Raw genomic sequence first — 55,986 nt, 5'->3', positions numbered from 1 at the left:
ATCCCGGATCCACCGATGTCCACGCCGAAGATCTGCATGGCACCACGTTACGACGATCGACTGACGGTCACCGCCCACGGTGCCCCCGTCACGCGGACGCCGCCACCGCCCCGCCGCGCGGTCACCGCGCCGACGTGGTCCCCGCGCCGGTCCCGCCGCGCTGGGCGACCAGGGCCGCGGCCTCTTCGCGCAGGTCGCGGCGGAGTTCCTTGGGCAGGGAGAAGGTGATGTGCTCGTCGGCGGCCTTGACGAGTTCGACGTCCCCGTACCCGCGCTCGGCGAGCCACTCCAGGACCTCCTCGACGAGGACCTCCGGCACGGAGGCGCCCGAGGTGACGCCGACCGTGGTCACGCCCTCCAGCCAGGTCTCGTCGATCTCGCCGGCGAAGTCCACGAGGTACGCCTGGCGCGAGCCGGCGAGCTTGGCGACCTCGACGAGCCGCTTGGAGTTGGAGGAGTTGCGCGAGCCGACCACGATGACGAGGTCCGCCTCTGCGCCCATCTGCTTCACCGCCAGCTGACGGTTCTGCGTGGCGTAGCAGATGTCGTCGCTGGGCGGGGAGATCAGCTGCGGGAACTTCTCCTTCAGGGCGTCGACGGTCTCCATGGTCTCGTCGACGGAGAGGGTGGTCTGCGACAGCCAGACGACCTTGGAGGGGTCGCGGACCTCGACCTTGGCGACGTCGGCGGGGCCGTCGACGAGCTGGATGTGGTCGGGGGCCTCGCCGGAGGTGCCGATGACCTCCTCGTGGCCCTCGTGGCCGATCAGGAGGATGTCGTAGTCCTCGCCCGCGAAGCGGACGGCTTCCTTGTGGACCTTGGTGACCAGCGGGCAGGTCGCGTCGATGGTGGCGAGCTTGCCGCGCGCGGCCTCCTCGTGCACCACGGGGGCGACGCCGTGCGCCGAGAACATGACGATGTTGCCCGGCGGGACCTCCTCCGTCCGCTCGACGAAGACGGCGCCCTTCTTCTCCAGGGTCTGCACGACGTACTTGTTGTGGACGATCTCGTGGCGGACGTAGACGGGAGCGCCGTACTGCTCCAGGGCTTTCTCGACGGCGATCACGGCGCGGTCCACTCCCGCGCAGTAGCCCCGGGGGGCGGCGAGCAGGACACGGCGGCCAGGCGAAGCGGTCATGCGTCCCATCGTAAGGCCGCGTCCGGCGGGTCGAAGATCGCCTGTGGACGGTGCGGGCGGGGAGACTGGCGGGTGAGCGGGGAGAGGAGGGGGCAGGCGCTCCCCGCGGAGGATCGGAGGCACGGATGTCCGACGCCGGTACGTCGACGCGCCCGCCCGCCGGGGCGCACGAGCTGCGGCGCAGTCTCGGCTTCCGGGACCTGGTGGTCTACGGGCTGCTGTTCATCGCGCCCATGGCGCCGGTCGGCGTGTTCGGCACGCTGGACGCGAAGTCGCACGGGGCGGTCGCGCTCGTCTACGTCGTCGCGACCGTCGCCATGGCGTTCACCGCGTTCAGCTACGCGCAGATGGTGCGGGTGGTGCCGCAGGCGGGGTCGGTGTTCGCGTACGCGCGCGTGGGGCTCGGCAGGGGGGCCGGGTTCGTCGCCGGCTGGATGGCGATGCTCGACTACGTCCTGATCCCGGCCGTGGCCTACCTCTTCTCCGGCATCGCGATGAACGCGCTGGTCCCGGGGGTGTCGCGGTGGGTGTGGACGGCGCTGGCGGTGGTCGTCACCACCCTGCTGAACCTGTGGGGGGTGCGGGCCGCGGCCCGGGTGGGCTTCCTGGTGCTGGCGATGGAGATCGTGGTGCTGGCCGTGTTCGTGGTGTCGGCGGTCGTCGTCCTCGCGCGGGACGGCGCGGAGCGGGGATGGCTGTCGCCGTTCGCCGGGGACGGGACGCAGGGGGCGTTCGCGCTGTCCGCGGTGCTCGGGGCGGTGTCGGTGGCCGTGCTGTCGTATCTGGGCTTCGACGCGATCGCCACGTTCGCGGAGGAGGTCACGGGCGGTTCGGCGAAGGTGGCGCGGGCGCTGCTGTTCTGCCTGGCGCTGGCGGGTGCGCTGTTCGTCGCGCAGACGTATCTGGTGGCGCTGCTGGAGCCGGTGACGTCGGCCGAGCTGGCCGCGGAGCCGGGGCGGCAGGGGTCGGCCTTCTACGACGCCGTCGACGTGTCCGTGGGGACCTGGCTGCACGACCTGGTGGCCGTGAGCAAGGCGGTCGGGGCCGCGTTCGCCGCGCTGGCCGGGCAGGCGGCGGCCGGGCGGCTGCTGTTCGCGATGGGGCGGGACCGGCGGCTGCCGGCGGTGCTGGCGCGGACGGACTCCGGGGTGCCGCGGGTGGCGGTGGCCTGCTCGGCCGTGGTGACGCTGGTGGCGGCGGTGTGGGCGGCCCGGCGGGACGACGGGATGGATCACCTGGTGTCGGTGGTGGACGTCGGGGCGCTGACGGCGTTCACGCTGCTGCACGCGAGCGTGGTGGGGTGGTTCGCGGTGCGCCGGGCGGGGGGTCCGGTGGTGTGGTGGCGGCACGTGCTGATGCCGGTGGCCGGGGCGGTGATCACCGTCGCGGTGATCGTGGAGGCGTCCCGGACGGCTCAGGTGGTGGGAGCGGTGTGGCTGGCGGTGGGGCTGGTGGTGCTGGGGGCGCAGCGGGGGCGGAGGACCCGGGACGCCGCCACCGGCTGAGCGGGCGGGCGAACGCCGGACACCGCTCAGCGTGGGCGGAGGGCCCGGAACGCCACCACCGGCTGACCCGACAGGCGCACGCCGGACACCGCAGAGACGCAGGGCCCGGAACGCCATCACCGGCTGATCGGACGGGCGGGCGCCGGACACCGCGGGGGTCGCGGTGCCGGACGTCGAGGCGGACGCCCGGTTGTCAGCGGCTGCCACTACCCTCGCGGGCATGGCTGTCAACACGTCCGCCGAGACTCCGCTGCCCGTGGGCGAGGTGTCCCGGCTCATCGGGGGGTGGATCGACCGGCTCGGCGCGGTGTGGGTCGAGGGGCAGATCACCCAGTTGTCGCGGCGCCCGGGTGCGGGTGTCGTCTTTCTGACGCTGCGGGACCCGTCATACGACGTCTCGGTGAGTGTGACGTGCTACCGGCAGGTGTTCGACGCGGTCGCGGACGTCGTCGGCGAGGGCGCGCGGGTCGTCGTGCACGCCAAGCCGGAGTGGTACGCGCCGCGGGGGCAGCTGTCGCTGCGGGCGGTCGAGATACGGCCGGTGGGGGTCGGGGAGCTGCTGGCCCGGCTGGAGCAGCTGAAGAAGTCGCTGGCCGCGGAGGGGCTGTTCGCTCCCGAGCGGAAGAAGCCGCTGCCCTTCCTCCCCCAGCTCATCGGGCTGGTGTGCGGGCGGGCGTCCGCCGCCGAGCGGGACGTGCTGGAGAACGCCCGGCACCGCTGGCCCGCCGTCCGCTTCGAGGTGCGCAATGTGGCCGTGCAGGGCGTGCACGCAGTGCCGCAGGTCGTGCAGGCCGTGAAGGAGCTGGACGCGCTGGAGGAGGTGGACGTGATCGTCGTGGCGCGCGGGGGCGGGAGCGTGGAGGACCTGCTGCCGTTCTCCGACGAGCAGCTGGTGCGGACGGTCGCGGCCTGCCGTACGCCGGTGGTGTCGGCGATCGGCCACGAGCCGGACAATCCGCTGCTGGACCATGTGGCCGACCTGCGGGCCTCGACGCCCACCGACGCGGCGAAGAAGGTCGTGCCGGACGTCGGTGAGGAGCTGGAGCGGGTGCGGATGCTGCGCGGCCGGGCGCGCCGGTGCGCGCAGGCGCTCGTGGAGCGGGAGGAGCGCGGGCTGGCCCACGCGCTGGCGCGGCCGGTGATCCAGGATCCGCACCGGATGATCGACGAGCGGGCGGATCACCTCGCCTCGCTGGTCGACCGGTCCCGCCGTACCCTCGGTCATCTCCTGGACCGCGCCGACTCCGAGCTGACGCACACCCGCGCGCGCGTGGTGGCGCTCTCGCCGGCCGCCACGCTGAAGCGGGGGTACGCGGTGCTCCAGCGGGCCGACGGGCACGTGGTGCGGGATCCGGGCGAGGTGACGGCGGACGAGGCGCTGCGCGCGCGGGTCGCCGCGGGTGAGTTCACGGTACGAGTCGACGATCAGGGGCTGGGTGCATGACGGGCAGGACGGACGAGGCGCTCGGGTACGAGCAGGCGCGCGACGAGCTGATCGAGGTCGTACGCCGCCTGGAGGCGGGGGGTACGACGCTGGAGGAGTCCCTCGCCCTGTGGGAGCGGGGGGAGGAGCTGGCCAAGGTGTGCCGGCGCTGGCTGGAGGGCGCGCGGGCCCGGCTGGACGCGGCGCTCGCGGAGGAGGGGGAGGCGCGGGAGGAGGGGTGACGCGGCGGACGGCTGTGAGGGCGGTCACCCCGCCCCCCACCGCTAGTTGAAGATTGAACTTCCATGGCGTACGGTCGATCACGTCAGCCGGTCCGGTGCCCCCGGATCCGGACGCGCACCCCAGGGAAGTCCACGCATGTCTCTCGTTCTTGACCCCGCCGCCCAGGACCTGCTGTTCCGCGAGGCCCGCACCGCGAACACCTTCACCGACGAGCCGGTGACCGACGAGCAGGTGCAGGCGATCTACGACCTGGTCAAGTTCGGCCCGACCGCCTTCAACCAGACCCCGCTGCGCATCACCCTGGTCCGCTCCCCCGAGGCCCGCGAGCGCCTGGTGAAGCACCTGGCCGAGGGCAACCAGGCCAAGACCGCCGCCGCGCCGCTGGTCGCGATCCTCTCCGCGGACAACGAGTTCCACGAGGAGCTGCCGCAGCTCCTCCCGCACTTCCCGCAGGCCAAGGACCTCTTCTTCAGCGAGCGTCCGGCCCGTGAGGGCGCCGCCCTGCTGAACGCCGCCCTCCAGGCCGCCTACTTCATCATCGGCGTCCGCGCCGCCGGTCTGGCCGCCGGCCCGATGACCGGTCTGGACTTCGAGGGCGTCCGCAAGGAGTTCCTGGACGACGACCACACCCCGCTGATGGTCGTCAACATCGGCAAGCCGGGCGAGAACGCCTGGTTCCCGCGCTCCCCGCGCCTGGCGTACGAGCAGGTCGTGACCACGGTCTGACGGCCTGAACGATGACATGACGAGGCCCCCGGCGATCGGAAGATCCCGCCGGGGGCCTCGCTCATGTCAGGGGGCGCGCGCGTCCGCCGAGGGGCGCGGCGCGCTCACTCCGTCGCCGGCGACTCCGACTCCAGCGACTCCGACTCCAGCGACTCCGCGAACTGCGCCAGCTTGGCCCACGACGCCGTGCCGGCCACCACCGTCGTCGAGCCGTCCGCGCTCTCCACGACGAGGGCGTCGTAGCGGCCGTCGGTGTAGCGGGTCCAGGTGCGACCGGCGAGCTGCTCCGTCCGCTCCGCCCGCTGGGCGCCCTGCGTCGCCTCGTCGATGAACGTGGACGGCTTCTGAGTGGACTGCTCGACCTGGACGTACTCCCCGTCGGGGGTGTGGAAGCCCAGGTGCCAGGCGTCGTACTGGGTGCCGTCGAAGCGCACCGAGGTCGCCTTCCAGGTGGACGGCAGGCCCTCGGGCGCGGCGATCGGGTACGAGGCGGCGCGACGTGCCGTGAGCAGCTCCACGCGGTAGTCGACGCGCTGGACGTCCGGAGAGTGGTCGTCGTGCGGGATGAAGAGGTACATCACCAAGCCCGCGATCATAATCACTCCCAGGGAGAGCACCATGTCCCGGACCGTCTGCATCTTGCCTTTCGAACCTGCCACGCCCCCTATCGTCGCAGGTGCCCGGTGCGCTCATCCGTGGGGTCCCCTGCTCATTTTGTCGGACTGACGATAGAGTCGGGCTCGAACCCTCATCCGGCCGTCGTCGTATCAGAAAGGTGCGCTCCGATGACCGAGCATCATCACTTGCCGTCCGAACTCGATGTGCCCTCCGAGGCCCCCGACCGCAACATCGCCCTGGAACTCGTCCGGGTGACCGAAGCGGCGGCGATGGCCGCGGGCCGCTGGGTCGGGCGCGGCGACAAGAACGGCGCCGACGGTGCCGCGGTGCGCGCCATGCGGACCCTCGTCTCCACCGTCTCGATGAACGGCGTGGTCGTCATCGGCGAGGGCGAGAAGGACGAGGCGCCGATGCTTTTCAACGGTGAGCGCGTCGGCGACGGCACCGGGCCGGAGGTGGACATCGCCGTAGACCCGATCGACGGCACCACGCTGACGGCCAAGGGCATGCCGAACGCGATCGCCGTCCTCGCCGCCACCGAGCGCGGCGCGATGTTCGACCCGTCCGCGGTGTTCTACATGGACAAGCTGGTCACCGGCCCGGAGGCCGCCGAGTTCGTCGACATCAACGCCCCCGTCGACGTCAACATCCGCCGGGTCGCCAAGGCCAAGCGGGGCACGCCGGAGGACGTCACCGTCGTCATCCTGGACCGGCCGCGGCACGAGGGCCTCATCAAGGAGGTCCGGGACACCGGGGCGCGGATCAAGCTGATCTCGGACGGCGACGTGGCCGGCTCGATCCTGGCGCTGCGCGAGGGCACCGGCATCGACCTGCTGCTCGGTATCGGCGGCACGCCGGAGGGCATCATCTCGGCCTGTGCCGTGAAGTGCCTTGGCGGCACCATCCAGGGCAAGCTCTGGCCGAAGGACGACGAGGAGCGGCAGCGGGCGATCGACGCCGGGCACGACCTCGACCGTGTGCTGACCACCGAGGACCTGGTGACCGGCGAGAACGTGTTCTTCGTCGCCACCGGGATCACCGACGGGGAGCTGCTGCGAGGGGTGCGGTACCGGTCGGAGACCGCGACGACCGACTCGATCGTGATGCGGTCGAAGTCGGGCACGGTGCGGCGGATCGACTCCGAGCACCGGCTCAGCAAGCTGCGGGCCTACAGCGCGATCGACTTCGACCACGCGAAGTAGGTGGACTGCGGGAGGGCCGAACGAGCGTGACGGCCCGTCCCGGACGAAAGGGGCGCCCCCGGTGCGGAGGGGGCGCCCCTTCTCGATGTGCGTCAGCCGGCCGCCGCTATGCGGTCGGTGGCCCTGACCGCCTTCTTCAGCTCCATGTCGCGGCGCCTGCGGCGCGCGAGGACCACACGGCGCTCGGCGGCGGTGAGGCCGCCCCAGACACCGTACGGCTCGGGCTGGAGCAGGGCGTGCTCGCGGCACTCGACCATCACGGGACAGCGGGCGCAGACCCGCTTGGCGGCCTCCTCGCGGGAGAGCCGGGCGGCGGTGGGCTCCTTGGAGGGGGCGAAGAACAGGCCTGCCTCGTCGCGCCGGCACACGGCCTCGGTGTGCCACGGAGCGTCTTGGTCCCTGTCCCGCGCCGGCACCCGCTGGGCCGGAACGGCGGCGACCTGCAGGGACGAATGCGGCGGTTGCAGCACGGTCTACTCCTGACGACGGCTTCGCGAGCGAGAGACGATGCAGCAAGGCCTACCCGCTGTGCGCGCGCCTATGCACTGAGTTCCGAACCGCCGGACCGGGCCCGCACCGGCTACCGGGCCGGGTACCGGGCCGGTACGCGCTCGCGTCGGGGACCGGCCCCCGCCCGGGCAGCCGGTCCGCGCTCGCCGGCCGGCCCCCGCCGGCTCGCCCCACCGTCCCCCCCACCGCCCCGCCCGCCGGCCCGCCCGCCGGTTCGCGACCGTCAACGGTCCAGATGCCTGCGCAAACCGCGGTCGACCTTGCGGTGCACCTTGTCGAGGATGTCCGCGACGACCCGGCCGCGCCTGGGCCGGCCCTCGATGTGGCCGAGGACGGCCCACCCCTCGACGTGGACGACGGGCGCGTCGGGATCGGCGGAGTCGAGCGTGTCGACCTCGAAGCTGCCGAGGACACCGCCGCCGGTACCGAACAGCGAGACGTTCTCCGGGACGCGGACCTCGACGCTGCCGAAGACGGAGACCGCCTTGACGACGACGTGCCGGTACTCGAACAGCGCCTCGCTCAGGTCGATCTCGACGCTGCCGAAGACCGCGTACGCGTGGATGCGGCGGCCGACCCGCCAACGGCCCCTGCGGACACTGCTGCTGAAGACGGCGACCAGGTTGACGTCCGGGTCGGCGGGGAGCGCGCCGGACGGCGGACGGTGCGGGGCCGGGGCGTACGGCGGGGCGTGCCGGTGGTGGGCGGCGGGCAGGTCCCTGATGAACACGTCCAGTTCACCGACCGTCCTGGCGGCCAGCACGCCCTCGACGCGCTCGGCGTGCTCGTCGGCGGTGAGGCGCCCCTCCGCGAGGGCCTCGCGCAGGATGTCGGCGATGCGGTCACGGTCGGCGTCCGAGGCGCGCAGCTCGGCCACGGAGGCACGCGGGTCGGCGACGGGAGCACGCGGGTCGGTCCGCTTCTGAAGGTCCACGACAGCAGCGTACCGACACACGATAGATCGCGATAGTCCCCGTAGAGGCCGAACTGAGCCTTACCTCACAAGCTCGCCGCCGACCGCAGGTCCTACGCTGGTGGGCGCTGCCGAAGGAGGCCAGCCGTCGTGCTCTGGAAACCGGCCGCACGCGTCAGTCGAGTGAGGAATGGGCGAGATGCCTGAGTTCGCGTACACCGATCTGCTCCCCATGGGAGAGGACACCACCCCGTACCGGCTGGTGACCTCCGAGGGTGTCTCCACCTTCGAGGCCGACGGGCGGACCTTCCTCAGGGTGGAGCCCGAGGCGCTGCGCAAGCTGGCCGAGGAGGCGATCCACGACATCCAGCACTACCTGCGCCCGGCGCACCTCGCGCAGCTGCGCCGGATCATCGACGACCCGGAGGCGTCGGGCAACGACAAGTTCGTCGCCCTCGACCTGCTGAAGAACGCCAACATCGCCGCGGCGGGCGTGCTGCCGATGTGCCAGGACACCGGCACGGCGATCGTCATGGGCAAACGCGGGCAGAACGTGCTCACGCGGGGGCGGGACGAGGAGGCGCTCTCCCGCGGCATCTACGACGCGTACACGAAGCTGAACCTCCGCTACTCCCAGATGGCTCCCCTCACCATGTGGGAGGAGAAGAACACCGGCTCCAACCTGCCGGCGCAGATCGAGCTGTACGCCACGGACGGCGGCGCCTACAAGTTCCTGTTCATGGCGAAGGGCGGCGGCTCCGCCAACAAGTCCTTCCTCTACCAGGAGACGAAGGCCGTCCTGAACGAGGCCTCCATGATGAAGTTCCTGGAGGAGAAGATCCGCTCGCTCGGTACGGCCGCCTGCCCGCCGTACCACCTGGCGATCGTGGTCGGCGGCACGAGCGCCGAGTACGCCCTGAAGACCGCGAAGTACGCCTCCGCGCACTACCTGGACGAGATCCCGGCCGAGGGCTCGCCGCTCGGGCACGGCTTCCGCGACAAGGAGCTGGAGGAGAAGGTCTTCGAGCTGACGCAGAAGATCGGCATCGGCGCGCAGTTCGGCGGCAAGTACTTCTGCCACGACGTGCGCGTGGTGCGGCTGCCCCGCCACGGGGCCTCCTGCCCGGTGGCCATCGCCGTCTCCTGCTCGGCCGACCGGCAGGCCGTCGCGAAGATCACCGCGGAGGGCGTCTTCCTGGAGCAGCTGGAGACGGACCCGGCGCGGTTCCTGCCCGACACCACCGACGAGCACCTCGAGCAGGACGGCGACGTCGTCCGGATCGACCTGAACCAGCCGATGGACGACATCCTCGCCGAGCTGACCAAGTACCCGGTCAAGACCCGGCTGTCGCTGTCCGGTCCGCTGGTCGTGGCGCGTGACATCGCACACGCCAAGATCAAGGAGCGGCTGGACGCGGGTGAGGAGATGCCGCAGTACCTGAAGGACCACCCGGTGTACTACGCGGGTCCGGCGAAGACCCCGGAGGGGTACGCCTCCGGTTCCTTCGGTCCGACGACGGCCGGCCGCATGGACTCCTACGTCGAGCAGTTCCAGGCGGCGGGCGGCTCCAAGGTGATGCTGGCCAAGGGCAACCGGTCGCAGCAGGTCACCGACGCGTGCGGCGCGCACGGCGGGTTCTACCTCGGCTCGATCGGCGGGCCCGCGGCCCGGCTGGCCCAGGACTGCATCAAGAAGGTCGAGGTCGTCGAGTACGAGGAGCTCGGCATGGAGGCCGTCTGGAAGATCGAGGTCGAGGACTTCCCGGCGTTCGTCGTCGTCGACGACAAGGGCAACGACTTCTTCAAGGACCCGGCGCCAGCCCCGACGTTCACGTCGATTCCGGTGCGGGGGCCGGGGCTGGCGTAGCGCCTTGTACGGCGGGGGCGGTGGGGGGTTTCTTCGCCCCCGCCGCCCCTTCCCGTCCCGTCCCCGGGGGCTGCGCCCCCGGACCCCCGCTTCGGCCCTGGACGGGCCTCGTCCTCAAACGCCGGACGGGCTATTCGGGTGCCCCCGATCAGACCACTCCCGGAACAACCGCGCCCGCCCCCACGCTGAACCCGGTATGACCGAATACCGCATCGAGCACGACTCCATGGGCGAGGTCCGCGTCCCCGCGCACGCGAAGTGGCGGGCCCAGACACAGCGGGCCGTGGAGAACTTCCCCGTCTCCGGGCAGCGCCTGGAGCGCGCGCACATCGAGGCCCTCGCCCGGATCAAGGGCGCCGCCGCCAAGGTCAACGCCGAACTGGGGGTGCTCGACAAGGAGATCGCCGAGGCGATCCAGGAGGCGGCCGCCGAGGTGGCCGAGGGCCGGTGGGACGAGCACTTCCCGGTGGACGTGTTCCAGACCGGGTCGGGGACCTCGTCCAACATGAACACCAACGAGGTCGTCGCGACGCTGGCGGCCGAGCGCCTGGGCCGGGACGTCCACCCCAACGACCACGTCAACGCCTCGCAGTCCTCCAACGACGTCTTCCCCTCCTCCCTGCACATCGCCGCCACCGCCGCCGTCACCCACGACCTGATCCCGGCCCTGGAGCACCTGGCCGCCGCGCTGGAGCGCAAGGCCGAGGAGTTCGCCGACGTGGTGAAGTCCGGGCGGACCCACCTCATGGACGCCACCCCCGTGACGCTGGGCCAGGAGTTCGGCGGGTACGCCGCCCAGATGCGGTACGGCGTCGAGCGGCTGCGGGCCTCGCTCCCCCGGCTGGCCGAACTGCCGTTGGGCGGCACCGCCGTCGGCACCGGCATCAACACGCCCCCCGGCTTCTCCTCCGCCGTGATCCAGGAGGTCGCCCGGGTCACCGGGCTGCCGCTGACCGAGGCCCGCGACCACTTCGAGGCGCAGGGCGCGCGGGACGGCGTCGTCGAGACCAGCGGGCAGCTCAGGACCATCGCCGTGGGACTGACGAAGATCGCCAACGATCTGCGGTGGATGGCCTCGGGGCCGCGGACCGGACTGGCCGAGATCTCCCTGCCCGACCTCCAGCCCGGCTCCTCGATCATGCCCGGCAAGGTCAACCCGGTGATCCCGGAGGCCGTGCTGATGGTCGCCGCGCAGGTGACCGGGAACGACGCCACGGTCGCCGCGGCGGGCGCCGCCGGCAACTTCGAGCTCAACGTCATGCTGCCGGTCATCGCCAAAAACGTGCTGGAGTCGGTCCGGCTGCTCGCCAACGTCTCCCGGCTGCTCGCCGACCGGACGGTCGACGGCGTCGTCGCCCACCGCGAACGGGCCCGCGAGTACGCCGAGTCGTCGCCGTCCGTCGTCACCCCGCTCAACAAGTACATCGGCTACGAGGAGGCCGCGAAGGTCGCGAAGAAGGCCTTGGCGGAGCGGAAGACCATCCGGGAGGCGGTCCTGGAGGGCGGGTACGTCGAGCGCGGCGACCTGACGCTCGGACAGCTCGACGAGGCGCTCGATGTCCTGCGGATGACACGTCCGTGACGTTTCGCGCCCGGCGCGAGAACCGTGACGCGCACCGCAGCGTCGTATGCCCATGGCACCTAATATCTGTGCATGGCAGACGGCGGAGCGGTGAGACACGTGGGAACCGGCGGTGCGGCGGCCTTCTGGGAGCCCGGTGACCAGATCCTGTGGCGCTACCGGGAGAACGGCGGCGAGCGATCGCACATCGTCCGGCCGGTGACCGTCGTCCGCGACGACGAGGACGTGCTCGCCGTGTGGCTCGCCCCCGGCACCCAGTGCGTCAAGCCCGTCCTCGCGGACGGCACCCCGCCGCACCAGGAACCGCTGCACAGCCGGTACGTCAAGCCGCGCAGCGTGGCGCTCGACCACTGGTTCGGCACGGGCGTGCTGAAGCTGGCCCGGCCCGGCGAGCCCTGGTCGGTGTGGCTGTTCTGGGAGCCGGGCTGGCAGTTCAAGAACTGGTACGTCAATCTCGAGGAGCCGCTGTCCCGCTGGGACGGCGGCGTGGACTCCGAGGACCACTTCCTGGACATCTGCGTCTATGAGGACCGGACCTGGGAGTGGCGCGACGAGGACGAGTTCGCACAGGCCCAGCAGGACGGCCTGATGGACGCGTCGGCGGCCGAGCGGGTGCGGGAGGCGGGCCGGGCCGCGGTCGAGGCGATCCGCGCCTGGGGGCCGCCGTTCGACGAGGGCTGGCAGCACTGGCGCCCGGATCCGTCCTGGGCCGTACCGTTGCTGCCGGAGGACTGGGACCGCGTGCCCGCGCGCCTGTCCACATGAGACCCTTGCTGCGCCCCCGGGCAACAAACGTAGGATCGTCCTCCGCAAGAGCAGCACAGAGCAACTCCCGGATCAGACGCCGGGTCTGACCGAACGTCACCGAGGGGCGGCAGGACGTGAGCGAGGGGTACGAGGGCGACACCGGCAGGGCCTTCGACGTGGGCCCCGGGGGCCGTGCCCGGTCCACCGGTGACACAGGAACAGCCTCTGACCACGCGGGAATCCCGTTCCGGGGACATGTGTTCCGGGTATCGGGTTCTCGGCGGGACCGACTGCGCGCACGGCGCGCAGCCCCGGACGGACGGATGCGACACGCGTGACGGAGCAGCCCACCTCCTACGAACGCCCCCAGGGCGTCGACCCCACGGACCCCCGCGGGGCGCTCTTGCGTACCCAGGCCTCCGCGCCGGGCTCCACCGCCTTACCGTCCGCCGCCGCCCAGGGCCGCACCGAGGACACCCCGGGAACCGCGCCGCGCGGCAAGGGAACGGAACCGGCCGCGCCCGACTCCGAGCACTCCCAGCCGATGGCCGCCGAGCCGCTGGGGGTGCCGTCCGCGGGGGCGAAGCCGGGCGTGGGGGAGCACCGGCCGCGGCCCGCGCCCGAGTCCATCCCGGTCCAGCCGGGCGCCGAGACGCGGCCCGAGCACGGCCCCGACGGGGGGCAGGAGCGCCGCACCGGCCAGGCGCCGGCTCCGGGCCGGCCCACGCCGATGCGGCGGGACGGGGACCGGCTGCGCTTCGTGGGCGCGGCCACCCGGCGGATCGCCCGGGGCCTGGACCTGGACGAGATCGTGATGGGGCTGTGCCGGGCCACCGTGCCGACGTTCTCCGACGCGATCCTCGTCTACCTGCGCGACCCGCTGCCGGTGGGCGACGAACGGCCCGTCGCGGACCGGGTCGTGCTGCGGCTGCGGCGCACCGACCGCATCCCCGAGGAGCGCGACACCGAGACGGGGTTCGCGGCGCTCGGCCTGCCGCCCCCGGAGACACCGGAGCTGTCGGAGCTGTCGGCGGCGATCGCGGAGCTGTGCGAGGTGCGGCCCGGCGGCGCGCTGGCGGAGGTGCTGCGCGGTGTGCGCCCGGTCTTCGCCGACCATCCGGCCGCGCGCGCCGCGCTGCCGGAACTGCTGGGCGAGGACAGCCAGTTGGACGTGCCGGACGGTCAGCGGGCGATCCTGGCCCCGTTGCGCGGCCGGCGCCGGGTGATCGGGGCGGCGGTGTTCATCCGCCGCCCGGACCGCATCCCGTTCGAGAGCGACGACCTGCTGGTCGCCGCCCAGCTCGCCACGCACAGCGCCCTCGGCATCGACAAGGCGGTGCTGTACGACCGTGAGGCGTACATCGCCGACGAGCTCCAGCGCACGATGCTGCCGGAGACCCTGCCGCGTCCCACGGGCGTCCGGCTGGCCTCCCGCTATCTGCCCGCCGCGGAGACCGCGCGGGTCGGCGGTGACTGGTACGACGCGATCCCGCTGCCGGGCAGCCGGGTGGCGCTGGTGGTGGGGGACGTCATGGGGCACTCCATGACGTCGGCCGCGATCATGGGCCAGCTGCGGACCACGGCGCAGACGCTCGCCGGGCTCGACCTGCCGCCGCAGGAGGTGCTGCACCACCTGGACGAGCAGGCGCAGCGCCTGGGCACCGACCGCATGGCGACCTGCCTGTACGCCGTCTACGACCCGGTCTCGCACCGCATCACCATCGCCAACGCCGGCCATCCGCCGCCCGTGCTGCTGCATCTGGGCGGGCGGGCCGAGGTGCTGCGGGTGCCGCCGGGCGCGCCGATCGGGGTGGGCGGCGTCGACTTCGAGGCCGTGGAGCTGGACGCGCCCGCCGGGGCGACGCTCCTGCTGTACACCGACGGCCTGGTCGAGTCGCGGCTGCGGGACGTGGCGACCGGCATAGAGCAACTGCGGGAGAAGCTCGCGGTGACCGCCCAGCTCACCGGGCCGGATCATCCGCCGCCCCTCGAGGCGCTGTGCGACGAGGTGCTCGACATGCTCGGGCCGGGCGACCGGGACGACGACATCGCGCTGCTCGCCGCGCGTTTCGACGGGATCGCGCCGAACGACGTGGCGTACTGGTACCTGGAACCGGAGGACGCCGCGCCGGGCCGGGCCCGGCGGCTGGCCCGTCGGGCGCTGGCCCGCTGGGGGCTGGAGGAGCTGACCGACTCCGTCGAACTGCTGGTGAGCGAGGTGGTCACCAACGCGGTGCGGTACGCCACCCGGCCGGTGACGCTGCGGCTGCTGCGTACCGATGTGCTGCGCTGCGAGGTCGGGGACGACGTGCCGCAGTTGCCGCGGCTGCGGCAGGCCCGCGCCACGGACGAGGGCGGGCGGGGCCTGATCCTCGTCAACCGGCTGGCCCGGCGCTGGGGGGCGACCCGGCTGAGCACCGGCAAGGTGGTCTGGTTCGAGCTCAACCACGGGTAGACCGTGTGACGCGACAGGGCGCCCGGTGATCACCGGGCGCCCTGTCGTCCACTGGCTGTCTGCTGCCGGCCCGTCTGCTACTGGGCCGTCGGCTACTGGACCGTCGGCTACTGGGCCGTCGGCTACTGGGCCGTCGGCTACTGACCCATCTGCTCGAACGGGTTTTCGGGTTCCTCCGTCTCGGACTCCTCCGCCGTCGGCGACTCCGACGGCTCCTCCGTGGTCGCCTCCTCCGAGGGTTCCTCCGTGGTCGGCTCCTCGGACGGGGTCGCGCTCTCGGCGGGCGCACTGGACGTCGGGGCCTCGGTGGTCGGCTCCTCCGTCGGCTCCGGCGACTCCGACGGGGACGGCTCGGCCGTCACGGTCGGCTGGACCGCCGCGCCCTGGTCGGTCTCCAGGTCGAACTTGGTGACCTTGCTGGAGACGCCGAAGGTGTACGCCGCCCAGATCTGCGCCGGGTAGCCACCGCCGTTGATGCGGCCCTTGCCGGGGATCAGGCCGGTCGCGCCGGTCAGGCTGACCTGGGGGTGCGGGGACTTGGCGGACTCGCCGAACAGGCCGACGGAGGTGACCAGGTCGGGGGTGTAGGCGGTGAACCAGGCCGACAGGTTGTTGTCGGAGGTGCCCGTCTTGCCCGCGACCTTCTGGCCGTTGCGCTCGGGGTTGTCCCGTACGGAGGTCTGGGCCGTGCCGTCGTCGACCACGCCGGTCAGGATCGAGGTGACCGTGTCGGCGGCCTCGCGGCTGATGACCTGCTCGCCGATGGGGTCGGAGAGGTCCACCTCGTGGGCGCTGTTCTCCACCGACTTGATGACGGCCGGGGTGACCTTCTTGCCGTGGTTGTCGAGGGTCGCGTAGACGCCGGCCATCTGCAGGGGGCTGGCTCCCATGGTGCCCAGGGTCTGTGCGGGCACGGCCTTCAGTCCCTCGGTGTCCATGCCGAGGTCACTGGCGGTCTGGAGCACCTTGTCCATGCCGACGTCGACGCCCATCTGCGCGAAGGCGGAGTTGATGGACTTGTTCATCGCCGTCTGGACGGTGACGTCGCCGTAGTCGACGTCGTCCTCGTTCTCCGGGGCGAAGCCGATGTCGCTGCCGACGACGGGGCGCTTGCTGGTGCCGTCGTAGAGGGTGTCGGCGGTGATCTCCTCGCCGTCCTGGGTCTGGGCCCCCTGGTCCAGGGCCGCGGCGAGGATCACCGGCTTGAAGGTGGAGGCGGGCTGGTAGTCGGCGCGGGTGGCGTTGTTCGTGTAGTGCTTGACGTAGTCCACACCGCCGTACATGGCCACGACCGCGCCCGTCTTCGGGTTCACGGAGACGGCCCCGGCCTGCACATCGCCGTCGACCGAGCGCTTCTCCGCGTCCAGTTTGCTGGTCAGCTGCTCCTTGACGGAGGTCTCCAGCGCCTTCTGCTTCTTCTTCTCGATGTTGAGCGTGATGTTCCAGCCGCCGGCGTTGACCATCGCCTCGGCCTCCTTGCTGCTGTCCGCGACGCCCTGCTCGACGAGCTGCCGCTCCAGCTCGCTGTTGGCCGCGTTCACCAGGTAGCCGACCTGGCCCTCCTGGCCGGGGGCGGCCTTGGGCTCCTTGGGCACCGGGAACTTCAGGGCGTCCCGCTCGGACTTGTCGAGCCAGTCCTCCTCGACCATGTTGTCCAGGACGTAGTTCCAGCGCTGCTGGACCAGCTTCTTGCCGGTGTCGGAGGCGACGGCCCAGTCGTACTGGCTGGGGGCCTGGAGCAGCGCGGCGAGGTAGGCGCCCTGGGCGACGGTGAGCTGGTCGGCGTCGACGCGGTAGTAGGCCTGGGCGGCGGCCTGGATGCCGTAGGCGCCGCGGCCGTAGTAGCTGGTGTTGATGTAGCCGGCGAGGATGTAGTCCTTGGACTTCTCCCGGTCCAGCTTCAGCGAGATGACCAGTTCGTTCAGCTTGCGCGTGACGGTCTGTTCCTGCGTCAGGTAGTAGTTCTTGACGTACTGCTGGGTGATCGTCGAACCGCCCTGGGCGCCCTTGCCCATGACCGTGTTGAGCAGACCGCGGGCGGTGCCCTTCAGGTCGACGCCGGCGTCCTGGTAGAACGTCTTGTTCTCGGCGGCGACGAAGGTGCGCTGGACGGCCTTGGGGACCTCGGACAGGTCGACGTTCTCGCGGTTGAGCTCACCGTCGCGGGTCAGCAGGGTGCCGTCGCTGTAGTTGTAGACGTTGCTCTGCAACTGGGCGGCCGCGTTGCCCTCGGGGATCGGCGTCGTCAGGTACAGCACGACGAACGCGCCGATGCCCAGCAGACAGGCGCCGAGGAACGTGCCGATCATCTTCTTCCAGGTGAAGAGCCGGCGTATGCGGCCCTTGTCGCCGCCCTTGGCGCCCTTCCTGGCGCTCCGGCCGGCGCTCCGGCGGGCCGCCGCGCGTCCGCCTGCCGCGACGCCGGTGGCCGCCTGGGCCGTCGGCACCGACTCCTCGCGCGGGTCCGGGGCCGCCCCCGGCGAACGGTCCCTGGGCGCTGCGCGGCGGCCACCGCGCTGTCGCGCTCGTCTCTCGTCCGCTCGTCCCATGAGTCCGCTCGCTCCGCTTCCTGTTCGGCAGTCACACCAGTGCCCGGAGGCAGGTCAGCTCAGCAAGCTAACACCGCTCTCTGTGACAAAGGGGGCCCGATCCGGCCGGGCCCGGGCGTGAGAATCAGCACCCCGCGCAGTGGAACCGACACACCGTTCCACCGAAATCGACGTACGACAGGGCCCCAGGGTTGCCATCCCGCCATAAAGTGCTATCACTTAGATAGAAGATGCGAAGAGCAGAGAGCCGGTTCGCGGGACAGCACCCGCGAGAAACGGGGGAACCCCATGTCCACGCACGACCCGCAGATCCCGGCGCCCGTCGCGCCCGTCGCGGCCGACATCGACGTGCCCGCGATGCCCGCCCCGCGCGTGCGGGAGTTCCCCGCGCGGAGCGTGGGGGGCGGGCTCGCGCTGCTGGCGGGGCTGGTCGGGCTGCTGGCCGGCGCAGGCCTGATCGCGGCCGCCGCGGCGGTGACGGCGACCGCCGCCAAGGCCGCCCTGATCACCGGGGGCGTCCTCGTCGCCCTGGCCGCGCTCGTCGCCATGTGCGGACTGAACATGGTGGCCCCGGGCGAGGCCCGCGTGGTGCAGCTCTTCGGGCGGTACCGCGGGACCATCCGCGAGGACGGCCTGCGCTGGGTGAACCCCCTCACCTCCCGCACGAAGATCTCCACCCGGGTCCGCAACCACGAGACCGCGGTCCTGAAGGTCAACGACGCCTACGGCAACCCGATCGAGCTGGCCGCGGTCGTGGTGTGGAAGGTCGAGGACACCGCCCAGGCGACCTTCGAGGTGGACGACTACTTCGAGTTCGTCTCCACCCAGACCGAGGCCGCCGTCCGGCACATCGCCATCGAGTACCCCTACGACGCCCATGACGTGGACGGGCTCTCGCTGCGCGGCAACGCCGAGGAGATCACCGAGAAGCTGGCCGCGGAGCTGCGCGTGCGCGTGGAGGCCGCCGGCGTGCAGATCATCGAGTCCCGCTTCACCCACCTCGCCTACGCCCCGGAGATCGCCTCCGCGATGCTCCAGCGGCAGCAGGCGGGCGCGGTGGTCGCGGCGCGGCGGCAGATCGTGGACGGCGCGGTCGGCATGGTCGAGGACGCGCTCAGCCGGATCGCCGAGCGGGACATCGTGGAACTGGACGACGAACGGAAGGCGACGATGGTGTCGAATCTGCTGGTGGTGCTCTGCGGGGACCGGGCGCCGCAGCCCGTGCTCAACACCGGGACCCTCTACCAGTGACGGATCCCGCCGGGGGCGATGCCCCTCAGCGTCGGCCGCGGCAGCGCAAGCAGGTGCTGCTGCGGCTCGACCCGTCGGTCCACGACGCGCTGGCCCGGTGGGCGTCGGACGAGCTGCGGTCGGCGAACGCCCAGATCGAGTTCCTGCTGCGCAAGGCGTTGAAGGAGGCGGGGAGGCTGCCGGGCGAGGCCGGCCCCCTCCCGCGTCGCGGACGGCCGCCAAAGGACTCCGCGCCCCGGCCGCCGTCGCCCCGAGAACGGCCGCAGACACCCTGAGGACGACGGCCGCAGACACCCTGAGGGCACGGGCCGCAGACACCCTGAGGGCAAGGGCCGCAGGCGTTCTGAGGGCACGGGCCGCAGGCACCCTGGGCGAGGAATGGCAGTCGTCGCCTTGGGGAGTGGCAGTCGTCGCATCGGGGGTGGCAGTCGTCGCGCGGGAGCGGCCGCCGGCGCTGTGGCGGATCTGTGACAATCGGCCCCCACCTGCGCACTCACCCGCTCCCCGCACCGACTCCGCACCGACTCCGCATCGCTTTTATACACACCGCGTATACACCGTGTGTACAGTTGCCCCCATGTCCATCGGTCACACCCTTCTGGGACTCCTGGAGTCCGGGCCCCGCCACGGCTACGACCTCAAGCGGGCCTTCGACGAGAAATTCGGTCACGACCGGCCGCTGCACTACGGCCAGGTCTACTCGACGATGTCCCGCCTGCTGAAGAACGGGCTCGTGGAAGTCGACGGCATCGAGGCGGGCGGCGGCCCGGAGCGGAAGCGGTACGCCGTCACCGACGCCGGCGTCACCGACCTCGCCCGCTGGCTCGCCACGCCCGAGAAGCCCGAGCCGTACCTCCAGTCGACGCTGTACACCAAGGTCGTCCTGGCGCTGCTCACCCACCGCGACGCGGCCGAGATCCTCGACACCCAGCGCGCCGAGCACCTGCGCGGCATGCGCATCCTGACCGACCGCAAGCGCCGGGGAGACCTCGCCGACCAGCTGATCTGCGACCACGCCCTGTTCCACCTCGAGGCCGACCTGCGCTGGCTGGAGCTGACCGCCGCGCGCCTCGACAGGCTGCGCGCGGCGGTGACCGCATGAGCGCCCCCGCCGGCTCGCTGCTCGCCGCCGAGAACCTGCGCAAGGCCTACGGTCCGACCCTCGCCCTCGACGGCGCCGAGTTCTCCATCCACCCCGGCGAGGTCGTCGCCGTCATGGGCCCGTCCGGGTCCGGCAAGTCCACGCTGCTGCACTGCCTCGCCGGGATCGTGACACCCGACTCGGGCTCGATCACGTACGACGGGCAGGAGCTCACCGCCCTGGGCGACGCCCGGCGCAGCGCGCTGCGGCGCTCGGAGTTCGGGTTCGTGTTCCAGTTCGGGCAGCTCGTGCCGGAGCTGACCTGTGTGGAGAACGTGGCGTTACCGCTCCGGCTGAACGGCACCCCGCGCAAGCAGGCGGAGCGGACCGCGCTGGCCTGGATGGAGCGGCTGGAGGTCGACGACCTGCGCGCCAAGCGGCCCGGCGAGGTGTCGGGCGGGCAGGGGCAGCGGGTGGCCGTGGCGCGCTCGCTGGTCACCGGCCCGCGGGTAGTGTTCGCCGACGAGCCGACCGGCGCGCTGGACTCCCTCAACGGCGAGCGCGTGATGGAGCTCCTCACCGAGGCCGCCCGGTCCGCGAACACCGCCGTCGTCCTGGTCACGCACGAGGCACGGGTGGCCGCCTACTCCGACCGCGAGATCGTCGTACGGGACGGTAGGTCCCGGGACATGGAGCGGATCGTATGAGCCTGCCGCAGTGGCCTCGGGACCTGGGGCTGGGGGTCCGGTTCGCCTTCGCCGGCGGGCGGGAGGGCTGGGTCAGGACCGTGCTGACGGCGGTGGGCGTCGGACTCGGCGTGGCACTGCTGCTGCTGTCGACCGCGCTGCCGAACGCGCTCGCGGAGCGGCACGCCCGCGAACAGGCCCGCATGGACTACACGTTCGACTCCGAGCCGCCGCCCGCGGCCGACGACACCCTGCTCATCGCCGACGTCGACACGGAGTTCCGGGACCGGGACGTGCGCGGCCGGCTGGTGCAGCCGGAGGGGCCGCGCGCGCCGCTGCCGCCCGGCGTGGACGCCTACCCGGAGCTCGGCGAGATGGTGGTCTCCCCCGCGCTGGGGGAACTGCTCGCCTCGGACGGGGCGAAGCTGCTGCGCGAGCGGCTGCCGTACCGGATCGTCGGGACCATCGGGGAGAGCGGGCTCATCGGCTCGCGGGAACTCGCCTACTACGCGGGTGCCTCCGGGCTCGCCGCGCACATCGACGGCTCGACGGTGTCCCGGCTGGAGCGGTTCGGGGACCGGAACCCGACGGAGGAGGAGACCGACCCGGTCCTCGTCCTTTTGAACATCGTCGTGATCGTGGTGCTGCTGATGCCGGTCGCGGTGTTCGTCGCGGCGGCCGTCCGCATGGGCGGCGAGCGGCGCGACCGCAGGCTCGCCGCGCTGCGGCTGGTCGGCGCCGACAGCCGGATGACCCGGCGCATCGCGGCGGGCGAGGCGATGGCCGGCTCCCTCCTCGGCCTGGCCGTCGGCACGGTGTTCTTCCTGACCGGACGTCAGCTGGCGGGCTCGGTGGAGGTGATGGACATCAGCGTGTGGCCCGGCTACCTCGACCCCTCCCCCGCGCTCGCCGCGCTGGTCGCGGTGGCGGTCCCGGCCGCCGCCGTCCTGGTCACCCTGTTCGCGCTGCGCGCGGTGGTGATCGAGCCGCTCGGCGTGGTGCGGGCGGCGCGGCCCGCCCGGCGCCGGCTGTGGTGGCGGCTGCTGCTGCCGCTGGCCGGACTCGCGATGCTCCACCCGATGGTCGGGCAGGGCCGCGCCGAGGGCGACTTCAACCAGTACCTGGTGGTCGGCGGCGTCCTGCTCCTCCTGGTCGGGGTCACCGCGCTGCTGCCGTGGCTGGTGGAGCGGTTCGTCGCCCGGCTGGGCGCGGGCGGTGTCGCCTGGCAGCTCGCCGTGCGCCGCCTCCAGGTGAGCAGCGGCTCGGCGGCCCGGATGGTCAACGGCATCGCGGTGGCGGTGGCCGGGGCGATCGCGCTCCAGATGCTGTTCGCGGGCGTCGACGGCGACTACACCGAGCGCACCGAGCAGGATCTCGGCCGGGCCCAGATGCAGGTGAGCGTGCCGGACGGCACCCCGATGGCCCCGACCGCCGAGAAGTTCGCCGGCACCGCGGGCGTACGGAAGGTCACGGCCCTGTGGGAGGGCTCCTTCGGCGACTCCAGCTGGCGCGGCGAGAGCGGGCCGGACCTCGCCACCGAGCTGACCGTCGGCGACTGCGCGGCGCTGCGCGAGGTGGCCGAGCTGCCGTCCTGCGCGGACGGCGACCTGTTCGTCCTCGACGGCTCCGACTACTCCACCGACGGGCCGAAGCTGAACGTGCCCGGCAGGAAGCTGTACCTGGATCCGTCCTCCCCCGGCGGCCGCGCGGAGGTCGTCTGGACCGTCCCGGCGGGTGTCACCCGCGCCCACGCGGTCGAGGACCCGACCGGCACCCGGCGCGGCGGCTTCCTGATGACACCGGCCGCGCTGCCCGAGGACCTGGAGACCGCGGTCGCCGGTCAGCTCTACCTCTCGGTCGACGAGTCGGTGCCCGACGCCGTCGACCACGTCCGCAACACCGCCGCCGCGATCGACCCGCTCGCCGATCCGATGACCTGGTCGGCCACGACCACGTCCGAGCAGTTCGACTCCCTGCGCACGGGGCTGCTCGTCGGCGCCGTCTGCGTGCTGGCGCTGATCGGGGCGAGCCTTCTGGTGTCGCAGCTGGAGCAGTTGCGTGAGCGCCGCAGACTGCTGTCGTCGCTGGTCGCCCTCGGCACCCGGCGGCGCACGCTGGGCCTGTCGGTGCTGTGGCAGACGGTGATCCCGGTCGCGCTGGGCCTGCTGCTGGCCTGCGTGGTGGGACTCACGCTGGGCGCGGTGCTGCTGCGGATGACGGGCACGCCGGTGGGGGTGGACTGGGCGAGCGTCCTGGCCATGGCCGGCTGCGGCACGGCGGTCGTCCTCCTGGTGACGCTGCTGAGCCTGCCCCCGCTGGTGCGGCTGATGCGGCCGGACGGGCTGCGCACGGAGTAGACCGGCACGACCCGGCCCTCCCCCTCGCACGACCCGGCCCTCCCCCCCCCGCACGACCCGGCCCCTCAGCCCGCACGGCATGGGCCCCTCACCCGGCGCGGGGGTGAGGGGCCCATGCCGCGAGGTGAAGCCGTCCCGCCCGCCGGGGCGGAGCGACCCATGGCGGATGTCCGACCTGCGACCTGCGACCTGTGACCTGCGACCTGTGACCTGCGACCTGTGGCCTGCGATCTGCGACCTCCCCCAGGTGACCTCATCGCTGGGCTCGATCCGCCTGGTCCGGCGCTCGTCCGACCGGTTGGCGGGTCTCAGTCGTCGGCGTCGAGCACCCGCACCGGCAGCGGCCGCAGCGCCTCGCGCAGGGCGGCCGCCAGCTCCGTGTACTCCGCCCCGCGGGCGGCGCCGGCCCGCATGGCGAGGGCGATCCGGCGGGTGGGGGCGGGATCGGCGAAGGAGCCCGTGAGGAGCCGGGTGGAGCGGCTGGCCTCGACGGTGACGGCGGTACGCGGCAGCAGGGTGCAGCCGAGTCCGCCGGCGACGAGCTGGACGAGCGTGGAGAGTCCGGCGGCGGTGGTCGTCACCGGCGCGCCCTTCCGACGCCCGCCCCCGCCCTCGGGCGAGGGCCGCCCCGCCCCGCTCATGCCGCGCCCGGCCTCGAGGCAGATGTCGAGCGCCTGGTCACGCAGGCAGTGCCCTTCGTCCAGGAGCAGCAGGTTCAGTTCCTTGAGCACCTCCCGCGGGATGCCCTGCCGGCCGCCGAGCCGGTGGCCGAGCGGGGTGACGAGCACGAAGTCCTCGTCGAACAGCGGGAGTTCCCGCATTCCGGGCACCCCGAGCGGTACGGCGAGCAGCAGCAGGTCGAGCCGGCCGCTGTGCAGGCCGTCGACGAGGTTGGCGGTCTGCTCCTCGTGGACCTGGAGGTCGAGGAGCGGGTAGCGCTCGTGGAGCAGGCGCAGGACGGTGGGCAGGAGATAGGGCGCGACCGTGGGGATGACGCCGAGGCGCAGCGCGCCGGTGAAGGGCGCCCGGACCGCCTCGGCCTCCTCCAGCAGCGCCCCGACCTCCTCCAGCACCGCCTTCGCCCGTACGGCGAGCCGCTCGCCGGCCGCGGAGAGCAGCACCTTGCGAGTCGTACGCTCCAGGAGGCTCACGCCGAGAGTCTCCTCCAGCGCGGAGACGGCGCCGGACAGGGCGGGCTGGCTCATGCCGATGACGGCGGCCGCGTCCCTGAAGTGCAGGTGCTCGGCGACGGCCGCGAAGGCCCTCAACTGGGCCAGGGTGGGCTGCCGCCGCTTGGCCCCCGCGCCGCCCACACCCTTGGCGCCGACATTACTGACGGTCACTGATAACCACCTCCGATCAACCCAATCGAGTGTAGCCATTTCCGTAATCAATGCACTATGTGCCACGATCGCCTCCGTCCAACCCATGGGAAATGTCCGCGATCCGGACGTTTCCTCGCTGCAAGGAGGGCCTGTGCTCACCGTCGGTGACAAGTTCCCCGAATTCGAACTGACCGCCTGCGTCTCGCTGGAGAAGGGCAAGGAGTTCGAACAGATCCACCACAAGTCCTACGAGGGCAAGTGGCTCGTGGTCTTCGCGTGGCCGAAGGACTTCACCTTCGTGTGCCCGACGGAGATCGCCGCCTTCGGCAAGCTGAACGACGAGTTCGCCGACCGCGACGCGCAGATCCTGGGCTTCTCCGGCGACTCCGAGTTCGTCCACCACGCCTGGCGCAAGGACCACCCGGACCTGACGGACCTGCCGTTCCCGATGATGGCCGACTCCAAGCACGAGCTGATGCGCGAGCTCGGCATCGAGGGCGAGGACGGCTTCGCCCAGCGTGCCGTGTTCGTCGTGGACCCGAACCACGAGATCCAGTTCACGATGGTCACCGCCGGTTCCGTCGGCCGGAACCCCAAGGAGGTCCTGCGGGTCCTGGACGCCCTGCAGACCGACGAGCTGTGCCCCTGCAACTGGTCCAAGGGCGAGGACACCCTCGACCCGGTCAAGCTGCTGGCCGGGGAGTGACCTGACATGGCCCTCGACACCCTGAAGTCCCGTGTACCGGACTACGCCAAGGACCTGAGGCTCAACCTGGGTTCGGTCATCGGCAACTCCGACCTTCCCGCGCAGCAGCTGTGGGGCACGGTGCTGGCGACCGCGATCGCCTCCCGCTCCCCGATCGTCCTGCGCGAGCTGGAGCCGGAGGCGAAGGCGAACCTCTCGCCGGAGGCGTACACGGCCGCCAAGTCCGCCGCCGCGATCATGGCGATGAACAACGTCTTCTACCGCACCCGGCACCTGCTGTCGGACCACGAGTACGGCAACCTGCGGGCGGGACTGCGGATGAACGTCATCGGCAACCCCGGGGTCGACAAGACCGACTTCGAACTGTGGTCGTTCGCCGTCTCCGCCATCAACGGCTGCGGCATGTGCCTGGACTCGCACGAGCAGGTGCTGCGCAAGGCGGGCGTCGAGCGCGAGGTGATCCAGGAAGCGTTCAAGATCGCCTCGGTGGTCCAGGCGGTCGGCGTGACCCTGGAGACGGAAGCGGTGCTCTCCGAGTAGGGCCGGTCGTACGCGAGCCCCGTCCACCCGGGTGGTGGGCGGGGCTCCGTCGAACTCCCCCGACTTCCGGGCTCCCCCGGCTCCTTCAGGCTCCCCCGACTTCCGGGCTCCTTCAGGTTCCCCCGGGCTCCTTCAGGTTCCCCCGACTTCCGGGCTCCCCCAGTCCCTTCAGGCTTCCCCGGAGGGGGCACCCCCCGACGGGCCGGAGTGGTCCCCGGCCTCGATGGGCGCCATCGGCGCCACCGGCGCCACGTCCAGCGCCGTGGCCCCCCGCGGCCGTGGTGCCTGCCGCAGCGCCGACTCCCGCGAGTACGCGGCCAGATAGCTCACGACCGTGTTGGACACCGCCACCAGCGGTACGGCGACCACGGCGCCGCCGATGCCGGCGACCATGCCTCCGGCGGCGACCGTCAGCACCACCGCCAGCGGGTGGACGCGTACCGCCCGGCCGAGGATGAACGGCTGGAGGATGTGGCCCTCGATCTGCTGGACGGCGAGGACCACCGCCAGGGTCATCACCGCGGTGAACACGCCCTGCGTCACCAGCGCGACCACGACGGCCAGCGCGCCGGAGGCGACCGCGCCGACCAGCGGGATGAAGGAGAACAGGAAGATGAAGACGGCGAGCGGCACCGCCATGGGCACGTCGAGGAAGTAGATGCCCAGGCCGATGAAGATCGCGTCGATCAGCGCGACGATCACCGTGCCGCGCACGTACGCCGTGAGCGTCGCCCAGGCGCGCGGGCCCGCGCCCGCCACGCCGGCCCGGGCGGTGGCCGGGACCAGCTTGAGGGTCCACTGCCAGATGCGCTTGCCGTCGTAGAGCAGGAACAGCGTCGAGAAGAACGCGAGCAGGATGCCCGTGAGGGCCTCGACGACGACGGTGACGCCCTCCAGGCCGGCCGAGGTGATCTCGTCGGTGTTGGCGCCGACGGCGTCGCGCAGGTTCTCGGCGATGCCGTTGATCTGCTTGTCGGTGACGTGGAACGGGCTGTTGAGCAGCCAGCGCCGCAGGTCGTCGATGCCGTCCTGGACCTGGTCGGAGAGGGTGTCGATGTTCTCCATGACCTGCCAGGTCACGAACCAGCCCATCAGCCCGATGACGACGAACCCGAGGATGGCCGTCAGGGCGGTCGCGGGGCCCCGGGGCACGCCCAGGCGCTTGAGGCGGGCGACGGTGGGCTCCAGCAGGGCGGTGAGCAGCAGCGCCACCACGAAGGCCAGCACCACGAGTTGGACGGCGCTGATGACCTTCATCAGGACCCAGACGGTCCCCGCGAGCACCAGCAGCCGCCAGCCCGCCTCGGCGGCGACCCGGACCCCCCACGGCACGACCTGTGCGGGGTCGGGGCGGGGGGTGGGCGGCGGCAGTTCCTCCGGGGGGACGACCAGGGTGTCGGGCGCCAGCGGTCCGGTTCCCCCGGCCTCCGCGCTCTCCCGCCGGGCCTCGGCACGGCGCTCGTCGAGCCGCTCCCCCATCCTGGTCAGACCGGCACCGATCCGACCGAGCCAACGTGGCACTCGCGACATGATCCGTCCTCTTCCCCCGTCTCTCCCCACCACTCCCCCTGGAGTCGTCGGCTCCGACCGTACAGGGCGACAGCCCCTCCCCCTAGGACGGGGAGGGGCTGCGCGGGGTTGAGCCGCCGGGCGCGGGCGGTGGGCCCTGCTCGGCGCGCGGTACCGGAGGACCTAGTACCAGTGGTTGGCCTGCCAGAACGTCCAGGCCTCGCAGGGGCTGCCGTACCGCTCGTTCATGTAGTTGAGGCCCCACTTGATCTGGGTGGCCGGGTTCGTCTGCCAGTCGGAGCCGACGGACGACATCTTGGAGCCGGGCAGGGCCTGGAAGAGGCCGTAGGCGCCGGAGGAGGCGTTGACGGCCTGGTAGTTCCAGCTCGACTCGTGGTTCACGATGTTGCTGAAGCACTGGAACTGGCCGCTGGGCACCATCTGCGCCGCCATCGCCTGGATCTGCGCGACGGTGTAGGAGCTCTGGACCGGGAAGCTGGAGGCGGACGCGCTGCGGCTGGCCGCCGCGGCCTTCGCCTCGGCGCGCTCCTTGGCCTCCTCGGCCGCCTTCTCGGCGGCCTCCTTCTTGGCGATCGCGGTCTTGGCGGCCGCCTTGCGGGCCGCCTCCTCGGCGTCCTTCTTGGCGCTCTCGTCCGCGGCGATCGCCTGGACGCTGGCCTGCTGCGTCAGGGACGCGGTCTGGACCTGGGCCTGCTGGCCGACAGGGATGTCCGCGAGGAGGGTCGCGTCGCTGGCCGTCGTTTCAGCGTCGATGGTCTGCGCGGTGCTGCCCGAGGCAACGCCGACGACGCTTCCGACAGCGGTGACCGCGGTGGCCGAAGCCACTGCGAATCCCCGGACCGAGATCCGGCTCACACGGTTTCCTTCCAGCATCGCCCGCTGAGGTGACCCTGGCGGACGCGATCGTGCCCCTGGCACTGGCCTCCCCACTGCGGGGTCACGGAGGCGCGGGCCCGGTGGGCAACTCCCCCTGGGGAGCGCCGCGTGGTGCTCGGGCGGCATACGACGGTCGGTATGGAGTTGGCTGTGAAGCGCTTGTGGTGCCGCACCGATGGGGGCGCAGATGTGTCGTATGCGGGGCCTGACAGGAGTGAGACTCTGCCGTAATCCAGCGCCGCAAGGCAATTCCGAGTCGGGTGTGAAAGCTCACATCCTGTTCGCCCCCCGGGATTTCGCCGTTCGGCCACACACGAAGGCGCCGCCCGACTAGGCTCACAGCCTTTGCCGGACGGCGCCAACTACCGTGTGACCTCTGCCGAATCGAGCAGACGGCTCAGATCGGCCCGTCCTCCAGCATTTCGGTCACAAGGGCCGCGATCTGGGACCTCTCGGACCTGTTCAGGGTGACGTGCGCGAAGAGCGGATGGCCCTTCAGTTTCTCCACCACGGCGACCACTCCGTCATATCGGCCGACGCGCAGATTGTCCCTTTGTGCCACGTCGTGGGTGAGAACGACCCGCGAATTGGCGCCGATACGGGACAGAACGGTCAGCAGGACGTTCCGTTCGAGCGACTGGGCCTCGTCCACGATCACGAACGCGTCATGGAGCGAGCGGCCGCGGATATGGGTGAGCGGGAGGACCTCCAGCATGCCGCGGGCGGTGACCTCCTCGATGACCTCGCGGCTGGTGACCGCCGACAGGGTGTCGAAGACCGCCTGCGCCCATGGGCTCATCTTCTCGGCCTCGGTGCCGGGCAGATAGCCCAGTTCCTGCCCGCCCACCGCGTACAGCGGACGGAAGACCATCACCTTCTGGTGCTGACGGCGCTCCAGGACCGCCTCCAGGCCCGCGCACAGCGCGAGCGCCGACTTGCCGGTGCCGGCCCGGCCGCCCATGGACAGGATCCCGATGTCCGGGTCGAGCAGCAGGTCGAGCGCGATGCGCTGCTCGGCGCTGCGGCCCTTGATGCCGAACGCCTCCCGGTCGCCGCGCACCAGCCGGACGTTGCCCTCGGGCGTCACCCGGCCGAGCGCCTTGCCGCGCTCGGACTGGATGGTCAGGCCGGTGTGTACGGGGAGGTCGGAGGCGTCCGGCACGTACACGTGCCCCTCGTCGAAGAGGATGTCCACCTGTTCGCCCGACAGGGTCAGTTCGGACATCCCGGTCCAGCCGGAGGAGTCCGTGATGGCGAGTTCCGCCCGGTACTCCTCGGCGAGGAGCCCGACGGAGGACGCCTTGATCCTGAGCGGGAGGTCCTTCGACACGACGGTGACGTCGAACCCCTCGGCCTGCAGGTTGCGGGCGACCGCGAGGATGCGTGAGTCGTTGTCCCCCAGGCGGTAGCCGGTGGGCAGCACGCTGGGGTCCGAGTGGTTGAGCTCGACACGGAGGGTCCCGCCCAGTTCCCCGATCGGGATGGGCGCGTCGAGGCGTCCGTACCGCACCCGGTAGTCGTCCAGCAGGCGCAGGGCCTGCCGGGCGAAGTAGCCGAGTTCGGGATGGTGCCGCTTGGCCTCCAGCTCCGTGACCACGACGATGGGGAGCACGACCTCGTGCTCGTCGAAGCGGGTCAGGGCGTTCGGGTCGGCCAGCAGGACGCTGGTGTCGAGAACGTAGGTGCGCCGGTCGGGCTTGTGGCGCTTTGTGCTGGTCACCACGGAAGGACGTACCCCCTCGGATGAGGTCGGGGAGCGACGGAGTGGAGCTGGACCGGAGTTCGGCGCCCCTGCACGGGCCGAAAACCGGCCCTCCGCTGCGTCCGTGCTGACCGCACGATCGGGCTGGTGCAAAGGGCCTCCCGGGCGGACGGCCCCGTGCCGCCCACTGAGGATGCGACACCCGTGGTTCGGGCGTCGACCTGGTTGGACTATGCCCTCGAACACGCGCCGCCATGCCACGGCCCGGAACGGCGCGCTGGTGAACTCCTTGTTACTTCCGCACCGACCGGGGCACTCGCGACGTTTCGCGGGGGCGGTGGGGGTGGGCTCCGGGGCGGGGCGGGATACGCCCGAACGGGTGGCCGGCGGGGGGTGTGTCAGCCGCCGAAACGGCGGTGGCGGGCCGCGTAGTCGCGCAGGGCGCGCAGGAAGTCGACCTTGCGGAAGGCCGGCCAGAAGACGTCGCAGAAGTAGTACTCGGAGTGGGCCGTCTGCCACAGCATGAATCCGGACAGCCGCTGCTCCCCGCTGGTGCGGATCACGAGGTCGGGGTCGGGCTGGGCGCCCGTGTAGAGGTGACGGCCGATCATGTCGATGTCGACGGACTCGGCGAGGTCCTCCATCGAGACGCCGTTGTCCTGGGCGTCGAGGATCATCGAGCGGACGGCGTCGGCGATCTCCTGGCGGCCGCCGTAGCCGATGGCCACGTTGACCAGTATCCCGTCGGTGTGGGCGGTGCTCTCCTCGGCCTCCTTCAGCGTGTGCTGCATGCCGGCCGGGAGCAGGTCGAGGGTGCCGACGTGGTGCACCCGCCAGCGGCCGTCGGCGGCGAGGGTGCGCACGACGTCCTCGATGATGCCGAGGAGGGGGACGAGTTCTTCCTTGGCGCGGTCGAAGTTGTCCGTGGACAGCAGCCAGAGGGTGACGACCTCGACGTCCGTCTCCGAGCACCAGCCGAGGAACTCCTCGATCTTCTCGGCCCCGGCCCGGTGGCCGTGCACGGTGGTGGAGCCGGCGGCCTTCGCCCAGCGGCGGTTGCCGTCCATGATGACGCCGATGTGCTTGGGCACCTGAGCGTGGTCCAGGTGGCCCTCCACCCGGCGTGCGTACAGCCTCACCAGCAGGCCGCGCAGCTTGTCGCGCAGGTTCACGTGAATGTCAGCCCCTCCGTGCGGATGCGGTCCCTCCGGGCGGATGCGGTCCCCGCGAGGCGGAAGCCTACCCCCGCGGGGCCCGGCCCGTGGCGCTCGGGGGCCGCCGACGGCGCGGCATGGGGCCGATGCGGCACGGGGTCGGGGCGGCACGGGGTCGGGGCGGCACGGGGTCGGGGCGGCACGGGACGGCGTGGCACGGGGTCGGTGCTGCTTGGAGTCGGCGCGGCTTGGAGTCGGTGTGGCACTCGCCGGACGCACGCTCCGGCCCCGCCGCCCGGGGGCGCACGCGGGCAAAAAAACGGGCCGGTCCGTGGGGGGGGAGACGGACCGGCCCGAGGGGGGGTCTCCACCATAACCCTTCGTGAGGGATGGTGCGTGCATCAGCGCGCCACAATTACTCTCCGAAGCCGCGCGACGACGCGGCGCTGGTCCCGCGCGACCAGGTTTTCCGATGGCGCATGGCCGAAAGACAGCGGATTCACAGGTCGATCAGTCATACGGCAACGGAAGTGGAGGTATCCGCTTCACTTCGCCCCGTATCGGGCAGGCGGACGGCCGTCCCTCCGACGGGCTACCCCGGGGGCGCGCACCGCCTTGACGCGGACGGCACCGCGCAGCCCCCTCCACCGCGCGGTGACGCCCGCGCTGATTTGCTGGCGCGAATTGCCTGGCCATGAACTTACGTGAGGCAGACGGGTGATGCGAACCGCCGACGATAACGATGTGGAAACCCTGTGGAGATGGCGTGGCGTTCTGTCGCGGAGTAAGACGGAATGCGCTGTTCCGATCGGCTGCGGCGGGGGCGCGGTGGGACCGTGCCGCCACGTGAGCGCGCCGTGGCCGTGGTCAGCGGTGGACCGTGTAGCGCAGCAGGGTGACTCCGTTGGGGAAGGCGCGGGATTCGATGAGGTGGAGGGAGGTGGTGGTGCCGGTGGACGGGAAGAGGGGTTTGCCGCGGCCGAGGAGGACAGGGTGGACGTAGAGCCGGATCTCGTCCACCAGGTCGTGCCGGAGGAAGGCGGCGGCGAGGTCGGCGCCTCCGAGGCCGAGGTCGCCGTTGCCCGGCCGGTTCTTCAGGGCGATGACCTCCTCGGGTACGACCTCCCGGACGATCGTCGTGTTCCAGTCGGCCCGTTCCAGGGTCCGCGAGTACACGTATTTCGGGATGTCGCGCCAGATGCCCGCGAACTCGGCCACGGTCGCGCTCGTTTCGGGGTCGGCGTCGGCCGTGGGCCAGAAGGCGGCCATGAGGTCGTAGGTGACCCTGCCGTGGATCAGGCCGTCCATGTCCCGGATGGTGTCGTTGAAGTGCTGGTGCAGCACGTCGTCGACCCGGTGCCAGGAGATGTCGTGGTCCGGGCCCTCGAAGTACCCGTCGAGGGACACCGACATCATCAGGACGATCCTGCGCATACGACGCCCACCTCTGCGTGTCCCGGCTCGCTACCGTGCAGAGGGTAGCGGCGCGGCCGAGGGGAGACGGGTATGGCACGCTGGCGTGACGGGCGGGGGGAACTCGTGGTGGGCGGCGAGGTCGTCCTGCGGGTCCCCCTGGAGATCGCCACCTCGTACCGGGCGCGGACGCGAGGGCTGCTCGGCCGGGACCGCGTCGAGGGGGCGTTGCTGCTCTCCCCCGCCGGGAGCGTCCACACCTTCGGCATGCGCGTCCCCATCGACGTCGCCTATCTCGACCGCCGCCTCACCGTGATCGCCGTCCGGACCATGCCGCCGGGGCGGCTGGGGCTGCCCCGGCCGCGTTCCCGGCATGTGGTGGAGGCGGCCGCGGGAGCCCTGGCGGGGTGGGGGGTTCGCGTGGGCGTGACGGTGCGGGTGGAGGTGGCCGACGGGGGTGGCGGGGACGGCGGCAGCGGGAGTGACGGCGAGAGCGGTGAGCGGTGAGCGGAGGCGGGAGGGGTGAGTGACGGCCCGGGTCAGCTTGCGGTACGGGGGAAGGTGACCTCCACGCGGCGGTTCTTCTTGCGGCCGGCCTCGGTGGAGTTGTCCGCGATGGGGAACTGCTCGCCGTAGCCGCGCACCTCGAAGGTGATGTTCGGGTCGTTCAGGCCGCCCGCGAGAGCGGCCTGGACGGCGTCGGCGCGCTGTTTCGACAGGACGTCGCCGTGGGCCGAGGAGCCGAGGTTGTCCGTGAAGCCGAAGACGCGGACCTGGGTGGCCTTCTGCGTGTTGATCTCCTGGGCGATCGTGGCGATCCGCGCCTTCGCGGCAGCGCTGAGCGTCGCGCTGTTCTTGCCGAAGAGCACCTCCGCCTGGAGAGCGAAGGTCACGTCGGCGTTGGTGTCCTCCCGGCGTTCGTCGCCGCTCTGGTCCTCGACGACCTGCTTGATGTCCAGCACCTTGGGCTCGGCGAGGGTGGCGCCCTCGGGGAGCTTCAGGTCGGGGTCGTTCGGATCGACCTCGACGGGGGCGGTGGCGGTGGGTTCGGTGCCCGGCGGGACGCTGGGGCCGTCGGCCCGGGCGGGGGACGGGGGGACGAGGAGGAGCGTGGCGGTGACCATCGCCACGGTGAGGGGAGCGGACGCCGTCCGGGTGCGGGTCATGGCCGGCCTCACCCGGAGATCTTGACGACCGCGCTGGGGAACAGCGGCAGCTGGAAGGAGACGTCGGTCGTGTCGGAGGGCGGCGACGGGAACTGGAGGAACACGTCGATCGACTCCCCGGCCTTGAGGGTCGAGAAGCCCGTGGTGGTCAGGGGGCGGCCTTCCGTGTCACGCAGGACGTAGTAGCGCTTCTTGGTCTTGGAGTCGACGAGGGTGGCGCCGCCGAGGGACAGCCCGTTGTTGATGATCTCCGTCTCGTTTCCGCTCAGCGCGGACGGGATCACGGCTTCGGTCCCGCTGTCGTTCTTCAGGGCGCCGTTCACGGTGATGAAGCCGCCGGAGTCACGCGTCACGGAGGTGATCTGCAGAAGAAGCCCGCTCGGGCCCTTCAACTCCGCCAACGGCTCCGCGGACTGGCCCTCCTGCGCACTCGGCTGCGATCCACTGCCCTGATCGGCGGACGCCGAGCTCTGCGGCTTCTTGTCGTCGCCACCACCGCTGCAGGCGGTCGCGCCCAAGGTCAGCCCGATCACGGCGGCCAGCACGGCCGCCCCCCTGCCGGCTTTCGCGGTGAACCGCATGCTCATCACTCTGCTTCCTTCTCCACTCGTCGTTCACACGTCAGCCGGTCAGATGGACATCGAAGAGGTCCTCGGGCCCGGGTAGATCGATGAGGTCCTGCGGATCCAGCTCCCAGTCCCTGGCCTCGCAGGTGAGCTCCGGCAGGACCTCGTCCTCCGCTTCCTCGCCCGGAAGTTCGAACGTGCACAGCGGCTCGATCACGGCGGTCGCTGAAGCATGCGCCCGCGTCGTACTGGTGAGAGGGATGACGGAGTCTCCGGCAGACTGGTTCGCCTGGACGGTGACCCTGTATCCCAGCAGACCGTCCGGGCCGCACTGCACGTTGCCGGCGTCGTTCAGCGCCGCGAGCTGCGCCGCCCGCCAGCAGGAGTCGGTGGCGCCGTTGCCGTCGAAGACGTCCTGCCATTTGGTGGGGTCTTTGACGACCAGCAGCCACTGATCGGCCAACTGGTCCCGGGTCTCCTGCGCCGCCGCGAGCGCCGCCGCGTCGGCGGCGGTCTGGGCGCCGTTCCGGTTCACCGCTGCCTGGCCGACCGCGAAGTACGCGAACGCGAGAAAGAGCAGGCCCGCCACCACCGTGATGTAGATGGGGAAGACCTGCCCTGTGTCGCCACGCCTGCGGGATGGAGTCAGGGAGCCACCTTGGAGATCTGGGTCCTCAACTTGTCCACGATCGTCTGACCCAGGTTCGTATTGGCGATGAGCACCACGATCGCCACCACCACCGCGATGATGCCCAGGTACTCCACCGCGGTCTGTCCCCGGTCGCCACGGCGTCGTACGGCCTGTGCCGTCGTGTTCTTCCAGCCGCTCACCCGGACCCGGGCCGCGACGGTGGTCCTCAGCAGCAGGTCGCTCAGGTCGCTCATGGCGTTCCTCTCCGTTTGAGGCGTTCCCGGCTCTGGGAACGTAGGGCGGAGCGGAGGGCCGGGTGAAGGGTCCCTGGGCCCAAATCCGGGCCCAGGCGGAGAGGTGACGGGGCCTCATGAGGTCACCGCCGTTCCCAGCCACTTGGCGGCCGCCTCGGAGCGGCTGCTGCTGTGCAGTTTGGCGAAGATGCGGTTGATGTGGTTCTTGACCGTCTTCTCGCTGATGAAGCAGGTGGCGGCGATCTGCTGGTTGGTCATGCCGGATGCGATGAGGTCCATGATCTCCGCCTCCCTCGCGCTGAGTTCGAATCCTCGACGCGACTGTCCCACAGCCGATTGCAGTTGCGAAAGCCGTTTGGGAGAAGTCGCTGGAAATGGGGGTGGTTGGGTTACGCCATTGTGTGCAGTCGCATTCTGCGTCGACCTCAGCCGGGTCAGTACGGCGGTCGCCGCGGTCGGGGTGAAGTGGGCCCGGCCCTCCCGGACGTCCCGGACGGCGGACACCAGCTCCTCGACGGTGAACTCCCCGTGGACCAGGTAGCCGCCCGCGCCCCGGCGCAGTGCCTCCTCGACGACCTCCGCTTCGCCGCTGTACGTAAGCATCACGACCGGGGCGATACCGACCAGGTGGGGCAGGGCCGAGAGGCCGTCCACGCCGGGCATGCGGACGTCCAGCAGGACGAGGTCGGGCCGGTGGCGGTGGGCGGCCTCGCAGGCCTCGCGGCCGTCGGCGGCCTCCGCGACGACCGTGATGTCCTCGCGGTCGGAGAGGAGGGCCGCGAGACCGGCGCGGACCACGGGGTTGTCGTCGGCGATCACGACGCGCAGGGGCGGGCGGGCGCCCGGCCGGGGGCGGGAGACGTTTCCGAAGGGGTTCGGTGGCGGCTGCGGCGGTCGGTCCGGCATGGGAGGCGGCCTCCTTTCGTCGTGGGGACGGCGGGTCGTCGTGGGGAGGGCGGGTCGTCGTGGGGAGGGCGGGCGCCACGGGTCATTCGAGGGCCGTGAGCGGGAGTTCCAGGAGCACGCTGGTGCCGCGGGAGTGCGGGCCGTCGCCGAGGTGGAGGCGGGCGCCGACGGAGGCGGCCCGCTCCGCCATGCCGACGAGGCCGAAGTGTCCGCCGCGGCGGAGCTGTTCGAGGGTGGTGCCGGGCGGGAGGCCGCGGCCGTCGTCGAGGACGCTCAGGCGCAGCACGCCGCCGTGGACGCCCGCCCGTACCTCGACGCGGTGCGCGTCCGCGTGACGGTGGGCGTTCTCCAGGGCCTCCGAGGCGATCGTGAGGAGGTGGCGGGCCACGGCCGGCGGGACGGGGAGCGCCGCGCGGTCGCCCGTCGGCTGGAATGCGGCCGGTACGCCGAGGCGGTCGGCGATGTCGCGGGTGCGCGCCGCCAGTTCCGCCAGGACGTCGACGCCCTGCGCGGGGTCCGTCTCGCGGCGCAGGTCGGTGAGGAGTTCGCGGGACTCGGCGGCGGCCCGGCGGGCGGCGCGGGCGATGAGCGCGGCCTGGTGCTGCACACGGGTCCGGTCCACGGTGGCGGCCGCCGCCGAGCGGGCGAGGCCGTCCGCGGCGAGGGCGACACCGTGGAGGGTCTTGGCCACCGAGTCGTGCATCTCGCGGGCCAGACGGGCACGCTCGGCCGCCACCGCCTCGGTGGCGGCGAGCCGGGCCTTGACGGTGGTCAGGGCGTGTGTCGCGGTACCGAAACGGAGCATGAGGTTGCGCAGGGCGGAGCCGACGGCGCCGGTGATGACGCAGAAGCCGGGCAGGAGCAGCCGTTCGGCGAGGCTCGCGCCCGACTCCCGCTCCAGGGTGGCGTGGACGAGCAGGAGGATCAGCGCCTGGAGCGAGGCGAAGCAGGCCGCCCCGCGCCAGCCGTAGACGATGCCCGCGAGGAGGGGCGTGCAGACGCTGACGTAGGCGAGGGTGGTCTCCGGGCCGGCGGAGATCAGCAGGAGGGTGCCGAAGAGGGTGTCCACGGCCAGGAGGGTGGGGTGGCGCAGGAGGAGGGGGCCGAAGCGTTCCCAGTCGCGGAAGAGGGCGTACGAGCCCATGAAGGTGACGACCACGGCCGCGCCGACCAGGCGGGCGCCCAGGCCCGGGGAGGCGTTGAGGAGGGCGGCCGGGGCGGCCAGGGCGATCATGGCGAGACGGAAGCCGAAGACCTGGCGGCACATGGCCTGGAGGGCGTTGATCTGGAGGGTGAGGGAGGGCTGGGTGGCGTGGGGCGGCCCGGCCTCGGGCGTCGGCCCTGCGGACACCGGCCCCTCGGCGAGTGCCCCCTCGGCTCCCCCGCCCCCCGCGCCCGGGCCGTCGCGCCGGTCCGGGCCGTCGTCGCGCCGGTCCGGGCCGTCGTCGCGCCGGTCCGGGCCGTCGTCGCGCCCCTTGGTGGTCGCCGTCATGAGCGTCACCCCGCTCCCCCTACTCGCCCGTGATCGAGGTGAAGTCCGTGCCGGAGCCGAGCAGCATGCCCGCGCCGAGGAGGAGCATGGTGGCCGGGACCATGAACGTGGTGATCATCAAGGTGGCCTTGGGGACCGCCCGAGCCGCCTTGCGGCGGGCGTTCTGGGCGTCGGTGCGGCGCATGTCCTTGGCGATGGAGACCAGCGTGTCCACGATCGGTGCGCCCAGTTCCTCGCCCTGCTGGAGCGCCGTGACGAACATGGCGACCTGTTCGGAGTCGTTGCGGCGGCGCAGTTCGGCGAAGGCCTCGCGGCGGCTCATGCCGAGGTCCATCTGGCGGAGCGTGATGCGGATCTCGTCGGCCCACGGCCCCTCGTACCGGGACGCCACGCGGTCGAGGGCCTGGCGGAAGCCGAGGCCCGCGCTCACGACGACGGCCAGGACGTCCAGGAAGTCGGGCAGCGTCCGTTCGATCGCGTCCTTGCGGACGCGGATGGCGGACCAGATGCCGACCTCGGACCAGAACACGCCGAAGGCGACCATGAGGAGGGCGAGGAAGTAGCTGCCCTGGAGGAGGGCGACCAGGCCGCCGAGGGCGCCGACCGCGCCGTAGACCGCGCGCCGGGCGGCGTAGCGGTCGATGGTGAGGCCGCCGGGGTTTCCGGCGAGGTCGATCCGGCGCCGGTACCTGGCGACCTGCGCGGGGCCCATGAGGCGCAGGACGGCGGGGGCGTACCGCATGCCGAGGCGGTCGACGAGGGAGCCGACGGCGCCGGTGCGGCTGGAGCCGATCTCCAGGGCCAGCGCGAGGTCGCTGGGCAGTTTGGCGTCGGCGCGGTACATGCGCAGGCCGGTGAAGGCGCCCCAGACGCCGAGGCCCATGACGAGTGCGAGCAGCAGTTCCATGGCGGGCGGTTCCTCCCCGGCCTCAGACGTCGATGCGGGACATGCGGCGGATGAGGACGAAGCCGACGGCGTACAGCCCGAAGGCGATGATCACGGCCGCCTGGCCCAGGGGGGAGCCCGTCATGCGGTCGAGGGTGCCGTCCTCGACGCTGTTCATCAGGAACAGCGCCCCGACCCCGAGCACCGGCACGGCGTACGAGGTCATGTTCACCTGCGACAGCTGCGTGCGCACCTCCCGTCGCGTCTCCTTGCGTTCCTCGAGCGTCTCCGTCAGGTTCCGCAGCGCACCGACGACCTGGCCGCCGGCCCGGTTGGAGAGGACCAGGGTCGTGACGAGGACGACCAGTTCGCGGGAGGGGAGGCGGTCGGCGAGTTCGCCGAGGGCGTCGTCGAGGGAGTGGCCGACGGCCAGCTGGTTGGCGACCTTGGCCAGTTCCTCGCCGGCCGGGGCCTCCAGCTCCTCCGCGGCCATGCCGATCGCGGTGCGCAGGGCGAGGCCGGCGTGGGTGGCGTTGGCGAGGATGCGGGCGAGTTCGGGGAGCTGGTTGATGAAGCGTTCGATGCGTTTCTGGCGCTGCCAGGTGAGGAACTGCCAGGCCGCCCAGATACCGAGGACGCCCGCCAGGGGGCCGAAGAAGGGGGCGAGGGTGGCCTGGCCGATCAGCCACAGGGCGGCGACCGCCGCCAGCATGTAGACGAAGAACTCGCCCGGCGTCACGTCCAGGCCCGTCGCGTTGAGCTTCCGTTCCAGGGTGCGGCCCAGGTGCGTACGGCGCAGCCGCCGGTCCAGGGCGCGGAAGCGGCGCCGGCGGCCGGTGAGGGGGATCTGGCCGGTGGCGGAGAGGCGGTCGACGAGGGCCGCCCGCTGGGCGCGGCCCCGCCCGTAGGTGTGCAGGCCCGCCACGGCCAGGACGCAGGTCAGGAGGGTCACGCCGGTGGTGAGGGTGATCAGGGTGTTCAGATCCATGGGTCGTGTCCTGTCCGTCCTGTCCGTCCTGTCCGTCCTGCTCTACCGGGCTTCTCGGGTCGTCAGTTCGTCGAGCGTGCGGGCCACGCCGAAGGCCTGCGGGATGGGCTGGCTCGCCATGTAGAGGCGGTCGGCGGCGCGGCGCGGCAACGGGAAGTACTCGAAGGAGCCGTGGATGCGGCCGTCCGCCGTCATCGGCCGGGCGTGGAAGCGGGCGATCGTCGCCAGCCGGTAGGGCTCGCCGCCGTGGCTGTCGAGGAGGGCGATCTCGGTGATGCGGCGGGCGCCGTCGGCGAAGCGGGTGAGCTGGATGATGACGTCCACCGCGCTGTTGATCTGGTCGTGGAGGGCGACGAAGGGGATCTCGACGTCCGACATGGAGGCCAGCGTCTGCAGGCGCATCAGGGCGTCCTCGGCGCTGTTGGCGTGGACCGTGGCGAGGGAGCCGTCGTGGCCCGTCGACATGGCCTGGAGCATGTCGAGCGACTCGCCGCCGCGGACCTCGCCGACCACGATCCGGTCGGGGCGCATGCGCAGCGAGTTGCGGACCAGGTCGCGGATGGTGATGCGGCCCTTGCCCTCGACGTTCGGGGGGCGGGACTCCAGGCGGATCACGTGCGACTGCTGGAGCTGGAGTTCCGCGGAGTCCTCGATGGTGATGATGCGTTCGCCGTCGGGGATCAGGCCCGAGAGGGCGTTGAGCAGTGTCGTCTTGCCCGTGCCGGTCGCGCCGGAGACGATCACGTTGAACTTCGCCTGCACCAGGCCCGCCAGCAGGTACACCATGTGCTCGTCGAGGGAGCCGAAGCCGATCAGTTCGTGCAGGGTGAAGGAGCGCGGGAAGCGGCGGATGGTGAGGGTGGGGCCGGTCAGCGACAGCGGGGGGATGATGACGTTGACGCGTTCGCCGGAGGGGAGGCGGGCGTCGACCATCGGGTTGGTTTCGTCGACGCGGCGGTTGACCGTGGAGACGATGCGTTCGATGGTCTGCATGAGCTGGTCGTTCGACGCGAAGCGGATCGGGAGCTGCTCGACCCGGCCGGCCCGTTCCACGAAGATCGCGTCGGGGCCGTTGACCATGATCTCCGTGATGGACGCGTCCTCCAGGAGCGGCTCCAGGATGCCCAGGCCGAGTGCCTCGTCGACCACCCGGCGGATGAGCTGGGAGCGTTCCGCGGTGGACAGCACGGGGCCCTCGCGGCTGATGATGTGCCCCAGCACCCGCTCCAGGCGGGCCCTGCGCTCCGCCGCCGCCAGCGCGCTCATCTCCGCGAGGTCGATCTCCTCCAGCAGCTTGGCCCGGTAGGAGGCGACCAGGTGGCCGTCCTCGCCCCGGCCGGTGTTCTCCTCGGGCGAGGTGATGCGTGCGCGCAGGCTCATGTCCGGTGCCTTCCTTCGCTGGCCTTCAGTGGTCGACCGGCATCGTGGCCGTCTTGCGGGCCTGGCCGAAGTCGCCGATCCCGGGGATGACGGACGGGATGGTGACGCCGGCGGTGACCCGGACCTCGTCGCCCAGACCGGCGCTCGTGCAGCTGGTGCCGCCGGCCAGCCAGGAGCTGACCGCGCCCTGGCAGGCCTGCTGGGCGCCCTTGTCGAGGGAGGCGCTGCGGGCTCCGGCCCGGGCCGCCGTCCCCGCCTGCTGGGCCGTGTACGCGATCAGGCCCAACTGGACGGCGGCCAGGGCGACGAGGAGCAGGATCGGCACGAAGCCGAGGTATTCGAGGGCGACCTGGCCCCGGTCGCGGCGGAGCTCGCGGACGCGGTCGCGGCGCCCCCCGCGGGGGGTGAACCGCCGGCAGTCCCGGTAGCCGTCCCACCGCCGGTCACGGTGCTCGTACGCCATCTCAGTCGTCCTCCTCCTCGACCGCGCCCGCATGACCGTGCACCTCGAACGGGAAGGAGATCGTGCCGGGGAAGAGGACGGGGACCCGCAGGGTGACCCGGGCCGTCACGTACTCCGCGGACCACCCGCAGTCGATCTGGGCGCCGGACTGCCACGCGCCCGACAGCTTCTGCGTGCCCGCCTGTTCGCACACGGCCTGCCGCTCCCCCCGATGCGCCGCCGTCCCCGCCCGCACCGCCTCGTCGGCAGCATTCCCCGCGAGCGTGAAGGTGTACCCCACCAGCACGAACTGCCACACGACCACCAGGGTCACGATGATGAGCGGGGTCATGCCGAGCAACTCGATCGTGACCTGACCCCGGTCGTCCTTGTGCCGCCGTGACGTCACCCTCACTCCCTCCTCCGCCGGAACCCCACCGACCCCCGGTCCCCGCCCCGGGGCCCGCCCCGCGCCCGTCCGTGCCTGCGGTCGGTGCCCTCCGGTGTCCTCACCAGGCCCAGCTCCCCCGCGAGCGCCCAGGTGGCCTGGCGGACGGCGCCCTTGGCGTCGAGGGCGTGGAGGCGGCCGGCGTCGACGGCGGCCTGGAGTTCCTTGAAGTGGGCGGGGATCGTGGTCGTGGCCATGGCCGTACCGGTGATCTTCTGGATGAGCGCGGGCTGGATCTCGGTGGCGCGGCTGTGCCGGTTGACCACGACGGTGGTCTCCTCGGCCTTGCGGATCTGGAGGCGGTCCCACATGCGGACGGCGCGTTTGGCGCCCCGTACGGCCACCACGTCCGGGGTGGTGACCAGCACGGCCGTGTCGGCCATCTCGACGACGGCGGCCCCGGCGCCGCCGAGCTGGGCGCCGCAGTCGACGACGACGACCTCGTAGCGGGAGCGCAGGGCGCTGATGATCTGGCGGGCCGCGCGGTCGGTGACCTCCTCGCCGCGTTCGCCCTCGCCGGGGGCGAGGAGGAGGGCCACGCCGGTGTCGTGGCGGAAGACCGCCTCGGCCAGGATGCGGGGCGAGATGTCGGTGATGGCGGCGAGGTCGACGACCGAGCGGCGGAACTGGACGTCCAGGTAGGAGGCGATGTCGCCGGTCTGGAGGTCCAGGTCGACCAGGGCGGTGGAACGGCCGGACGCCTGGGCGGCGAGGGCGAGCTGGACGGCCGTGAGGGTCGCGCCCACGCCTCCCTTCGCGCCGCTGACGGTGACGACGGTGCCGCCGACGCCGGTGAACACGTCGCCGCCGTGGCCGAGATGGCGGCGTACGCCGACCGACCACCGGGCGACCGCCTGGACGCGGCTGGCCAGTTCCTCGTAGTCGAGGGGGAGGGTGACCAGGCCGCGGGCGCCGGAGTCCATGGCCGCGGCGAAGAGGCCGGGGCTCGCGTCGGTGGTGACGAGGATGACGCCGACCGCCGGGAAGCGCAGGGCGACCTCGCGGACCAGCTCCAACGCCGGTACGGGGCCGACGCGTTCGTGGACGACGACCACCTCGGGCAGTTCGTCGACGGACTCCGCGGCGAGGCGGCCGAGGGCGTCGACCAGCTGGGTGGAGTCGGTGACGGGGGTGACGGGTTCGGCGTCCGGGAGCTGGCTCAGCAGGGTGGTGAGGGAGCGGGCCGCGTCCGCGTCGCCGACGGCCGGGAGGATCCTCGTGGGCATGGCGGCGGCCCCTTACTTGTCCGTGGCGAGTTCGTACGTGCGGTCCTGGTCGGGGACCGCGGTGTCGGTGCCGGGCGCCACCAGCGCCAGCCGGACGCGTTTGGCGAACGACTCGGCGTACGTGATGCGCTGGGCGTCGAGCGTGGACAGGGCGAAGGTGATGGGGACGGCGTCGGTGGGCTGCTGCGCGCGGTTGTCGGCGTCGGGTTCAAGGGCCGTCAGCTCGCCGACGTCGAGGACGCGGGCGTTGGTGACGATGATCTTCGACTGGTCGGGGTCGCTCTCCCTGGCGCCCTCGAAGGTGGCGTAGACGTTGACCGAGGAGCCCGGGGTGATCTTGCCGGCGACGCCGGTGGCGGCGTCGATCATGATGGCGACCTCCTGCTGGCCGGGCTGGAGGGCGGGCTGGTCGACGATCATGTCGCTCTGGAGCAGCGAGCCCTTCTTCAGGGTCGTCACGGCGATCTTCCCGCGGATGGCGGCGAGATCGGTCACCGCGTTCTCGGACAGCCACCGCTCGGGCATCGCTATCTTCTCGAACTGGCCCGTGGTGAGCGGGGTGTAGGGCGCGATATCGGTACTGAGCCGGTAGGCGGCGACCTCGGGGCCGACCTTGGACTCCACGTCGTCGATGACGGAGAGGACGCCGGCGAAGGCGCCGAGGGCACACAACACGGACAGGAGCAGGAGGATCACGCCGCGGCGCTGACGGGAGTTCATGAACCGTGCAACCTCGTTGGGGGTCGGGTCGTGCGGACGGGAGCGGGCGGGCGGGGCGGTGGACCCGGGTCAGCCGCCGGCGGTGAGTGCGCGGCTGTGGCGGCCGCCGCCCGCGGTGAGCGCGCGGACGGGGTGGGTCGTGTCGTGGGCGGGCGGCGGGGTGGCGGAGCAGAAGACGCAGCGGTCGCCGATGACGTCGATGCCGCACCAGTGGCAGACGGTCTGCCGTACCGAGGTGACGAGCTGGTAGAGGACCGACAGGTCGGGGAGGTAGGCGCAGAACTCGACGAGCCTGCCGGTGCCCCACCAGTCGGCGGACTCGGCGGGCAGCTCCGTCTCGCGCAGGCCCTGGACCCGCCAGGCGGGGGCGAGGGTGCCGGTGACCCAGTCGGCCGGGAGCTGTCCGCGGGCGACCAGCATCCACGTACCGAACTCGGGCCCCTGGAGGACGGTGTCGGGTCCGGCCTTCACCAACTGCGGCTGCGGGTGGGCGAGGACCCCGAACTGACTGCCCGGGACCCAGGAGCGGGCGTGCGACTTCAGGCCGACGGGGACCCGGTCGAGCCGGGCGACGGAGGCGAGGAGGGCGCCGGCGTGGAGGTAGTGGGTGAGCAGCCGGCCCGCCGAGGCGAGGACGCCGGGGCTGAGGTCGCAGGAGGCGAGCTGGCGCAGCTGGCGGGCCAGTACGGCGAGTCCGAGCGGGGGCAGGTCGGGCCGGAACAGGGCGATGCGGTCGCTCTCCAGGAGGGAGCGGACGGTGTGCAACCGGTGTTCGACGGCCGGCGGGACGGCCCGCGAGTAGACGACGACGAGGTGGCCGTGCTGTTCGACGAGTGCCTGGACGTCGGCGACGGCCTGGTCGAGGGGCCGGCGGTCCAGGCCGTCGAGCACGGCGGCGGGCAGGGTCCGCTCGTCCTGCGGTGGCAGCGCCAGGTCGGCGCCGGTCACGGCAATGGCTGTTGGCACGCGCAGCTCCCCGATTCCCGCGGTCCGGCCCACCGGTGTTACTCCGGCGCACCGGGGTGACTTCATTGCGTGACTACCTCAGCACTGTATCCACGGCCCTGTGGCCGGAGAACCACTTTCCGTGGCACTTCCACGGCTGCGAAGCAACTCTTCTTCGCGCAAGTCCCGCCAAACCGGCACAGGTTGCCCACACGGCATCCTCCACCTCGCCCAAGAGCCATCAGAAACGGCCTAGACGGTGACGATCGGCCGGTCGCGTCCATCGCTCGAGCGGTACCTCCTCGATCGGTTCATCGGACTGGTTCGGTTTGCATCGCCTGTGCGCCCACGACGGTCAGCAGCGCGAGCTTCTCGGCGGTGTCGGTCCCGGCGCGTGGGGTGAACCAGAGCAACCGCTGGCGGCCGTCCTCGCTGAAGAGGCTGAGGCAGTCGAGGTCGAGCATGCCAACGGTGGGGTGGACGATCCGCTTGCGCTCGTCTCTGCGCACCTCCACGTCCTGGTCGGCCCAGAGCGCCTGGAACTCCGGCGACTGCCGCAGCAGTTCGTCCACCAGCTTGGTCGCCTCGGCGTCGCCCGGGCTGCGTCGCCCGACTGCCGCGCGCAGGTCGGCAACGAACGAGCGTGACTGCGGGGCGAGGTCCTCGTGCGGGTAGATCTGCCGCGAGGCCGGGTCGGTGAACCATCGGTGGATGAAGCTCGCCGCGCGGCCGCGGTGTGCGGACAGGTCGCCGAGCATCGCGATGGCGAGCGGGTTCTGGACCAGAACGGTGTGCAGGTCGGTGCTCACCATCGCCGGGGTCCCGTCGATTCGTGTCAGCAGGTCGAACATCGCGGGGTGGACGTGAGACGCCGTCCCGCCCTGATGCGGGATCGGGCGGTTCGCCAACCGGTACAGATGGTCGCGTTCGTCGCGACTGAGGCGCAGGGCGCGGGCGAGCGCGGCGAGCATCTGGTCGGAGGGCTGCGAGCCGGCACCGCGCTCGAGCTCGGTGTAGTACTCCACCGAGGCGCCGGCCAGAACGGCGACCTCGTCGCGACGCAGACCGGGGACGCGGCGCCGCGGGCCGGGCGCGAGCCCGACCTCCCCGGGGCGGATCCGCTCGCGTCGCGAACGCAGGAAGCCACCGAGTTCGGAGTACCTCGTGTTCGGCATGGGCACAGCCTCCCTGGGCGGCGCCGTTGGCGCCAGGGGACGGCGTCCCCACCTTTGGAAGCAACTGTCGCGGGCCCGCGCCGCGCCACAGAGTGGACGCCATGAACATCTCACTCACGGACACACTCACCGACTCCGGCGCATCGCCGGTCGCTGGAAAGACGGTCCTGATCACCGGTGGCACGAGCGGGATCGGCGCCGCGACCGCTCGGCTCCTGCTCGTGCGTGGCCACCGGGTCGCCGTCACCGGGCGCGACCCTGGTCGGCTCAAGGCCTTCCTCGACGAAGTCGGCCACGCGGACCGCGTCCTGGGCCTGGTAGCGGATGCCTCCGACTGGGACTCCACGAACACGGCGGTCACCAGCACGGTGGAACGCTTCGGATCGCTCGACGCGGCCATCGCGAACGCAGGCGGCGCGTCCGCGGACCACTTCCGGACGGGCGGTGCCGGCGTCGTCGACGGCGGCGATCCGGAGCTGTGGGCACCGATGGTACTCGCCAACGTGCTCGGCCCGGCTCTGCTGGCCAAGGCGGCCCTGCCCCACCTCGAGCAGTCCCGCGGCCGGCTGGTGCTCATCGGCAGCGTGGCCGGGATCAAGAACAGCCCGGGCAACCTCTACTCCGCCACGAAGTGGGCAGTGGTCGGCTTCGCCGAGAACCTCCGCCTGCACGCCACGACCCGCGGCATCGGAGTCACGGTCGTGAACCCAGGCATGATCGACACCGCGTTCTGGCACGGTCAGGCTCCTCCCATCGCGATGAGCCCGGATGCGGTGGCCGAGGCGATCGGCTTCGCGCTCGACCAGCCGGCAGGCGTCGACCTCAACACGGTGACGATCCGTCCGATCGGCCAGCCCGTCTGACTCCCGGCGGGCAGCGTGCTCACTGGTTCAGCGGCCGCAGGCACAGGCTCGTGGTGCCGTCCTCGCTGTACTCCGGGTATGCGAGGTAGTCGCCGTCCTCGCAGCCGTCCGTTCCCGGCTCCAGAACCCGGTACCGCGCGTCCGACGAGCCGCACGGCTCTTCGTTCAGGTCCTGGTCGGTCCAGGAGCCGTCGTTGCGGGCGCAGGAACCGACGGTGAGGGGTTTCGGGCTGCTGTCTCCGCTCGCCAGGCCGACGATCATCAGTACGGGGACGGCCGTCACGAGCAGGCCGAGCAGGGAGAGGGGCACGAGGGCGACCACGCCGGCCGGGCGTCTCATCAGGGGCTTGCCCGGGTCGAGCGGCGGGCGGCCGCCCCAGGTCGTGGGCTCGGGGAGACGGAGCAGGGCGGACCGGGCGCCGAGGTTCATCAGCAGGGTTACGGGGGTGATGAGCAGCGACAGCGGGCCCCACCAGCCCTGCAGCATGGTGTCCGCCTGCATCTCACGGAAGACGGCCAGCCCGCAGAACCGGCAGAACACGCCCTGCCGCCGCAGGAAGCGCATCAGCACGATCAGGCCCTGATGACCTCGGACGGTCACCGGCACGGCCGGGGCGGCTCCGCAGATCTGGCACCCGGGGGCGGCGGCCGGACCCGGCTGCGGATAAGGGTGCGACGCGGGCGCGTACGCCGGGTGGCCGGCCGGAGGGTGGTGGGGAGGCGGGGGTGTGCTCACGACGTCTCCGTTGTCGATCGGCGGTCGGTGGAGCACCCTATCCAGCCCTCCCGGCTACCCCATCGGCCGGTAGTACCCCAGCACCCACGCCAACTGCGCGAACCAGCCCGCCAGTTTCTCCCGCGGCTTGGCGTCCACCACGGCCTCGTAGACCCTTCCGTCGGCGTGGACGACCGCCACCATCAGGGCCTTGCCGTTGGGGCTCGCCTTGTAGTGGACGCTGCGGATCTCGGGCCAGTCGAAGTCCGCCGACACGCCGTACATCTCGAAGGCCACGCCCGAGGCGTCGACGACGACCGAGTTGTGCCTGTCGACCGCCAGGAACTCCGGCCCGGCCGGCACGGGTGGGGGCGCCGGGGCGGCGTGTCCCGGGGCCGGAACGGCGGGGTAGGCGTACACGGGCGGGGGCGGGCCGAAGCCCGGGGGCGGGGGCTGGTGGGTCATCCGGAGGCTCCTCGGGCGGCGCGGTGAACGAGTCGGGCCATATTCTTCCGTCTCCCTGAAACATTTCCTCCGGCCCACCGCATCAATGAGGTGAGGGCGGACGGCAAGGCGTCGCGCGTCCATCGGCTGGGGGGCTCCATGAGACAGGCGCGCGCGGACGAGTACGCGGAGTTCGCTGCGGCGCGCGCCGGGCAGTCGTACCGGTCCGCGTGTCTGCTCACCGCGGGGGACACACACCTCGCCGAGGACCTGGTGCAGGAGACCCTCGGCAGGCTGTACGTCCGCTGGGGGCGGGTCGCGCGGGCCGACAACCCCGCCGGATACGCGCAGACCGTGCTCACCCGCGTGTTCCTCGCCCATCAGCGGCGGCGCAGCAGCGGGGAGCGGGCCGTGGACGTCCTGCCGGAGCGGGTGGACGGCGGCGGCTCCGACGTGCCGTTGCGGCTGACGCTGGTGCAGGCCCTCGGGCGGCTGCCCGCCAAGGACCGGGCGGTGGTCGTCCTGCGGTACTGGGAGGACCGGTCCGTCGAGGAGACGGCCCGGGCGACGAACGCCGGCTCCGCCGCCGTACGGACGCGGTGTGTTGCGGGCCCTCGGACGGCTGCGGGTCGTCGTCGTGGACGACGGCAAGGGCGAGAGCTAAGTCCAGATCAACGTGCAGCCCGACATGTCCGACGTCGCCGGCGAGCTGTACGGCACCGGCTCCGGGACCCTGCCCGACGGCACCCTCGTCACGACGAGGCGGGAACCGGGCGAGAAGGGCGGCGCGGGGGTCGTGATGTGGAGCGTCGACACGATGCGCGAGGACGGCGTGCGCGTGGTGATCAGCGCCTTCAACTCCGGCAGCCAGGAGACCGCCGCGACCCGCACCGACCCCGCCCTCACCCTCGCCCGGCTGCGGGAGATCGCCCTCAGCCCGAAGTGGCCGGAGCTGCTCTGAGGGACACCCCTCGCGCCCCTCGCACCGCTCAGAAGAACTCCGACCACGGCTGGTCCCCGATCTGCTTCACGCACAGCACCAGGAACAGCAGCGCGGCCACCACGAGCATGCCGTTGCTGACCCATCCGTTGCGCCACTCGCGGGGCGTGCGGGAGGAGTTGAGGAGCCAGATCAGGGTGAGGGAGAGGAACGGCAGGAAGGCCGCGCCGAGCACGCCGTAGAGGATGATCAGGCGGAACGGCTCGCCCTGGAAGAGCAGGACGATCGGCGGGAAGGTCAGCCACAGCAGGTAGGCGCGGAACGGCCAGGACCGTTCGCGTTCGCCGGAGGCGACCTCCGCGCCGGTCGTCCGCCCGCGGCTGCGGTAGCGGGCGACGAAGTCGGCGAACATCAGGCTCACGCCGTGCCAGACGCCGATCAGGGAGGTGAAGGAGGTGGCGAAGAAGCCGATGAGGAAGAACTTGGCCGTCGCCGTGCCGTACTCCTCCTCCAGGATGTCGCCGAGCTGGATGAGGCCCTTGTCGCCGCTCGCGAGGGCGATGTTCGCGGAGTGCAGCAGTTCCGCGCCGACGAACAGCATGGCGATGACGAAGACGCCGGTGGTGGCGTAGGCGACGCGGTTGTCCAGGCGCATCACCTTCATCCAGCCGGTGTCGGTCCAGCCCTTGGCGTTGACCCAGTACCCGTAGGCCGCGAGGGTGATGGTGCCGCCGACGCCGCCGATCAGGCCGAGGGTGTTGAGGACCGAGTCCTTCTCGTCGGGCAGGACCGGCAGCAGGCCCGCGAAGGCGTCGGCCAGGTTCGGGGTGACTCGGATCGCCAGGTACACCGTCACCACGAACATGACGCCCACCAGGACCGTCATGACCTTCTCGAAGACCGCGTACTTGTTGAACCAGACGAACACCAGGCCCACCAGCCCGCAGGCGACGGCCCACCACTCGAGGTCCATCACGCCGGGGAAGAGGGCCTGGAGCGGCAGCGCGCTGGACGACATCGCCGCCGCGCCGTAGACGAAGCCCCAGACGACGACGTAGACGACGAAGAAGTACGTCGTCCAGCGGCCGAGGCTCGCCCAGCCGTCGAACAGGGTGCGGCCGGTGGACAGGTGCCAGCGGCCGGCCGCCTCCGCCAGGGAGATCTTGACCAGGCAGCCGATGATCGCCGCCCACAGCAGGGTGTAGCCGAAATTGCTGCCGGCGATGAGGGTGGCGACCAGGTCGCCGGCGCCGACGCCGGTCGCGGCGACGACGATGCCGGGGCCGATGTGACGCCAACTGGCCTTGCGGGGGGTGGGGCCGTCGCCGCCGGCTGGTGCCTCGGAGGCCTCGGAGGCCTCGGAGTCCGTGGGGTTGCCCGTGGTGTCCGCCATGAGGGTCAAGAAAGCCCAACGGCGGCGGTCCGGCAAGGGTGCGTGCGCGATCTCCACCCGATGTGCCCAAGCAACGGTCGGCCCCGTGACCCGTCCGAGGCGGCGGTCGGCGCGCGGGCCGGGCGGGTGCGGGCCGGGCGGGGTGCTACGGCCGGCGCCGGCCGCAGTCGCCGCACCCGCACGTGCCGAGTTCGAACCACACGGTCGTGCCCGAACCGTCCTGGCGGCAGCCCCAGCGACGGGCGAGCGCCTCCAGCAGGAACATCCCCCGGCAGGTCTGCGCACAGCCCGCCTCCGTCACCTGCGAGGTACGGCGCCCGGCGTCGGTCACCTCGCAGCGCAGCACCCCGTGCGCGGCGGACAGCGTGAGCTGGAAGCGCCGCACGGCGGGGGCGCCTCCCACGCCGTCCCGGCCGTGGTGGCGCAGCAGGGCGTTGGTGGCCAGCTCGCTGACGAGCAGGACGGCCGTGTCGGCCAGGTCGCCCCGGTCCGCCAGCCCCCAGCGCTCCAGCTGCCGGCGCACCTCGGCGCGCGCCTGACCGACCGCGGGCGGCCGGAGGTCGTACCCGACACTGAGATGGCCCGCCCCGAGGGGCGGTTGCAGACAGGCGCCGTACGGAGCGTCGGGCTCCGGAAGGCGCCCCCCTGAGAGTTCCGGCATGGCTTCAGGATGGCCGGGCCGGGCGGCCCGTACACGGGGAGGACTACCCGATTCCGTACCTGTGGGGACGCGGGGGGACCCGTGGGACCTACGGGGGGACCCATGGGTCCCTCGGTCTCCGTACGGAGGGCTACGTGTCAGACGTACTGGAGGCGTACGGCGGTGCCCCCGTCGTCGGCGTCGCGGAGGTCGACGTAGGCGCACACCTGGCGGGCGAACCAGAGGCCCTGGCCGGGCTCCAGGCCGGGGGTGGCCGGCGGGGCGAAGCCGATGAGCGGGTCGTCGATCCGCTGGGCCAGGGTCAGTTCGCAGACGCAGCCGGGGGGCTCGCCCCACAGCACGGCGCCGGTGACCGGGCCGAGCGCGGCCGCCACCGCGACGGCCGCCGCGAACCGCTCGGCGTCGGCGCCGCCCATCCCGCGTCCCGCGGCCCAGTCCCGCACGGTGTCCGCTTCGGGCACGGTGAGGCGGCGCGCGTCCGGCGGGGGCGGGGGCAGCGGTACGGCCTCCAGCTCGGCCACGAGCCGGAGCGGATCCTCGTACACGCCCGTGCCGGGGTGGGCGCGGCGGGCGGCGGCCACGAGGGCGGAGCCGGCGGTGCGGGTGTCGTAGACGCACAGCGCGGTGGTGGCGGCCTCGGCGAAGAGGAGGTTGGAGAGGGCCTCGTAGCGGATCCACTCGGCGCTCTCGCGCGGTGAGCGGCCGGCCCGTCCGTTCCACACCGGTTCCATCAGCAGGTGGACGCGGCCGTCCGGACCGGTGTGCCCGGACAGGTGCTCGGCGGCCCGGGCCACGGCGTTGGCGGCGGAGCCGGAGTACCAGTCGGTGTGCGGGACGAAGCCGATCCGTGCGGCGTCGGCGCCGAGGGCGTCGCGCAGGAGGTCCAGTTTGGCGGGGGCCGCGATGGCCAGGGGCGGGGGTTCGTCGGGGGCCGCGAGTCCTTCGGCGAGGAAGGGAAGGGCGGCGGCCAGGAAGGCGTCGTCCGTGGTGGGGGCGGCCATGCGGTGGTCGAATGCCACCGGTGGGTGGACGGGTCGAGCGGTCATCTGGCCCTCAACTTCGGTGTGCGAGGCGGTTGGCGGTGGGTGGAGAGGCGGGTGGGCGGATGGGCGGAAGGCGGGAGGCGGAGGGGAGGAGAGGCGGGAGGGGGCGCGGGCTCGGAGGAGAGGAGAGGCGGGAGGGGGCGCGGGCTCGGAGGAGGTGAGTGGTGCCGGGAGGGTGCGGGGGTCTCACCGTTGGGCCGTCACCCATGCGGCGATCTGGCTGCGGTTGCTGAAGCCGAGCTTGCTGAGGATCCGTTCGACGTGCCCTTCGGCGGTGCGGCGGGCGATCACCAGGCGGTCGGCGATCTGCTGGTTGGCGAGGCCCTCGGCGACGAGTTCGGCGACCTGGGCCTCGCGGCGGGTGAGGCGGACGGCGTCCGGCGGGGCGTCGCCCGGGGGCCGCGGGCTCGCGGCGGGTGCGTGCGGACGGGGTGTGCGGACGGCGGCCGGGGGGCTGTCGGGCCGCCGGTGCCCGGAGGCCGCCGGGCGCGGGACCGGCGGGCGCCGCCGGACGGGGTTGTCGTCGCTCAGGGCGTGGGCGACGAGATCGGTGAGGGGGAGGGCGGCGCCCCGCTCGTAGGCCCGGCGGAAGGCGGTCCGGCCCAGTGCCCGGCAGGCCCGTTCCTCGCTGTCGTGCCGGGTGGAGTTGAGGCACGCCGATCCCCAGCGGCTGCGGTCGACGTCCGCCCAGGTGCGGTCGGCGCCGCCCAGCAGGACGGCCGCGCGCTCGTGGGCGCCGCGCTCGGCCGCGACCCGGGCCAGCAGGTCGAGCGTGAGGCCCATCCCGACGACGTCGTGCACCGCGAGCTTCAGGCGCAGCGCCTCACGGCCGTGCCGCTCCGCCTGCCGCCAGTCGCCCTTCACGCTGTGGGCCAGGGCCAGCATCCGCTCCACGTACGACAGCACCCAGCGCTCGCCGTGCGCGGCGCACAGCGCACGGGTCTCCTCGCAGACCGCGACGGCCTCGTCGGCGTGGCCCAGCAGGGCCAGGGAGCAGGCGAGTTCGACGCGGTCGAGGCCGACGAGGCCGAGGTGCTGGCCGGGGACGCGGCCGCGTTCGACGCCGGCCCGGAAGTGTTCCAGGGCGCCGGACAGGTCGTCGCTGAAGAGGCGGATCACGCCGACGGCGTACTCGGCGTGGGCGGCCTCGGCGGCGTCGCCGAGCCGGTGGGCGAGGTCGCGGGCCTGTTCGGCGAGACGGCGGCCCCGGGTGAGGTCCTCGGGACAGCCGGCGAGGAGCCCGGCGACCCACAGGGCGCGGGCGCGTTCCCGGGTCGGTCCGGGGCTGGCGTCGAGGGCGCGGTCGAGCCAGTAACGGCCCTCGCGGGGTGCGCCGCAGGCGTGCCAGTGGAACCACAGGGTGCCGGCCAGGCGCAGTCCGGCGAGGGCCTCGCCGGGGGCGGTGAGGCTGAAGTCGAGGGCGGCGCGGAGGTTGTCCTGGTCGGCGCGGAGGCGGGCGGCGATGCCGGGCTGGTCCGGGCCGAACCAGTCCCGTTCGCAGGTGGTGGCCCTGTGCTGCATCCAGTCGCGCAGGCGGAGGCGGGTGGTGTGCTCCTCGCCGGGGTGCTGTCCCAGCCGTTCCAGGCCGTAGTCGCGCAGGGTGTCCAGGAGTCGGTAGCGGACGGTGCCGGTGGGGGTCGTCTCGCGGCTGAGGACGGACTTGTCGACCAGGCCGGCCACGGCGTCGAGGACGTCGTGGGCGCGGAGCGGGGGAGCGGAGGGTGCGGTGGGGGGCCCGTCCGTCATCGGTGACCCGTCCGCCATCGGTGACCCGTCCGCCATCGGTGACCCGTCCGCCATCGGTGACCCGTCCGCCATCGGTGACCCGTCCGCCATCGGTGACCCGTCCGCCGTCGGTGGCCCGTCCGCCGTCGGTGGCCCCCCGCACACCGCCTCCGCGGTCTCCAGGTCGAAGCTGCCCGCCAGGACCGACAGGCGGGCCCAGACCAGTTGTTCCGTCGCGCCGCACAGGTCGTGGCTCCAGGCGACCGCGGCGCGAAGGGTCTGGTGGCGGGGCGGGTCGGTGGGGCTGCCGGTGGTCAGCAGGTGGTAGCGGTCGTCGAGGCGGCGCAGGAGCTGGTCGACGCCGAGGACCCGCATCCGGACCGCGGCCAGTTCGATGGCGAGGGGGAGGCCGTCGAGGCGGCGGCAGAGGCGGGCGACGGAGGCGCGGTTGGCGGCGGTGAGGCGGAAGCCGGGGACGACGGCGGCGGCACGGTCGGCGAAGAGGGCGAGGGCCGGGTAGCCGTCGGCGGCGGAGAGGTCGCCGTCGGGATCCGGGACGGGCAGCGGCCGTACGTCCAGGAGGTGTTCCTCCGTGAGGCCGAGCCGGTGCCGGCTGGTGGCGAGGAGGCGTACGCCGGGGGTGCCGTTCAGCAGGGCGTCGGCGAGGGCGGCGCAGGTCGGCAGCAGGTGTTCACAGTTGTCCACGACGAGCAGCAGGCGGCGGTCGCGGACCCGCTCCACCAGGGCGTCCAGCGCGGGGCGGTCGGAGTGGTCGCGCAGCCCCAGCGCGTCGGCGACCGCGAGCGGGACGAGGGCGGGGTCGTGCAGGCCGGAGAGGTGCACGAAGCGCACGCCGTCGGGGAAGGCCCGGGCGACGCGGGCCGCGAGCCGTCCGGCCAGACGGGTCTTGCCGACGCCGCCGGGACCGGTCAGGGTGACCAGCCGGGCCCTGGCCAACAACTCGCGCCCTTCGGCCAGTTCGGCCCGCCGGTCGACGAAACTGGTCGTCTCCGCCGGCAGGCGGCAGTCCCGTCGTGGCGCTGATCCGCCCATGATCAGCCAGTCCTTCGGGTGGGTCCGGAGGGCCGGAGGATACGGCTCCTCTTCCGTGCGGACCCCTAGCCTTCCCCGGTCCGTACATATATGCACGCCCGCCTCACACCTGCGGGTGACCTTCCTCGAGGACCCGGTCGGCATCGCCGCCGGGCCCTACACTGCGCGGCCGGCCCGGCCCCGCGGAGACGGACGCGCAGGCGGATTCCGGTCATCGGCACTTCCGTTCACACTTGACCTGACCATGTCATAGCCCGACGATGAGCGGACCCCGCGCACGGCCGGCGCACAGCACGTCGCACGAGGCACCACCCCCCGCTCCACTCCCCCACGGGTCCGGCGACCCCGGACTTCCGGAGAACCGAGGAGAGTTCATGCGACTCCGTATACGCGGCTCAGGCGTCCGCGGCGGCAGACGGACCGCCGCGCTCGCCGCCCTGATGGCCCTCGCCCTCGCGGCACCGGTCTCGGCGACCGTCACGCCCGCGGCCGCGGGCGGCGCCCCGGAGGCCACGGCCTCCGCCGACGACATCCGCCAGTACGAGATCCACCTCCACCCCAGTACGCCCCGGACGCGCACCGCGATCGCCGCGTCCGGCGTGAGCGTGGACGAGGCCGACGAGGAGACCGTGGTCGTCTCCGGCCGCGCGGACCAGATCGCGAAACTGCGCGCCCAGGGCTACGAGGTCTCGCCGGTGGGCTCCGCGCCGGACCGCGTCGCCGAGGGCGAGGTGCGGCTGTACGACTTCCCCTCCGCCGACTCCCAGTACCACAACTACGCGGAGATGACGGCGGAGATCGACCAGCGGATCGCCGCCTACCCGGGCATCATGAGCAAGCGGGTCATCGGCACGTCGTACCAGGGCCGGAACATCGTCGCCGTCAAGATCAGCGACAACGTGGCCACCGACGAGGCCGAGCCGGAGGTGCTGTTCACCCACCACCAGCACGCCCGCGAGCACCTCACCGTGGAGATGGCCCTGTACCTGATACGCGAGCTGGGCGCCGGGTACGGCACCGACTCCCGGGTCACCGAGGCGGTGAACGGCCGGGAGATCTGGATCGTCCCCGACCTCAACCCGGACGGCGGCGAGTACGACGTCGCCACCGGCTCCTACCGCTCGTGGCGCAAGAACCGCCAGCCCAACTCCGGCTCCTCGTACGTCGGTACGGACCTCAACCGCAACTGGGCCTACCGATGGGGATGCTGCGGCGGCTCGTCGGGCTCGGCGTCCTCCGAGACGTACCGCGGGGCGGCGGCCGAGTCGGCGCCCGAGGTGAAGGTGGTCGCGGACTTCGTGCGGAGCCGGGTCGTCGGCGGAGTCCAGCAGATCAAGGCCGGCATCGACTTCCACACCTACAGCGAACTGGTGCTGTGGCCCTTCGGGTACACCACCGCCGACACGGCCACCGGGATGACGGCCGACGACCGCAACGCCTTCGCCACCGTCGGGCAGTCGATGGCCGCGAGCAACGGGTACACCCCGGAGCAGTCGAGCGACCTGTACATCACGGACGGGTCGATCGACGACTACCTCTGGGGCACGCACCGGATCTTCGGGTTCACCTTCGAGATGTACCCGGGCTCCGCGAGCGGGGGCGGGTTCTACCCGCCCGACGAGGTGATCGAGCGGGAGACCGCGCGCAACCGCGACGCCGTACTCCAGTTGCTGGAGAACGCGGACTGCATGTACCGGTCGATCGGCAAGGAGAGCCAGTACTGCGGCTAGTACTGCAACCGCATCTGGCGTGACGGGGTGTATCAGGTGGTCGTTGATACGACTGTGTGCTGACGCGTTGACGATGGAGCAGGTCGAGTCGTGGT

The 55,986-nt window shown here is 72.2% G+C and carries 53 protein-coding genes and 1 pseudogene (1 of these 54 only partly in view); 21 read left to right on the top strand and 33 right to left on the bottom strand.

Going from position 1 to position 55,986, the window contains the following annotated elements:
- Positions 1-38, bottom strand: partial view of a polyphosphate--glucose phosphotransferase gene (ppgK, locus tag ACFV9M_RS24180; protein WP_385067372.1) — the start only. The gene continues 721 nt to the left of window position 1, outside the view; the window shows 38 of its 759 coding nt (coding positions 1-38); it begins with the start codon at positions 36-38; its stop codon lies off the left edge, out of view.
- Between the two features lie 83 nt (positions 39-121).
- Positions 122-1,147 carry a 4-hydroxy-3-methylbut-2-enyl diphosphate reductase gene (locus ACFV9M_RS24175; RefSeq protein ID WP_385067375.1) on the bottom strand — a complete coding sequence of 342 codons (1,026 nt, stop codon included), beginning with the start codon at positions 1,145-1,147 and terminating at the stop codon, positions 122-124.
- 116 nt (positions 1,148-1,263) lie between these two features.
- Here ACFV9M_RS24175 and ACFV9M_RS24170 point away from each other — a divergent pair, with 116 nt between their 5' ends.
- The 4 genes from ACFV9M_RS24170 (at position 1,264) to ACFV9M_RS24155 (ending at position 5,035) form a co-directional block, all read left to right on the top strand.
- Positions 1,264-2,643, top strand: a complete 1,380-nt coding sequence (locus tag ACFV9M_RS24170; RefSeq protein WP_385067377.1) for an APC family permease — start codon at positions 1,264-1,266, stop codon at positions 2,641-2,643.
- 220 nt (positions 2,644-2,863) lie between these two features.
- Positions 2,864-4,087 carry an exodeoxyribonuclease VII large subunit gene (gene xseA / locus ACFV9M_RS24165; protein WP_385067379.1) on the top strand — a complete coding sequence of 408 codons (1,224 nt, stop codon included), beginning with the start codon at positions 2,864-2,866 and terminating at the stop codon, positions 4,085-4,087.
- Positions 4,084-4,308: an exodeoxyribonuclease VII small subunit gene (locus tag ACFV9M_RS24160; protein WP_385067382.1), complete on the top strand. Its 225-nt coding sequence runs from the start codon at positions 4,084-4,086 to the stop codon at positions 4,306-4,308. The genes xseA and ACFV9M_RS24160 overlap by 4 nt, the downstream gene beginning before the upstream one ends.
- A 136-nt stretch (positions 4,309-4,444) precedes the next feature.
- Positions 4,445-5,035: a malonic semialdehyde reductase gene (locus ACFV9M_RS24155; RefSeq protein ID WP_385067384.1), complete on the top strand. Its 591-nt coding sequence runs from the start codon at positions 4,445-4,447 to the stop codon at positions 5,033-5,035.
- 104 nt (positions 5,036-5,139) lie between these two features.
- Here the strand turns inward: ACFV9M_RS24155 and ACFV9M_RS24150 are convergent, their stop codons facing one another.
- Positions 5,140-5,694 (bottom strand): DUF4245 domain-containing protein, encoded by a 555-nt coding sequence (locus ACFV9M_RS24150; protein WP_385067387.1) that lies wholly within the window; start codon positions 5,692-5,694, stop codon positions 5,140-5,142.
- A 126-nt stretch (positions 5,695-5,820) separates the two neighbouring features.
- Between ACFV9M_RS24150 and glpX the strand changes: the two genes are divergently transcribed.
- Positions 5,821-6,855, top strand: coding sequence for a class II fructose-bisphosphatase (gene glpX / locus ACFV9M_RS24145; protein ID WP_385067389.1), 1,035 nt, complete (start codon positions 5,821-5,823; stop codon positions 6,853-6,855).
- 92 nt (positions 6,856-6,947) lie between these two features.
- Here glpX and ACFV9M_RS24140 read toward each other — a convergent pair whose 3' ends face one another.
- Together ACFV9M_RS24140 and ACFV9M_RS24135 are read right to left on the bottom strand one after the other, a co-directional pair.
- Positions 6,948-7,325: a WhiB family transcriptional regulator gene (locus tag ACFV9M_RS24140; RefSeq protein ID WP_385067392.1), complete on the bottom strand. Its 378-nt coding sequence runs from the start codon at positions 7,323-7,325 to the stop codon at positions 6,948-6,950.
- A 263-nt stretch (positions 7,326-7,588) separates the two neighbouring features.
- The gene (locus ACFV9M_RS24135; protein ID WP_385067395.1) at positions 7,589-8,299 is read right to left on the bottom strand and encodes a DUF1707 domain-containing protein; all 711 of its coding nucleotides are present in this window, start codon (positions 8,297-8,299) and stop codon (positions 7,589-7,591) included.
- A 169-nt stretch (positions 8,300-8,468) separates the two neighbouring features.
- Between ACFV9M_RS24135 and ACFV9M_RS24130 the strand changes: the two genes are divergently transcribed.
- From ACFV9M_RS24130 to ACFV9M_RS24115, 4 genes are all read left to right on the top strand, one after another.
- Positions 8,469-10,145: a fumarate hydratase gene (locus tag ACFV9M_RS24130; RefSeq protein ID WP_385067398.1), complete on the top strand. Its 1,677-nt coding sequence runs from the start codon at positions 8,469-8,471 to the stop codon at positions 10,143-10,145.
- A gap of 196 nt (positions 10,146-10,341) precedes the next feature.
- A complete protein-coding gene (locus tag ACFV9M_RS24125; RefSeq protein WP_385067401.1) occupies positions 10,342-11,727 on the top strand; it encodes a class II fumarate hydratase in 1,386 nt (461 codons plus the stop codon).
- A 72-nt stretch (positions 11,728-11,799) separates the two neighbouring features.
- Entirely contained in the window at positions 11,800-12,492 is a 693-nt protein-coding gene (locus ACFV9M_RS24120) for a DUF402 domain-containing protein (protein ID WP_385067403.1), read from the top strand.
- Between the two features lie 316 nt (positions 12,493-12,808).
- Positions 12,809-14,929, top strand: coding sequence for a SpoIIE family protein phosphatase (locus ACFV9M_RS24115; RefSeq protein ID WP_385067406.1), 2,121 nt, complete (start codon positions 12,809-12,811; stop codon positions 14,927-14,929).
- Between the two features lie 137 nt (positions 14,930-15,066).
- On the opposite strand, the gene ACFV9M_RS24110 is transcribed toward ACFV9M_RS24115, so the two are convergent.
- Positions 15,067-17,478: a transglycosylase domain-containing protein gene (locus ACFV9M_RS24110; protein WP_385067408.1), complete on the bottom strand. Its 2,412-nt coding sequence runs from the start codon at positions 17,476-17,478 to the stop codon at positions 15,067-15,069.
- A 288-nt stretch (positions 17,479-17,766) separates the two neighbouring features.
- Here ACFV9M_RS24110 and ACFV9M_RS24105 point away from each other — a divergent pair, with 288 nt between their 5' ends.
- The 5 genes from ACFV9M_RS24105 to ACFV9M_RS24085 all read left to right on the top strand — a co-directional run bounded on the left by ACFV9M_RS24105 (position 17,767) and on the right by ACFV9M_RS24085 (position 22,853).
- Complete coding sequence (locus ACFV9M_RS24105) at positions 17,767-18,729, top strand: SPFH domain-containing protein (protein WP_385067411.1); 963 nt, start codon at positions 17,767-17,769, stop codon at positions 18,727-18,729.
- Complete coding sequence (locus ACFV9M_RS24100) at positions 18,726-19,004, top strand: hypothetical protein (protein ID WP_385067413.1); 279 nt, start codon at positions 18,726-18,728, stop codon at positions 19,002-19,004. The genes ACFV9M_RS24105 and ACFV9M_RS24100 overlap by 4 nt, the downstream gene beginning before the upstream one ends.
- A gap of 302 nt (positions 19,005-19,306) precedes the next feature.
- The gene (locus tag ACFV9M_RS24095) at positions 19,307-19,831 is read left to right on the top strand and encodes a PadR family transcriptional regulator (RefSeq protein WP_385067416.1); all 525 of its coding nucleotides are present in this window, start codon (positions 19,307-19,309) and stop codon (positions 19,829-19,831) included.
- Positions 19,828-20,517: an ABC transporter ATP-binding protein gene (locus ACFV9M_RS24090; protein WP_385067418.1), complete on the top strand. Its 690-nt coding sequence runs from the start codon at positions 19,828-19,830 to the stop codon at positions 20,515-20,517. Before ACFV9M_RS24095 ends, ACFV9M_RS24090 begins: the two co-directional genes overlap by 4 nt.
- A complete protein-coding gene (locus ACFV9M_RS24085) occupies positions 20,514-22,853 on the top strand; it encodes an ABC transporter permease (RefSeq protein ID WP_385067421.1) in 2,340 nt (779 codons plus the stop codon). The genes ACFV9M_RS24090 and ACFV9M_RS24085 overlap by 4 nt, the downstream gene beginning before the upstream one ends.
- 308 nt (positions 22,854-23,161) lie before the next feature.
- On the opposite strand, the gene ACFV9M_RS24080 is transcribed toward ACFV9M_RS24085, so the two are convergent.
- Entirely contained in the window at positions 23,162-24,196 is a 1,035-nt protein-coding gene (locus ACFV9M_RS24080; protein WP_385067423.1) for a LysR substrate-binding domain-containing protein, read from the bottom strand.
- 133 nt (positions 24,197-24,329) lie between these two features.
- Between ACFV9M_RS24080 and ACFV9M_RS24075 the strand changes: the two genes are divergently transcribed.
- Positions 24,330-24,884 (top strand): peroxiredoxin, encoded by a 555-nt coding sequence (locus ACFV9M_RS24075; RefSeq protein WP_385067425.1) that lies wholly within the window; start codon positions 24,330-24,332, stop codon positions 24,882-24,884.
- Between the two features lie 6 nt (positions 24,885-24,890).
- Entirely contained in the window at positions 24,891-25,424 is a 534-nt protein-coding gene (locus ACFV9M_RS24070) for an alkyl hydroperoxide reductase (RefSeq protein WP_385067428.1), read from the top strand.
- A 168-nt stretch (positions 25,425-25,592) separates the two neighbouring features.
- On the opposite strand, the gene ACFV9M_RS24065 is transcribed toward ACFV9M_RS24070, so the two are convergent.
- From ACFV9M_RS24065 to ACFV9M_RS24045, 5 genes are all read right to left on the bottom strand, one after another.
- Positions 25,593-26,954 carry an AI-2E family transporter gene (locus tag ACFV9M_RS24065; protein WP_385067431.1) on the bottom strand — a complete coding sequence of 454 codons (1,362 nt, stop codon included), beginning with the start codon at positions 26,952-26,954 and terminating at the stop codon, positions 25,593-25,595.
- A gap of 162 nt (positions 26,955-27,116) precedes the next feature.
- Entirely contained in the window at positions 27,117-27,809 is a 693-nt protein-coding gene (locus tag ACFV9M_RS24060) for a transglycosylase SLT domain-containing protein (RefSeq protein ID WP_385067433.1), read from the bottom strand.
- Between the two features lie 418 nt (positions 27,810-28,227).
- Positions 28,228-29,553 (bottom strand): PhoH family protein, encoded by a 1,326-nt coding sequence (locus ACFV9M_RS24055; protein WP_385067435.1) that lies wholly within the window; start codon positions 29,551-29,553, stop codon positions 28,228-28,230.
- Between the two features lie 377 nt (positions 29,554-29,930).
- Positions 29,931-30,704 carry an isoprenyl transferase gene (locus ACFV9M_RS24050; protein ID WP_385067437.1) on the bottom strand — a complete coding sequence of 258 codons (774 nt, stop codon included), beginning with the start codon at positions 30,702-30,704 and terminating at the stop codon, positions 29,931-29,933.
- Between the two features lie 849 nt (positions 30,705-31,553).
- Positions 31,554-32,120: a dihydrofolate reductase family protein gene (locus tag ACFV9M_RS24045; protein ID WP_385067438.1), complete on the bottom strand. Its 567-nt coding sequence runs from the start codon at positions 32,118-32,120 to the stop codon at positions 31,554-31,556.
- A gap of 72 nt (positions 32,121-32,192) precedes the next feature.
- Here ACFV9M_RS24045 and ACFV9M_RS24040 point away from each other — a divergent pair, with 72 nt between their 5' ends.
- Positions 32,193-32,606 (top strand): DUF192 domain-containing protein, encoded by a 414-nt coding sequence (locus tag ACFV9M_RS24040; protein ID WP_385067441.1) that lies wholly within the window; start codon positions 32,193-32,195, stop codon positions 32,604-32,606.
- A 32-nt stretch (positions 32,607-32,638) separates the two neighbouring features.
- On the opposite strand, the gene ACFV9M_RS24035 is transcribed toward ACFV9M_RS24040, so the two are convergent.
- The 15 genes from ACFV9M_RS24035 to ACFV9M_RS23965 all read right to left on the bottom strand — a co-directional run bounded on the left by ACFV9M_RS24035 (position 32,639) and on the right by ACFV9M_RS23965 (position 45,324).
- On the bottom strand, positions 32,639-33,265 hold the full coding sequence (locus tag ACFV9M_RS24035) for an OmpA family protein (protein WP_385067444.1): 627 nt from the start codon (positions 33,263-33,265) through the stop codon (positions 32,639-32,641).
- An 8-nt stretch (positions 33,266-33,273) separates the two neighbouring features.
- On the bottom strand, positions 33,274-33,852 hold the full coding sequence (locus ACFV9M_RS24030) for a hypothetical protein (RefSeq protein WP_385067446.1): 579 nt from the start codon (positions 33,850-33,852) through the stop codon (positions 33,274-33,276).
- A 34-nt stretch (positions 33,853-33,886) separates the two neighbouring features.
- Positions 33,887-34,480 (bottom strand): pilus assembly protein TadG-related protein, encoded by a 594-nt coding sequence (locus ACFV9M_RS24025; RefSeq protein WP_385067506.1) that lies wholly within the window; start codon positions 34,478-34,480, stop codon positions 33,887-33,889.
- Entirely contained in the window at positions 34,477-34,707 is a 231-nt protein-coding gene (locus ACFV9M_RS24020; RefSeq protein WP_385067509.1) for a Flp family type IVb pilin, read from the bottom strand. Before ACFV9M_RS24020 ends, ACFV9M_RS24025 begins: the two co-directional genes overlap by 4 nt.
- 123 nt (positions 34,708-34,830) lie before the next feature.
- Positions 34,831-35,622: a response regulator gene (locus tag ACFV9M_RS24015; RefSeq protein ID WP_385067449.1), complete on the bottom strand. Its 792-nt coding sequence runs from the start codon at positions 35,620-35,622 to the stop codon at positions 34,831-34,833.
- Between the two features lie 82 nt (positions 35,623-35,704).
- Entirely contained in the window at positions 35,705-37,114 is a 1,410-nt protein-coding gene (locus ACFV9M_RS24010) for a sensor histidine kinase (protein ID WP_385067452.1), read from the bottom strand.
- A gap of 19 nt (positions 37,115-37,133) precedes the next feature.
- Entirely contained in the window at positions 37,134-38,021 is an 888-nt protein-coding gene (locus tag ACFV9M_RS24005; protein WP_385067455.1) for a DUF5936 domain-containing protein, read from the bottom strand.
- Between the two features lie 22 nt (positions 38,022-38,043).
- Entirely contained in the window at positions 38,044-38,988 is a 945-nt protein-coding gene (locus ACFV9M_RS24000) for a type II secretion system F family protein (RefSeq protein WP_385067458.1), read from the bottom strand.
- Between the two features lie 42 nt (positions 38,989-39,030).
- A complete protein-coding gene (locus ACFV9M_RS23995; protein ID WP_385067460.1) occupies positions 39,031-40,368 on the bottom strand; it encodes a CpaF family protein in 1,338 nt (445 codons plus the stop codon).
- 25 nt (positions 40,369-40,393) lie between these two features.
- Positions 40,394-40,831, bottom strand: a complete 438-nt coding sequence (locus tag ACFV9M_RS23990) for a TadE/TadG family type IV pilus assembly protein (RefSeq protein WP_385067464.1) — start codon at positions 40,829-40,831, stop codon at positions 40,394-40,396.
- A 1-nt stretch (position 40,832) separates the two neighbouring features.
- Positions 40,833-41,162 (bottom strand): pilus assembly protein, encoded by a 330-nt coding sequence (locus ACFV9M_RS23985; RefSeq protein WP_385067511.1) that lies wholly within the window; start codon positions 41,160-41,162, stop codon positions 40,833-40,835.
- A 59-nt stretch (positions 41,163-41,221) separates the two neighbouring features.
- The gene (locus ACFV9M_RS23980; RefSeq protein ID WP_385067467.1) at positions 41,222-42,484 is read right to left on the bottom strand and encodes a CpaE family protein; all 1,263 of its coding nucleotides are present in this window, start codon (positions 42,482-42,484) and stop codon (positions 41,222-41,224) included.
- Between the two features lie 12 nt (positions 42,485-42,496).
- Positions 42,497-43,204 carry a Flp pilus assembly protein CpaB gene (cpaB, locus tag ACFV9M_RS23975; RefSeq protein ID WP_385067470.1) on the bottom strand — a complete coding sequence of 236 codons (708 nt, stop codon included), beginning with the start codon at positions 43,202-43,204 and terminating at the stop codon, positions 42,497-42,499.
- Between the two features lie 69 nt (positions 43,205-43,273).
- Positions 43,274-44,170 carry a hypothetical protein gene (locus tag ACFV9M_RS23970; RefSeq protein WP_385067473.1) on the bottom strand — a complete coding sequence of 299 codons (897 nt, stop codon included), beginning with the start codon at positions 44,168-44,170 and terminating at the stop codon, positions 43,274-43,276.
- Positions 44,171-44,460: 290 nt separating this feature from the next.
- Positions 44,461-45,324 (bottom strand): helix-turn-helix transcriptional regulator, encoded by an 864-nt coding sequence (locus ACFV9M_RS23965; protein WP_385067476.1) that lies wholly within the window; start codon positions 45,322-45,324, stop codon positions 44,461-44,463.
- A gap of 101 nt (positions 45,325-45,425) precedes the next feature.
- Between ACFV9M_RS23965 and ACFV9M_RS23960 the strand changes: the two genes are divergently transcribed.
- Positions 45,426-46,187: an SDR family oxidoreductase gene (locus tag ACFV9M_RS23960; RefSeq protein ID WP_385067478.1), complete on the top strand. Its 762-nt coding sequence runs from the start codon at positions 45,426-45,428 to the stop codon at positions 46,185-46,187.
- Between the two features lie 19 nt (positions 46,188-46,206).
- Here ACFV9M_RS23960 and ACFV9M_RS23955 read toward each other — a convergent pair whose 3' ends face one another.
- Together ACFV9M_RS23955 and ACFV9M_RS23950 are read right to left on the bottom strand one after the other, a co-directional pair.
- Entirely contained in the window at positions 46,207-46,923 is a 717-nt protein-coding gene (locus ACFV9M_RS23955) for a hypothetical protein (RefSeq protein WP_385067480.1), read from the bottom strand.
- Positions 46,924-46,977: 54 nt separating this feature from the next.
- The gene (locus ACFV9M_RS23950; RefSeq protein WP_385067483.1) at positions 46,978-47,367 is read right to left on the bottom strand and encodes a hypothetical protein; all 390 of its coding nucleotides are present in this window, start codon (positions 47,365-47,367) and stop codon (positions 46,978-46,980) included.
- Between the two features lie 138 nt (positions 47,368-47,505).
- Here ACFV9M_RS23950 and ACFV9M_RS23945 point away from each other — a divergent pair.
- Positions 47,506-48,010: pseudogene (locus tag ACFV9M_RS23945) on the top strand (SigE family RNA polymerase sigma factor).
- A gap of 24 nt (positions 48,011-48,034) precedes the next feature.
- Positions 48,035-48,307, top strand: coding sequence for a hypothetical protein (locus ACFV9M_RS23940; protein ID WP_385067486.1), 273 nt, complete (start codon positions 48,035-48,037; stop codon positions 48,305-48,307).
- 28 nt (positions 48,308-48,335) lie between these two features.
- Here ACFV9M_RS23940 and ACFV9M_RS23935 read toward each other — a convergent pair whose 3' ends face one another.
- The 4 genes from ACFV9M_RS23935 to ACFV9M_RS23920 all read right to left on the bottom strand — a co-directional run bounded on the left by ACFV9M_RS23935 (position 48,336) and on the right by ACFV9M_RS23920 (position 54,161).
- Complete coding sequence (locus ACFV9M_RS23935; RefSeq protein ID WP_385067489.1) at positions 48,336-49,679, bottom strand: Nramp family divalent metal transporter; 1,344 nt, start codon at positions 49,677-49,679, stop codon at positions 48,336-48,338.
- Between the two features lie 145 nt (positions 49,680-49,824).
- On the bottom strand, positions 49,825-50,340 hold the full coding sequence (locus ACFV9M_RS23930; RefSeq protein ID WP_385067491.1) for an ATP-binding protein: 516 nt from the start codon (positions 50,338-50,340) through the stop codon (positions 49,825-49,827).
- Between the two features lie 137 nt (positions 50,341-50,477).
- Positions 50,478-51,386 (bottom strand): anti-sigma factor RsbA family regulatory protein, encoded by a 909-nt coding sequence (locus tag ACFV9M_RS23925; protein WP_385067494.1) that lies wholly within the window; start codon positions 51,384-51,386, stop codon positions 50,478-50,480.
- A gap of 183 nt (positions 51,387-51,569) precedes the next feature.
- Positions 51,570-54,161, bottom strand: coding sequence for a LuxR C-terminal-related transcriptional regulator (locus ACFV9M_RS23920; protein ID WP_385067497.1), 2,592 nt, complete (start codon positions 54,159-54,161; stop codon positions 51,570-51,572).
- A 374-nt stretch (positions 54,162-54,535) separates the two neighbouring features.
- Here ACFV9M_RS23920 and ACFV9M_RS23915 point away from each other — a divergent pair, with 374 nt between their 5' ends.
- On the top strand, positions 54,536-55,891 hold the full coding sequence (locus tag ACFV9M_RS23915) for a M14 family metallopeptidase (RefSeq protein WP_385067500.1): 1,356 nt from the start codon (positions 54,536-54,538) through the stop codon (positions 55,889-55,891).
- Positions 55,892-55,986 lie beyond the last annotated feature (95 nt).

The sequence above is a fragment of the Streptomyces sp. NPDC059895 genome (assembly GCF_042731035.1).
Classification (GTDB): Bacteria; Actinomycetota; Actinomycetes; order Streptomycetales; family Streptomycetaceae; genus Streptomyces.
Note: the sequence above shows the minus strand (reverse complement) of the source record. Positions and strands in the feature narration are given on the sequence as shown.

Coding starts and splice junctions, on each gene's coding strand:
- ACFV9M_RS24035 (WP_385067444.1), bottom strand. CDS start 33,265: ATGACCCGCACCCGGACGGCGTCCGCTCCCCTCACCGTGGCGATGGTC.
- ACFV9M_RS24170 (WP_385067377.1), top strand. CDS start 1,264: ATGTCCGACGCCGGTACGTCGACGCGCCCGCCCGCCGGGGCGCACGAG.
- ACFV9M_RS23925 (WP_385067494.1), bottom strand. CDS start 51,386: ATGACCGCTCGACCCGTCCACCCACCGGTGGCATTCGACCACCGCATG.
- ACFV9M_RS24015 (WP_385067449.1), bottom strand. CDS start 35,622: ATGCCGGACCGACCGCCGCAGCCGCCACCGAACCCCTTCGGAAACGTC.
- ACFV9M_RS24040 (WP_385067441.1), top strand. CDS start 32,193: ATGGCACGCTGGCGTGACGGGCGGGGGGAACTCGTGGTGGGCGGCGAG.
- ACFV9M_RS23980 (WP_385067467.1), bottom strand. CDS start 42,484: ATGCCCACGAGGATCCTCCCGGCCGTCGGCGACGCGGACGCGGCCCGC.
- ACFV9M_RS24095 (WP_385067416.1), top strand. CDS start 19,307: ATGTCCATCGGTCACACCCTTCTGGGACTCCTGGAGTCCGGGCCCCGC.
- ACFV9M_RS23940 (WP_385067486.1), top strand. CDS start 48,035: ATGTCCGACGTCGCCGGCGAGCTGTACGGCACCGGCTCCGGGACCCTG.
- ACFV9M_RS23935 (WP_385067489.1), bottom strand. CDS start 49,679: ATGGCGGACACCACGGGCAACCCCACGGACTCCGAGGCCTCCGAGGCC.
- ACFV9M_RS24005 (WP_385067455.1), bottom strand. CDS start 38,021: ATGGAACTGCTGCTCGCACTCGTCATGGGCCTCGGCGTCTGGGGCGCC.
- ACFV9M_RS24030 (WP_385067446.1), bottom strand. CDS start 33,852: ATGAGCATGCGGTTCACCGCGAAAGCCGGCAGGGGGGCGGCCGTGCTG.
- ACFV9M_RS24065 (WP_385067431.1), bottom strand. CDS start 26,954: ATGTCGCGAGTGCCACGTTGGCTCGGTCGGATCGGTGCCGGTCTGACC.
- ACFV9M_RS24000 (WP_385067458.1), bottom strand. CDS start 38,988: ATGGATCTGAACACCCTGATCACCCTCACCACCGGCGTGACCCTCCTG.
- ACFV9M_RS24120 (WP_385067403.1), top strand. CDS start 11,800: ATGGCAGACGGCGGAGCGGTGAGACACGTGGGAACCGGCGGTGCGGCG.
- ACFV9M_RS23950 (WP_385067483.1), bottom strand. CDS start 47,367: ATGACCCACCAGCCCCCGCCCCCGGGCTTCGGCCCGCCCCCGCCCGTG.
- ACFV9M_RS24130 (WP_385067398.1), top strand. CDS start 8,469: ATGGGCGAGATGCCTGAGTTCGCGTACACCGATCTGCTCCCCATGGGA.
- ACFV9M_RS23960 (WP_385067478.1), top strand. CDS start 45,426: ATGAACATCTCACTCACGGACACACTCACCGACTCCGGCGCATCGCCG.
- ACFV9M_RS24070 (WP_385067428.1), top strand. CDS start 24,891: ATGGCCCTCGACACCCTGAAGTCCCGTGTACCGGACTACGCCAAGGAC.
- ACFV9M_RS24125 (WP_385067401.1), top strand. CDS start 10,342: ATGACCGAATACCGCATCGAGCACGACTCCATGGGCGAGGTCCGCGTC.
- ACFV9M_RS24155 (WP_385067384.1), top strand. CDS start 4,445: ATGTCTCTCGTTCTTGACCCCGCCGCCCAGGACCTGCTGTTCCGCGAG.
- ACFV9M_RS23990 (WP_385067464.1), bottom strand. CDS start 40,831: ATGGCGTACGAGCACCGTGACCGGCGGTGGGACGGCTACCGGGACTGC.
- ACFV9M_RS24175 (WP_385067375.1), bottom strand. CDS start 1,147: ATGGGACGCATGACCGCTTCGCCTGGCCGCCGTGTCCTGCTCGCCGCC.
- xseA (WP_385067379.1), top strand. CDS start 2,864: ATGGCTGTCAACACGTCCGCCGAGACTCCGCTGCCCGTGGGCGAGGTG.
- ACFV9M_RS23915 (WP_385067500.1), top strand. CDS start 54,536: ATGCGACTCCGTATACGCGGCTCAGGCGTCCGCGGCGGCAGACGGACC.
- ACFV9M_RS24110 (WP_385067408.1), bottom strand. CDS start 17,478: ATGGGACGAGCGGACGAGAGACGAGCGCGACAGCGCGGTGGCCGCCGC.
- ACFV9M_RS23985 (WP_385067511.1), bottom strand. CDS start 41,162: ATGACCCCGCTCATCATCGTGACCCTGGTGGTCGTGTGGCAGTTCGTG.
- ACFV9M_RS24010 (WP_385067452.1), bottom strand. CDS start 37,114: ATGACGGCGACCACCAAGGGGCGCGACGACGGCCCGGACCGGCGCGAC.
- ACFV9M_RS24105 (WP_385067411.1), top strand. CDS start 17,767: ATGTCCACGCACGACCCGCAGATCCCGGCGCCCGTCGCGCCCGTCGCG.
- ACFV9M_RS23920 (WP_385067497.1), bottom strand. CDS start 54,161: ATGGGCGGATCAGCGCCACGACGGGACTGCCGCCTGCCGGCGGAGACG.
- ACFV9M_RS24045 (WP_385067438.1), bottom strand. CDS start 32,120: ATGCGCAGGATCGTCCTGATGATGTCGGTGTCCCTCGACGGGTACTTC.
- glpX (WP_385067389.1), top strand. CDS start 5,821: ATGACCGAGCATCATCACTTGCCGTCCGAACTCGATGTGCCCTCCGAG.
- ACFV9M_RS24160 (WP_385067382.1), top strand. CDS start 4,084: ATGACGGGCAGGACGGACGAGGCGCTCGGGTACGAGCAGGCGCGCGAC.
- ACFV9M_RS24090 (WP_385067418.1), top strand. CDS start 19,828: ATGAGCGCCCCCGCCGGCTCGCTGCTCGCCGCCGAGAACCTGCGCAAG.
- ACFV9M_RS23995 (WP_385067460.1), bottom strand. CDS start 40,368: ATGAGCCTGCGCGCACGCATCACCTCGCCCGAGGAGAACACCGGCCGG.
- cpaB (WP_385067470.1), bottom strand. CDS start 43,204: ATGAACTCCCGTCAGCGCCGCGGCGTGATCCTCCTGCTCCTGTCCGTG.
- ACFV9M_RS24085 (WP_385067421.1), top strand. CDS start 20,514: ATGAGCCTGCCGCAGTGGCCTCGGGACCTGGGGCTGGGGGTCCGGTTC.
- ACFV9M_RS23930 (WP_385067491.1), bottom strand. CDS start 50,340: ATGCCGGAACTCTCAGGGGGGCGCCTTCCGGAGCCCGACGCTCCGTAC.
- ACFV9M_RS23965 (WP_385067476.1), bottom strand. CDS start 45,324: ATGCCGAACACGAGGTACTCCGAACTCGGTGGCTTCCTGCGTTCGCGA.